Genomic DNA, 56,160 nt, shown 5'->3' with positions numbered 1-56,160 from the left:
CATCGGCTTTCTGGGTGACATAGATCGGGATCTAGCGGGTAATGATGGCGCCGGCTTCGCGCACGAGCTGCACGCGGTCGACGTACTCAACAACGGTTCTTGTGGGAACCCCTTGCGCTGTCGCGCTTGGCGATGGCGGCAGCTTTTTCGTCTGGCGCCTGCTTGCGTTCGGAGCCGTGGCGCTGGCGTAAAATGCGGCGATGAACAATGTTCCCGACAGTCATCTGGTCCACGGTCGCCGCCAGCGTCCGGAGGGTCCTTCGCCGATCGATGTGATCTCGGTGCAATCGCAGCTGGTCTATGGCCATGCCGGCAACAGCGCTGCGGTGCCGCCGCTGCGCGCGCTGGGCCTGCGTGTGGCGGAAGTGCCTACCACGCTGCTGAGCAATGGGCCGTTCTATGCCACCTTGCGTGGCCGCATCCTGCCGGCCGACTGGCTGGCCGACCTGTTGCTGGGTGCCACCGAGCGCGGCCTGCCGCAGCGTGCGCGCATGCTGGTGTCCGGCTATTTCGGCAGCCTGGCCAATGGCGAAGCCTTCGCCGATTGGCTGGAGCAGACCTTGCCGCAGGCGCCGCAGCTGCGCTATTGCCTGGACCCGGTGATCGGCGACACGCACACCGGCCCGTATGTCGAACCCGGACTGGAGCGTGTGTTCGCCGAGCGGCTGCTGCCGCATGCCTGGCTGGTCACGCCCAATGCGTTCGAGCTGGGGCGGCTGACCGGCTTGCCTAGCCTGCAACAGGACGATGCCATCGTCGCCGCGCGTGCACTGCTGGCACGTGGGCCGCAGTGGGTGCTTGCGCACAGCGTGGCCGGTGCCGCCGGCGAGCTGGTGACGTTGGCGGTCAGCGACGTGGCGGTGTATCGCTGGGCCAGCCCGCACCTGCCGGTGGATGTTGCCGGTACCGGCGATGTGCTGATGGCGCTGCTGATCGGAGGCCTGCTGCGCGGGTTGCCGTTCGAGCAGGCGGTGGGCCACGCACTCAGCGGGGTGCATGGCGCGCTGGAAGCCACGCTGGCGGCGGGGGTCGAGGAATTCGATGTGCTGGCTGCCGCTCCGGCCGCCCTGGCGGCGGGGCCACGCTTCGCCTTCGAGCGCCTGGCATGATCGCCCAGCCGGTCGTCGGCATCGTCGGCATTGCCGGCGCCTATGGACGATGGCTGGCGCAGTTCCTGCGCACGCGCATGCAGCTGCAGGTGATCGGCTTCGATCCGGCCGAGGCCGGCGGCATGGACGAGGCGACGCTGGCACAGCAGGCCGATGTGCTGATCTTCTCGGCGCCGATCCGCCACACCGCGGCGCTGATTCAACGCTATGTCGTCCTGGCCGGGCCACGTGCGGCCTCGCAGTTGTGGATGGATGTCACCTCGATCAAGCAGGCGCCGGTGGCGGCGATGCTGGCGTCATCGGCCGAGGTGGTCGGCCTGCATCCGATGACCGCGCCGCCCAAGTCGCCGACCTTGAAGGGCAGGGTGATGGTGGTCTGCGAGGCGCGCCTGCAGCGCTGGTCGGCGTGGGTGCAGACGCTGTGCACGGCCTTGCAGGCGCAGCGCGTTGACGCAACTCCCGAGCACCACGACCGGGTGATGGCACTGGTGCAGGCGATGGTGCACGCCACCCATCTGGCACAGGCCGGCACCTTGCGCGACTACGCGCCGCGGCTGGGCGAGTTGCAGTCGCTGATGCCCTACCGGTCGGCTTCGTTCGAATTGGATACCGCGGTCATCGCGCGCATCCTTTCGCTCAATCCGGCGATCTACGAAGACATCCAGTTCGGCAATCCTTATGTAGGCGAAATGCTCGACCGGCTGTTGACGCACCTGCAGCAGTTGCGCGCGCTGGTGGCGCAGGGCGATGAGGCGGCGCGTACACAGTTCCGCCAACGCTTTCTGGACGACAACGCGCTGGCTCTGCAACACGACGCGGTGGCTGCCGGCAACTACACCTACGAGCGGGTGGGTTACCTGCTGGCCGACCTCACCGAGCCGCTGACGCTGAGCGTGTACCTGCCCGAAGACCAGCCCGGCTCGCTGCGGGCATTGCTGCATATCTTCGAACGGCATGGAGTGAACCTGGCATCGATTCATTCGTCGCGTACACCGGCAGGCGAGCTGCATTTCCGGATCGGGTTCGAGCAGCAGAGCGATCGTGCCGCCTTGGCGCAAGCGGCGGACGCGATCGACCAAAGCGGGATCGGACGCGTGCTGGAGCGCTCGGACCGGGCTGAATGAGTGTGGAGCTGTGATGTGTGGGTTTGGTGTTAGCGGACAGCGTCTCTGAGGCCGATGTGCGCGCGACTGCGTTTGCCCACCTGGGCACGGCGGTTTCATCCACATGGGATGTGGATGAAATCTACACACGCATGTGGATAACAGTGCGCAGCCCTTGCACTACAAGGGCTGGTTACAGTGTGGTCAAAAAATGACCAGGCCGATCAGGCGGCAGCCAGGCGCAACTCGCCGCCGTCGGTGACGAAGCGCTGGCCCTGTCGCTGCAGGTGGCGACCATCGGGCAATTCATAGCGTGGAGTGGACTGGATGTTGGGTCGGGAAGCCTGCTCGTCGCGGAACTCGACGATCACATAGGGTTCGCCATCCGCATCGACCGCGGGAAATTGCCGGAAAGACATAATGACCTCCGAAGACTTCAGGGTTGCAGCGCATCCAGCGATAAACGCGAGGCTGCATGGCCGAGCATGCGCACGTTGATGTTATTGAGGAGTCATTGCGTTGTGTGGGCAGGGAGAATTTTCGCCTGCTCTCGATGCGAAAAACGCTCTCGACAGTGTCGGCAGGCGGCCCAATCCGATGGAACCGCCGTGCTGTCACTCCATCGACCCGGACGGATTGATTGCTTCTGCTTGCTTACGTGTGTGCATGCATGCACACACACGCAACCCCATTCAGCGTCGCAACTGCAGCGCATCCCGATCGGCAGTGGCCGCTGCCAGTTCCGCGCGTGCCGAGGCGATGCGTGCTTCCGCATCGATCAGGCGCACGCGGGCGTCGTTGGCGGTTTCTTCGCGCTGGTTGACCAGGAAGAAGTCACCCGACCCCAGTTCGAAGCGGCGCCGTTCGGCAGCGGCCAGGCGGTCGGCCAGGCCACGTTCCTCATCGGCGATCCTGGCCAGCCGTTCGGCGGCGTTGAGCGAGATGACGATCGATTCGACTTCGACCGAGATCTGGTCGCGCAGGAAGCGGCTGCGCTGATCCAGCGCTTCGATCTCGGCACGCGCTTCGGCCACGCGACCCTTGGCGGCGCGGTTCTCCAGCGGCACGCTGAAGCGGAACCCGATGATGGCATCGGTGGGCGAGCGGTTGGGGCCACCCACGCCGGGCGGGCCCAGGTCCTTGCTGACTTCCACGCTCACATCCAGGCGCGGCTTCAGATCGTTCTGCGCCAGCATCAGCCGCGCGGTGGCCTGGTCGATGCGGGTCAGCACGGCGCGGTAGTCCGGGCGCTCGACCGGCGCGGTGATCTTGCTGGCGCCGGCCAGCCCTTCCAGCGCGGACGTGTCGGCCGGCAGGCGCTCGTCGGAGACGATCATCGGCATGCCCGCGTCATCGCGCAGGTACAGCGACAAGGCATTGGCCGCGTTGGCGAAATCCTGCTCCGAGCGCACCACCAGGGCGCGCCGGCGCACCAGGTTCTGGTCGTTCTCGGTCAACAGGATCGTGGGGCGCGCGCCCAGCGTCACCTGCCGCGAGATCGCGTTGCGGCGGCGCTCGGCCAGTTCCAGCAGATCCCTGTAGGCACGCAGTTTCAATCCGGCAGCGACCCAGCTCTGGTAGGCGTCCACCGCACGCCGTTGCACCCCGATCGCCACCATCTCCGCCTCGTACCGGGCAACATCGATGTCGGCGCTGGCAACGCTGCGCTTGGTGCGGCGTTCGTCGATCACGCGATCGCGCAACAGCGCATACAGCGCGCCGACCTTCACTTCGCCGCCGCGGTCGGTGTAGGACTTGTCTTCGTAGACCGGAAACGCGCCACGCGAGGAGCGGTAGCCGCCGTAGTAATAGCCGCCGTTTTCCTCGAACGGACGCTTGACGCCGGTTTCGATGGTGCTGCCGTCGTAGTAGCCGGCCTCGCGCGAGCGTCCTTCGATATCGAACACGGTATCGAAGGCGCCGTCGGCGGAGATGCCCTTGCCTTCGGCCTGGCGGACCTTGGCCAGCGACTCGATGATCTGCGGCGCAGAGCGCGCCGACGATTGCAGCACCTCGTCCAGGCTCAACGGCGTGGCCTGGGCGAATGCCGCACCGGGGCAGAGTGCGATCAGCAGGGCAGCAAGACGGCGCATCACTTCTTGCCCGTCGCGTCGTCTTCGGACTTGTCGCCGGCTGCCGGCTTGGCCTTGCCCTCGTCCTGCGTGGTCGCAGCCGGACGCCGGCCGAATTCCAGCGGGAAGTTGTTGAGCTGGCGCCATAATTCATAGCCTACCCGCACCGTTTCGCCCTGCACCCAGCCGCGCACCTTGCCGCCCTGGCGGGCGAATTCCTGCGCCGGCCAGGCCGGCTTGCCCGGCATCGGCTCGACCAGGATGCGGAACAGCCCGTCCGGCGCGGCATTGGGGTCGATCGCCCGCACGCGGCCGTCGAACATGCCGTGCGCCACCGACGGCCAGCCGCTGAACTGGATCGCCGGCCAGCCTTCGAACTCCAGCCGCACCGGTCGGCCCAGACGGATCAGGGGCACATCGCGGCCGTCGATGTACAGCTCCACCGCGCGCTCCACGCGCTCGGGTGCGATCACGGCCAGCACGGTGCCTGGCGACACCATCGCGCTGCCGCTGGCGGCGTTGAGCTGCTGCACGCGACCATCGCGCGGGGCGCGCACCAATTGCGCGGACTGGCGATTCAACTGGATGTCGATGCGGGTCAGCTTGGCGCGCGATTCGGCCAGTTTGGCATCGGCTTCGGCCACCTTGATCTGGGTCAGCTCGAAGTCGCGACGGCCGGCCAGGCCTTCGGCAAGCAGTTGCCGGCTACGCTCCACATCGATGCTGGCCACCGCGCGCGATTGCTGGATGGCGGTGATCTCCGCCGCCACCTGCGCACGTTCGCTGGCAAGCCGGGTGAGCAGGTCCGGGTCCAGGTCGCCGACCCGAGCGATCGGGTCGCCCTCGGACACGTGCTGGCCATCGTGCACATACCAGCGCTCGACACGGCCAGGCACGAAGGCGGTGACCTGCTGCTGGCGGTCGCCCGGATCCAGCGAGACCACCTGGCCCTTGCCGCTGGCGGTCTGCACCCAGGGCGCAAACGCCAGGATGGCGCCGGCAATGGCAACGCCGATCAGCAGCATCCAGGCCAACGCCCTGGCGATGCTGGGCGGGCGCATCGCCGCCAGGGTGGGGAAGTGCGCGATCCGGTCAGAGGCGTGCTGCATGGGTCGCCTCCTGGGTGGATGCGATCAGTTCCGCACGCGTGGCGTAGCGCTGCTGACGCTCCGGTTCCAGACGGAACCAGCCGTCCAGGGTGATGTCCTCCGGCCGGCCGGTGCACAGCAGCACCGTGGTTCCTGCGTCCTTCAAGCGCCGCAGGACCCGGGTCAGACGTTCTGCCGGAAGCAGGTCATACAGTTGCGACAACATCAGCACCCGCGGGCGCACCAGCAGCGCATTGGCCAGTTTCAGCGCCATGACATCGCCGATCCACAACGGGAAACCGGATGCGGCGAGGCGGGTGTCCAGGCCTTGCGGCAACGCGGCGATGCGCGCGCGCAGGCCCACCGCATCGATCGCCTGAAGCATCGCATCGGATGTCACGTCGGCGGCGGCCATCGCCAGGTATTCGCGAATGGTGACCTCCACGATGGTCGGCCGGTCGAGCACGGTGACTTCCGAGCGCAGCAGGTACATGTCGAAGGTGGCCATGTCGGCGCCGCCCACCATCACCAGCCCGCGGTCGGGAACGACGTGGCGCTTGAGCACCATAGCGAGCAGGCGGTCGGCACCGCCGTCGGCCAGGGTGACCAGCTGCTCCCCGGCTTGCAGCGCGAAATCGAAACGCGCGCCCTCGATCACCACGCCATCCAGGCGCACCGCACTGTTGCCCGGCGCTTCGCCGGCGGCCACCACCGGACGCTCCTGCGGGATGGCGTACAGCAGCGACAATTCCTCCGCGCTGGCGACCAGGTCGTAGAACACGTCCAGATAGGTGCCCAGCTGCGCAATGCCGTAGAACACCGCGCTCAGGATCAGCTCGGCCGCCACCAGCTGGCCGATCGACAGCTCGCCGCGCAGGATCAGGCTGCCGCCCAGTGCCAGCAACGCCGCGCTGGCCACCGCATAGGTGAGCAGGAACGCCAGCGTCTGGGTGAAGGTGTAGCGGAAATGGCGCCGATGCCGCGCCACATAGGCGGCCGTCACCGCTTCGGAGCGGTCCATCGCAAAGTTGAGGTGGCGGCTGGATTTATAGAACCCGTTGGAGCCGCCAACGCTCTCCAGCCAGTGCGCGGCGTTGTGCTTGGCATGGCTCAGTTCCACCGCCGAGCGGATCGAGCCACGCGACCAGATCATCCAGATCGAGAAGATGGTCAGCAGCAACAGCGCGTTGAAACCCAGGAAGAACGGGTGGTAGAAGCTGGTGACGATCAGGCCCACCGCCGACTGCAGCATGATGGTGAAGGCACCGACCGCCAGGCTGGGCACCGCTTTTTGCACCACCACCAGATCGAAGTAGCGGTTGAACACGTCGCCGCGGTTCTGATCGGCGAAGAACGGGTTCTGCGCATGCACCGCGCGCACGGTGATTTCCGCCACCACCCGCGCGAACAGGCGGCGCTCGAACAACGCCATCACCCACACCCGCATTGCGCTCAAGGCCGCCACCAGCAACAACAGGCCCAGCAACAGGCCGGACAGGGTCCACAACGGCGTGGGCAGCGCGGTGTTGGCGACGCTGTTGATCAGTAGTTGCACCGAGATGGGGGTGGCCAGCGACAGCAGGCTGATCGCAACGCCATACACCAGGGCAAGACGCACATACGGCATGTCCGGCCCGACGATTTCCGCCAGCCAAGCCACCGCTTCCCGCCATCCGATCCGCTGCGCCGCCATTGACTATCCATTGATGAGTTCAGTGAAGCATTGACGAGTTACGGCGACAGGACAAGGCCGGTGCGCTTATCCGTTGTATAGGATTTTCCTATGCGGCTGCGGCGCGCAGCAACTCGGCGATCAAACCGAACGCGGGCGCACGCCCTGCGCCCTGGCGCCAGAGCAGGCCGATGTCGCGGTAGTAGCGGCCGCCCTTGATCGGGCGCACCACCACATCGTCGCCTTCGCGGATTTCCTGGCGCACGTACAGGTCCGGCAGCAGCGCCAGGCCCATGCCCATGCCGGCCATCTGTCGGATCGCATCAAGACTCGTGCCTTCGTAATCGCGCAGCACGTGCGCGCCGACATCCATCGCAATCGCGGCCACTTGTTCGGCCAGGCGATATTCCGGCATCAGCGTGAGCAGGTTGGCGCCGCGCAGATCGGCGGGGGTGATGCAGCGTTTGCTGCGCAGCGGGTGATCGGCGGCCATGGTCACGTGCAACGGCTCGCGGAACAGGCGCTCGCTGTGCAGGCTGCGGCCGGCTACCGGCAACTGCGCCAGAATCAGATCGTGTACGCCGTTGGCCAGGTCGCTGGCGAGCATGGTCGGCAGGCCTTCGCGCACGTGCACGCGCAGCGCCGGGTGCTCGCGGTGCAGGCGCGCCACCAGGCTGGGCATCAGATAGGCGCCCAGGGTTGGCGAGACGCCGAGCCGGATGGTGCCGATCAGGGTATCGGCCGAGGTGGCGCGCACGTCTTCCAGGTCGGCCACGTCCAGCAGGATGCTGCGCGAGCGGTCGCGCAGGTCGCGTCCCAGCGGGGTCAGGATCGCCGGCACACCACGTTCGAACAGCGGCGCGCCGATGATGGTCTCCAGCGCGCGAATCTGTTGCGACAGCGACGGTTGCGAGACGCCCATCTGCTCGGCTGCGCGGGTAAAGCTGCCGGTGTCGGCCAGTGCGACGAAATAGCTGAGCTGGCGGATGGTGGTTCTGGGGCGGGCCATGGCGAGCTTAGTGCGTTGGGTGGAGCGGGGCACGCCGCCCGCGTCGGGCCGCGAAACATGGCAGCCGGCGAGGGCCTCATCCAGCAGTCATTGATCGATGAACTGCAGCCGCGCCAATTCTGCATACAGGCCGCCTTCGGCGACCAGCTGTGCGTGGGTGCCCTGCGCGACGATGCGGCCGGCGTCCATGACCACGATGCGGTCGGCCTTGAGCACGGTGGCCAGGCGGTGCGCGATGACCAGGGTGGTGCGGCCCTGCATGAGCCGGTCCAGCGCTTGTTGCACGGCGCGTTCGCTCTGCGCATCCAGTGCGCTGGTGGCCTCGTCCAACAGCAGGATCGGCGCGTCCTTGAGCAAGGCACGCGCAATCGCCACGCGTTGTTGCTGGCCGCCGGACAGGCGCGTGCCGCGCTCGCCCAGTTCGCTGGCGTAGCCCTGCGGCAGCGCCCGGATGAAGACATCGGCTTCGGCAGCCGCGGCGGCGGCTTCCACCTCCGCGTCGCTGGCCTGCAGCCGGCCGTAGCGGATGTTGTCGGCGGCACTGGCGGCGAACAGGGTGGGTTGCTGCGGCACCAGCGCAATGTGTTCGCGCAAGCGCACCGGGTCGGTGTCGCGCAGGTCCACCTCGTCGATGCGCACGTGGCCACGCACCGGGTCATGGAAGCGCAGGAGCATCGACAGCACCGTGCTCTTGCCGGCGCCGGAGGGGCCGACCAGAGCCACCGTCTCGCCGGGGCGGACATGCAGGTCGAAGCGATCCAGTGCCGGTGCATCGGGGCGCTGCGGGTAATGGAACACCACCTGGTCGAAATGGATCGCACCATGCAGCGGCTGCGGCAACGGCGTGGGCGTGGGCGGTGCCACGATCGCCGGCTGTTCGTCGAGCAGTTCGCCGACGCGGCCCATGCCGCCAGCTGCGCGCTGCAGCTCGTTCCAGACCTCGGCCAATGCGCCGACCGAACCGCCGCCGATCAGGGCATACAGCACGAACTGGCCCAGCGTGCCTGGAGTCATGCGGCCGGACACCACGTCGTGCGCGCCCAGCCACAGCACGCCGACGATGGCGCCGAAGATCAGCATGATCGCCACCGCGGTGACGCCTGCCTGGGTACGCACCCGCAGCCGTGCCGTGTCGATGGCGGACAACAGCGCCTGGCTGAAACGCTGGCTCTCGTACTGCTCGCGCGCATGCGCCTGCACGGTGCGCACCGCGCCCAGGGTTTCGGCGGCCAGCGTATTGGCATCGGCCACGCGGTCCTGGCTGGCGCGCGAGATCTTCTGCAGCCGGCGCGCGCCCAGCACGATCGGCAGCACCGCCAGCGGGATGCCGATCAGAGTGAAGCCGGCCAGGCGCGGGCTGGTAATCAGCAGCATCACCATGCTGCCGATCACCGTCACCGAGCTGCGTAACGCCACCGACATGGTGGTGCCGATCAAACCGCGCAGCAGTTCGCTGTCGGCCGACAGCCGCGACACCAGTTCGCCGCTACGGCTGCGGTCGTGAAAGCCGGCGTCCAGCCCGATCAGGTGCGCATACAGGCGGCCACGCAGGTCGGCGACGACCTTTTCGCCCAGCAGCGAGACGAAGTAGAACCGCGCCGCCGTGGCCACTGCCAGTACCACCGCAACCGCGAACAGCAGGGCGAATGCCTGGTTGATCTGCGCCCCGCCGGAGAAGCCGTGGTCGATCATGCGCTTGACCGCGGCCGGCAGGCTGAGCGTGGCCGCCGAGGAAATCGCCAGCGCAATCAGCCATGCGGCGAACAACCCGCGCTGGCGCTGCACGAACGGCCACAGGGTGCGCAGGCTGCCAAGCTTCCGCAATGGATTGGGCCTGGCGGCGGCTGGCTGATTCATGCGGCTTCCGGTGTTGAGAGGTGGACACGGTTGCGAGTGGCGTCGCACAGACGGGTTTTCAAGCCTGCAAGCCGATCTGCAGGCACTTGCACGCGCAATGCCGCGCCATCGGCATCAAAACGCTCGTCCAGCCTGTCGGCATGGGAGGCGACCAAGGCGGCATGCACCAGCCCCAGGTCGTCGAACCGACAGTGCAGATCGAGCAGCGTCAGTGCGATCAATGGCCGCCGCGTCGCCAGCCGCAGGCACTCGGCGGCAGTGCCGCCATAGGCGCGCACCAATCCACCGGCACCGAGCTTGATGCCGCCGTACCAACGGGTGACCACCACCACCACGCGATCGAGACCCTGGCCATCGATCGCCGCCAGGATCGGCCTGCCCGCCGTCCCGCTGGGCTCGCCATCATCGCTGGAACGGTACTCCTGCCCGAAGCGGTAGGCCCAGCAGTTGTGAGTGGCAGCGCGCACCGACACGCGCTGCACGATCTCCAGCGCCTGCGCGGGAGAGTCCAGTACACCGGCGTGGGCCAGAAAGCGGCTGTGCTTGATGTCCAGGCTGTGGTGCGCGTCAGCGGCAAGGGTATCGAGCATCGCCGTCATTCTATGCGAGGCGGGGGTGGCGGTTGCTGCGGGCCGTCGTGACTGCGGTTACAAGCTCGCAGATCGGCGTGGTGTTGGGTGCAGTTGCTGCGGTGGCCTGCAATGACGCTGCGGCATATGAAGTTGCTGGCCGGCACCGCGTTTTTTGTGGATGCCGCTGCGGTGACGCGCGCAGGGCATCCAACCGCGCACTGTCGTAATGCTGCTGTCTTGCAGCGCAGATCAAAAGCTTGCCGACTGACGTTTACACCAGCGTGGAGCGGCGCTTCTCGTCGATCCACTTCGAGGCCTGGGCCGGCGTGTAATGCTGCATCCATTCCAGCATCTGCTCGATGTCGCTGCCGTACCACAGGTCGGTGCGCTGATCCGGGTGCAGGAAGCGCTCTTCCACCATGCGATCGATCATGCCGATCAGCGGCCCATAGAAATTTTCGATATCCAGAAAGGCGCAGGGCTTGTTGCCGATGCCGAGCTGGCGCCAGGTCAGCATTTCGAAGATCTCCTCCATGGTGCCGAAGCCGCCGGGCAGGGCAACGAAGGCATCTGACAGTTCGAACATGCGCATCTTGCGCTCGTGCATGGAGCCGACGATTTCCAGCGCGGTCAGCCCGCGGTGCGCCACTTCCCAATCGGCCAGCTGCTGTGGAATGACGCCAGTCACTTCGCCGCCGGCAGCCAGTACCGCATTGGCCACCGTGCCCATCAATCCAACATTGCCGCCACCGTAGACCAGACGCAGGCCCTGTGCAGCAATGCGCTGGCCCAGCGCAGTGGCGCGTTCGACATAGGCGGGTTTGTTGCCGGCATTGGAGCCGCAGTAGACGCAGATGCTTTTCATGGGATTCGGGAGTTGGGATTGGGGATTGGTAAAAGCGAGGCAGCGCTGCTGATTGCAGGTGATGCCATCGGCAGGGGGCGCGCTGAATTGTTTGAGTTCTTGCCTGGCTTGAAAAACATAACGCCGGGTTTTCACCCGGCGCCATGTCATTGCCGGAGAGGGCCGGGACGGAGAGCCGCAGTTGCGAATCCCCAATCCCGAATCCACCAATCCCGGTCAGTTGGCCTTATGAATCGCGCGCTTGCTCACCGCCATCGCGGCATCGTGGATCGCCTCGGACAGCGTCGGATGCGCGTGGCAAATACGTGCCAGGTCATCGGCCGAGCCGTTGAATTCCATCGTCAGCACGCCTTCGTGCACCAGCTCGGAGACGCCCACGCCGACCAGGTGCATGCCCAGCACGCGGTCGGTTTCGGCATCGGCGATGACCTTGACGAAGCCGGCCGGCTCGCCCATGGCCACCGCACGGCCGATCGCCGCGAACGGGAAGCTGCCGGCCTTGTAGGCGACGCCCTCGGCCTTCAACTGCTGCTCGGTCTTGCCGACCCAGGCAATCTCCGGCTCGGTGTAGATGACCCACGGAATAGTGTCGAAGTTGACGTGGCCCGGCAGGCCGGCGATCAGTTCGGCCACCGCGATGCCTTCCTCGAAGCCCTTGTGCGCCAGCATCGGGCCGCGCACGCAGTCGCCGATCGCCCACACGCCATCCACGCCGGTGTGGCAATGGCCATCGACCTCGATCTGGCCGCGGTCGGTGACCTTGACGCCGGTGCCGTCGGCCAGCAGGTTCTTGGTGGCGGCCTTGCGGCCCACGGCCACCAGCAGCTTGTCCACGGTCAGGGTCTGCTCGCCGGCAGCGTCGGTGTAGCTGAGCACCACCTGCTTGGCATCGCCGCTGCCGGTGATCTCGGTCTTGCCGACCTTGGCGCCGAGCTTGATGTCCAGGCCCTGCTTCTTGAATTCCTTCAGTGCGGTCTTGGCCACTTCAGCATCGGCCAGCGCCAGGAAGTCCGGCAACGCTTCGAGGATGGTGACCTCGGCGCCCAGGCGCTTCCACACGCTGCCCAGCTCCAGGCCGATCACGCCGGCGCCGATCACCGCCAGACGCTTGGGAACGGCGGTGAAATCCAGGCCGCCGACGTTGTCGACGATGGTGTCGCCGTCGAACTTGGCGAACGGCAGTTCGATCGACTCCGAACCGGCCGCCAGGATCACGTTGGTGCCCTTGAGCTCGATCTCGCCGCCTTCATGCTGGGTCACCTTGACGATGTTGCCCGGCAGCAGCTGGCCGAAGCCGTGGTACGGGGTGATCTTGTTGGCCTTGAACAGCATCGCGATGCCGCCGGTGAACTGCTTCACGATCTTGTCCTTGCGGCCGATCATGGTGGGCACGTCCATCTTGGCGTCGTTGAAGCTGATGCCGTGGTCGCCGAACAGGTGACCCATGTTCCAGAACTGGCGCGAGGAATCCAGCAGCGCCTTGGACGGAATGCAGCCCACGCGCAGGCAGGTACCGCCCAGCGCCGGCTTGCCATCCTTACCGATAGCCGCGTCGATGCAGGCGACCTTCATGCCCAGCTGGGCCGCGCGGATGGCGGCGTGATAACCGGCCGGACCGGCACCGATGACGACGACGTCGAATTGTTCTTGTTCGCTCATTCTTCGCTCACGAGATTGGGAATTGGGGATTGGGGATTCGTAAAAGCAGGATGCCCGGGAAGGGGCGGCTCTCGCCGATCCCCAATCCCGAATCCCCAATCCCGGCTTTCATCACAGGCCGAACAGCATCCGGCCCGGGTTTTCCAGCTGGTTCTTGATGTCGACCAGGAACTGCACCGAGTCCTTGCCGTCGATGATGCGGTGGTCGTAGGACAGCGCCAGATACATCATCGGGGCGATCACGACCTGGCCGTTCTCGGCGATCGGACGTTCCTTGATCGCATGCATGCCCAGGATGGCGCTCTGCGGCGGGTTGATGATCGGGGTGGACAGCAGCGAGCCGAAGGTGCCGCCATTGGTGATGGTGAACGTGCCACCCTGCAGGTCGTCCAGGCCCAGCTTGCCGGCACGCGCCTTGGCGGCGTAGTCGGCGATGCCCTGTTCGACGTCGGCGAACGACTGGCGCTCGACATTCCGCAGCACCGGTGTGACCAGGCCCTTGTCGGTCGACACGGCGATGGAGATGTCGCTGTAGCCGTGATAGATGATGTCGTCGCCGTCGATCGAGGCGTTGACCAGCGGGAAGCGCTGCAGCGCGTTGGCGGCCGCCTTGACGAAGAAGCTCATGAAACCGAGCTTGATGCCGTGCGCCTTCTGGAACTCGTCCTGCAGCTCCTTGCGCGCGGCCGAGACCTTGGCGAGGTTGACCTCGTTGAAGGTGGTCAGCATCGCAGTGGAGTTCTTGGACTCCATCAGGCGCTTGGCGATGGTCTTGCGCACGCGGGTCATCGCCACGCGCTCTTCCGGACGGGCGCCGGAGGCCTTGCCCACGCCGCCGGCCTTGGCGAAGTTGACGATGTCTTCCTTGGTCACCGCGCCACGCCGGCCGGTGCCTTCGACCTGGGCCGGATCCACGCCCTGAGTGATCGCGGAAAAACGCGCACCCGGCGGCAGCGCATCGGCAGCCGACTTGGATGCAGCGGCAGGCGCAGCGGCAGCAGCCGGGGCAGCAGCGGCAGGCGCCGGTGCCTCGGCCTTCTTCTCGTCGGCCGGTGCGGCCGCAGCCACGGCGCCTTCTTCGATGATCGCCAGGATCTGGTTGCTGGTGACGGTGCTGCCGGCTTCGAACTTGATTTCCTTCAGCACGCCGTCGACCGGCGAAGGAACTTCCAACACGACCTTGTCGGTTTCCAGGTCGACCAGATTCTCGTCGCGCTTGACCGCTTCACCGGCCTTCTTGTGCCAGCTGGCGATGGTGGCGTCGGAAACGGATTCGGGCAGTACCGGAACTTTGACTTCGGTGGCCATTCGGGGAGCGTCCTAGGGTTTTCGTTCTTTGGGGAAGAGGAGTTATTCAGCGACCTGGTCGTTGAACGGATTGAGCAGCGCATCGGCGACCAGCTTCTGCTGTTCGGCGATGTGGTCGGCCATATGGCCGGCGGCAGGCGAGGGCGAACGGGCACGGCCGGCGTAATGCAGGCTCTGGCCGCCGGCCAGGCAGAAGTTCAGGTGGTGGCGGATCTGGTACCACGCCCCCTGGTTCTGCGGTTCTTCCTGGCACCACACCACGTCGGTGGCGTTGGCATAGCCCTTGAGCTCGGCCGCCAGTTGTGCACGCGGGAACGGATACAGCTGTTCGATGCGCACGACGGCCACATCGTCCTGACCACGCTTGGTCTGGTCTTCGAGCAGGTCGTAATAGACCTTGCCCGAGCACAGCACCACGCGCTTGACCTTGCCGGCATCGGCCTTGGCGTCGGGAATCAGATGCTGGAACTCGCCTTCGGCCAGTTCTTCCAGGCTCGATACCGCCAGCTTGTGACGCAGCAACGACTTGGGCGTCATCACCACCAGCGGCTTGCGGGTGGTCATGCGCATCTGGCGGCGGATCATGTGGAAGCACTGCGCCGGTGTGGTCGGCACGCAGACCAGCATGTTCTCCAGCGCGCACAGCTGCAGGAAGCGCTCCAGACGTGCGGAGCTATGCTCCGGGCCTTGCCCTTCGTAACCATGCGGCAGGAACAGCGACAGGCCCGCAATGCGGCCCCACTTGGCTTCGCCGGCGGCGATGAACTGGTCGATCACCACCTGCGCGCCGTTGGCGAAGTCGCCGAACTGCGCTTCCCACACGCACAGTGCGTTCGGGTCGGTGGTGGAGTAGCCGTATTCGAAGCCCATCACCGCTTCTTCGCTCAGTAGCGAGTCGATGACGGTGGCGTCTTCGGGGTTCTGCACCAGCTGGCGCAGCGGCAGGTAATAGTTGTCGGTCTTCTGGTCATGCAGGATCGCGTGACGGTGGAAGAACGTGCCGCGACCGGCGTCCTGGCCGACCAGGCGCAACTTGTGGCCTTCGGCCAGCAATGTCGCGTAGGCAAGGTTCTCCGCGAAACCCCAGTCGCCAAGCTGCTCGCCTGCCGCCATCTTGACCCGATCGTCGTAGATCTTCGCCACGCGGGCATGCAGCTCGACGCCTTCCGGAATGGTGGTGATCAGCTTGGCCAGACGGTCCAGCTGCTCGCGCTGGACGCGGGTGTCGACCGGATCGGCGGCGGTGCCGACCAAGTATTTGGACCAGTCGATGGCGAATTCGTCCGGCTTGCGCTTGGCAAGTTCGGTGGTGTATTCGCCCGAATCGAGCTTGTTGCGGTAGCCGTCCACCAGCGCCTTGGCCTCGTCGGCGCTCAGCACGCCGTCGCTTTCCAGCTTGGCGGCATACAGCTCGCGGGTGGTCTTGTGCTTGCGGATGGTCTGGTACATCACCGGCTGGGTCGCTGCCGGTTCGTCGGCTTCGTTGTGGCCCCAACGGCGGTAGCAGACCAGATCGATGACCACGTCCTTCTTGAACTGCTGGCGGAATTCGTAGGCCAGCCTGGAAACGAACATCACCGCGTCCGGGTCGTCGCCGTTCACGTGGAAGACCGGCGCGCCGATCATCTTGGCCACGTCGGTGCAGTACAGCGTGGAGCGGGCATCGTCGCGAGTGCTGGTGGTGAAGCCGATCTGGTTGTTGACCACGATGTGCACGGTGCCGCCGACGGCGAAACCGCGCGCCTGCGACATCTGGAACAGTTCCATCACCACGCCCTGGCCTGCGAAGGCGGCGTCGCCATGGATCAGGATCGGCAGCACGGCCTTGCGCTCGGCATCGCCGAAGCGCTCCTGGCGCGAACGCACGCTGCCGACCACGACCGGGTCGACGATTTCCAGGTGCGAGGGGTTGAACGCCAGTGCCAGATGCACCTGCTTGTCGCCGCCGACTGCGATATCGGCCGAGAAACCCATGTGGTACTTGACGTCGCCGGTGTGCGCGCGGTCGTCGTGGGCATGCTCGAACTTGCCTTCGAACTCGTCGAACAGCTTGCGCGGGTTCTTGCCCAGCGTATTGACCAACACGTTGAGACGGCCGCGGTGGGCCATGCCGATCACGATATCCTTGACCTGATCGTTGCCGGACTGGCGAATGATCTCGTCCATCATCGGGATCAGCGCGTCGCCGCCTTCCAGCGAGAAGCGCTTCTGGCCGACGTACTTGGTATGCAGGTAGCGCTCCAGGCCTTCGGCGGCGGTGAGCCGTTCGAGCGTGCGCTTGCGGCTGGCCGCATCGCCGGCGATCTTGCCGCCGGCATCTTCCAGGCGCTTGTAGATCCACTGGCGCTGGTCGAATTCCTGGATGTGCATGAATTCGGCGCCGATGGTGCTGGCGTAGGTCGCCTTCAGGCGGGTCAGCAGATCCTTCAGCTTCATCCGCGGCTGGCCGCCGACGCCGCCGGTGCTGAACTCGCTGTCCAGATCCGCCTGCGAGAGGCTGTGGAACGGCAGGTCCAGATCGGGCGGATTGACCGGAGGGGTCAGGCCAAGCGGGTCCAGCTGCGCGCCCAGATGACCGCGCGCGCGGTAGGCGGTGATCAGGCGGCCGACGTTGCGCTCGCGTTCGTCGCTGGCACTGGCGCCGGTTCCGGCATTGGCGGCCTGCTTGGAGGCGGAGAGAATGTGGGCGATGGCGGCCGAATGCGGCACATCCCCGGCATCGCGACCCTTGAAGCCGTCGAAATAACTCTTCCACTTCGGATCGACACTGTCCGGGGCGACGAGGTACTGCTCGTACAGATCCTCGATGTAGGCGGCGTTGCCGCCGGCGAGCTGCGATGACTGCGCGAACTGCTTTAGGAGATTATCCACGATGGTAAGTCGGGTCTGCTGTGGGGATGATTGTGCGGAAGCGGCAGAGCGAGATGCCCTGTCGGTCGGTTTCAAATCTCGAAAAATTATACCCCCTTGCGCTAGTGAGGGGGCGTCTGCCAGCTGACCGGACGGGTAGGTGCGACCGCCTGGCGCCTACGTGCGAAGGGCGCTGCGGTCTCAGATGCCGAGTGCGCGCGGTTCGTTCCAAAGCGCGCTGCGCTCCCATATCTGCGCGAATTCGCGCTCCAGCTGGCGGCTGCGCGCCGCGCCCGACAGCCAGGTTTCGCCATCGTCGAAGCGATGGCCTGTTGGACGAAAGTAGTAGGCGTCATCGCCCACCACATAGGCCGACGCATAGCTGGCATCGACCGGGTCACTGACTGCACGGAAGCGGAACACGCTGGGCAGGCGCTGGGCCAGGCGCAGCATCGCGCTGCTGCCGGCAGTGGCGCTGGCGGTGTCCTGCACCAGCACCTGCACCCGCTTGTCGTGGCGGGCGGTGGCGAAGCGGCGCAGCGCATCGAGCACTGCGGGGGTGTCGAACAGCGGCCGATCCAGTGTCCGCGTATAGATCAGCACCTGGCGGCGTGCGGCGCACAGCAGGCCGGTGGTGGCGGCCAGGGCCGTGCGCAGGTCGTCCACCGCCATCGGTCCGTCGAGTCGGCGATGGACCGGCGTGCCGGGTGCATCGCCGACATCGGCACTGCGGTCGGGTGACAGGTCCGCAGGGCCGTCGGGAAGAAAACCCTGGCGTGCGAAGACCGCCTCGGCGCCTGCGGTGACACGGGCCTGCAGGCGAGGCCAGCCGCGCTGGGCGGCGCTGGCGACGGCGGCGGCGAGCAGCTGGTCGGACAGGCCGCGGCGGCGCCAGTCCGGCAGCAGGCCGAGCCGGTCGATGCGCCGGTCCGGGGTCAGCCGGACCGAGGCGACCAGTCGGCCCCCCTCGGTCCGCGCGGCCAGATGCAGGCTGAGCGGGTCCAGCGCGTCCCACTCGGCCTCCGCGCTACTGCCCGGGGCCGCGCCGGCCCAGGCCAGGCGCAGCGCACGCAGGGCGGCGGCGTCGGTGGCCGGGTCCAGCGAAACGATCTGTGGCCGGCCGTGCAGGCTCATGTGCGCGGAGAGATGTCTTCGTCTTCGTCGATGTCCGAGGCATCTTCTTCGCCATCCTCGTCCTCGTCCTCGTCCTCGACTTCGGCGAGGTCCGCTTCGGCAGCATCGACGCGCTCCTCCGGGGTGTCCGCGTCGTCGGCGACCTCCTCCACGTCCGCGTCGTGGTCGATGGCGTCGTCGGCTTCCACGCTATCGGCATCGTCATCTGCGTCGTCGTGATCGGCCGACACGCTCAGCGCAGCTGCCTGTGCGTCGTCGATGTCCTCGATGTCGTCCTCCGCCTCGTCATGGGCGCGCTGGTAATGGCCATGCGCCAGCAGCTCCAGCACCACTTCGCGACCGCGTGCCGACAGCTGCCCGTAGAGCGCGCCATCGATGGCTTCGGCTGCCGCCAGGCGAGCGGCGTCCTTGGCCGACAGCGCAAATTCCAGGCCGCTGCAGAACAGGGTGGCGCCGCGCTTGGCACGCCGCCAGGCCAGCCGCGACCACGGGTGGCGATACAACACCACGCCTTCGTCCAGTGCCTGTTCGACCGCCTCGCGCGGAATCGGCTCGGGTGCCGGCACCACGTCGCCGGAGGCGCGGTAGGTGGTCATGAAGCGGCCGAACCAGTCGCCCAGGCGATCGGGGTCGTTCATGCGCAGCGCGTTGAGCGCGGCGACCACGCGGTTCATTGCGGTGACGTCGATCTCGTACGGGTCAGCCGGCACCTTCAGGTCTTCGTCGTGATAGCGCACGGCCTCGTCGGCATCGGCGATCAGGGTGTCCAGGTAGTCGCCGATCAGCTCGGCCGAGGAGGGCGCGCGGGTGCCGATGGAGAAGGTCAGGCAAGGATCTTCGGCCACGCCGTGGTGCGGCACCAGCGGCGGCAGGTACAGCATGTCGCCCGGGCCCAGCACCCACTCGTGGGTGGGCTTGAACTCGCGCAACAGCTTGAGGTCGACATCGTCGCGGAACGCCTGCGGCGTGGGCTTGCGGCCCTGCGAGGCACGTGCGTCGATCTGCCAGCGGCGGTGGCCCTGCCCCTGCAGCAGGAACACGTCGTAATGGTCGACATGCGCGCCGACCGACCCGCCGGTGGCGGCGAAGCTGATCATGATGTCGTCGATGCGCCAGCGCGGCAGGAAACGGAACTGCTCCAGCAGGCCGCGCACATCGGCGTCCCATTTATCCACGTCCTGCACCAGCAAGGTCCAGTCATGGTCGGGCAGGCCGGGGAAGTCGGTTTCCTGGAACGGGCCGCTGCGCACGTCCCAGCCATCGGTGGCGCGGTCGTGGCTGATCAGCCGCGCCAGCACGCCATCCTCGCAGGCCAGCCCGGCCAGGTCCTCCGGCTGCAGCGGCGAGACGAAGTCCGCGAAGGCATTGCGGATCAGCAGTGGGCGCTTGTGCCAGTAGGTGCGCAGGAAGCGCTCCACCGGCATGCCCAGCGGCTGACCCGGACGGGCCTGGACTTCGATGACGGGAGGGTTTGCCTTGCGTGCAGCCATGGGGGTTCCTTGCAGGAGATCGATGAAGTGCCGGCGCAGGCCGGGCCGGCGCGTAGCGGCACCATTGTCCGATGCCTGCGCCGGATCTGCACCTGCAAGCGAGGGCGCGAACAGGCAAGGCTTCAGGGAGGTGGTGGCCTGCGATCAATGATCCCGATGCAGGCCCGCTGCGGCGAAACGGACACTGCCGTGCGGCACGCCGAGACGGCCTGGCCCTGCAGGTGGAGAAGATCGGCGTGGCCGGAGTGACGTGTTGGCCACCGATGATGCAGCTGGATGCGGATCTGGCGCGGATCCAGGCGGCAGGGTGCCCGATGGCACAGGAGGCCGCCGCGGCATGCGCGACACACTGCGCCACCGCAGTCGCTGTGCTGCTTGTCAACAAGGAAGGGTGTGATGCGCCGTTGGAGACTGGGTGTGCTGGTGCTGGTTGCCAGCTTGGGCATCGCCAAGCCGCGCGAGGTGACGCTGGTGGCAGCGCGTCGTCCCTGACAGGAAGCAATGCCTTGGTCGCGGTGATCCGATGAGTGCGACGCCTTGCAACATGGCGCTGACCGAGGCTGGGATATCGGTCCAAGCCATAGCCGTGGCAACAGCTCTTGCCCAAAGGGTGTCTACTGTCAACGCGCAGCGTCGGTAGCGGCGCTGCGCACCTGGAGCAGCCAGCAGCCTGCTGCATAGACGCCAGGCGGACGTGGTCGGCGCACGGAATCGGCATGGACCACGCGTACGCTCCGGTGCTGAGCGCGCCGTCCATCCGCCCGACGACTGCTCGCTACGTTCTGTCAGCCGATTCCAGCTGGCTTACATCACCTTGTTGCCACTGCCGCTGTCGTCCAGTGTCGGCTTGCTGGATGGGTTGACGGTGTTGTCGTTGCCGGAAAATCGGACTTGCTTTACTTCGCGCGCCAACACCAGGTTCTTGTTGCCCTGGATGTCCACGCTGTCCACATTGGTCAGATTCAGCGCGTTGTCGTGACCGGTCACGCTGAGCTGGCCGAGCTGCCTGTTGAGCACGGTGAAGTTGCTGCCTTCCACGCGGATGCTACTTGCGTTGTCCAGATTCATCGCGCCGCGTGAGGCGGTGATAGTCACTGCGCCGCAGTTGCCATGCAGGATCCACTCGCTGTCGTTGCGGGTCAGGCGCACATCCTTGCCACCGCAGTCCGCGCCGCTGGCCGGGTCGGACTGCGGTGGAGGACATGGCCGATACTGCCTGCGCGGCGGGGCCGTCGGCACCGCATCCGCTCAATGCGGCGATGCTGGACAGCGCAAACAGCGACGCGATACTCCGAACTGCACGCATGGGTGGTCCCTCGCTTGGATGAGGCCGGCACCTTAGCAGCCAAGCCGGGAAGCGTCGTTGACGCCGGCTCGACGCCTGGGTGTTGCCGATCAATCCGGCCGCACTTTTCTATTCTGGACGGCGGCGCGCAGGCGAAAATCCATCGTGCATCAGCTAATGTCCGGTCCTGCCCGGCACGGCCATCGTCTGTGTTTCATCCGCTTGGAGCGACCCGCAAATCGTAGCGAGCAGTCGTAGGCGGCGTACAAAAAACCGAAGCGGACGGGTGGTGCATGTCGGTTTCGGGCGCCGCTCGCGCCCGTCTGGTGGTTGCGCCGTCGTGTTGTTGGCCGCTTTCAGATCGTGCGGGCCAGCCGCTCGGCCAGGCCGGTGTAGCCGCCCGGGGTCAGCGCACGCAGGCGCTGCTTGTCGTCTTCCGGCAGCTGCAGGCTTTCCACGAAGGCCTGCATCGAGGCCGCGGTGATGCCCTGGCCGCGGGTCAGGGCCTTCAATTGTTCGTACGGATTGGGCAGGCCGTGGCGACGCATCACCGTCTGCACGGCCTCGGCCAGCACTTCCCAGGCTGCGTCCAGGTCCGCGTCCAGACGCTCCGGGTTCACGGTCAGCTTGCCCAGGCCCTTGGCCAGCGAATCCAGCGCCACCTGGGTATGGCCGAACGCCGTGCCGAGCGCGCGCAGCACGGTGGAGTCGGTGAGGTCGCGCTGCCAACGGCTGATCGGCAACTTGGCGGAAAAGTGCTCGAACAGGGCGTTGGCGATGCCGAAATTGCCTTCGGCATTTTCGAAGTCGATCGGGTTGACCTTGTGCGGCATGGTCGAGGATCCGACTTCGCCTTCCTTTAACTTCTGCTTGAAGTAGCCCAGCGAGATATAGCCCCAGATATCGCGCGCCAGATCGATCAGGATGGTGTTGGCGCGGCGGGCGGCATCGCCGACCTCGGCCACGTTGTCGTGCGGCTCGATCTGGGTGGTGTAGGGGTTGAACACCAGGCCCAGGCTTTCGACGAACCGCTGCGCGAACGCAGCCCAGTCCAGCTGCGGGTACGACACCAGGTGCGCGTTGTAGTTGCCGACCGCGCCGTTGATCTTGCCGGTCAGCTCGACCGCGGCGATCTGCTTGCGCTGGCGTTCCAGGCGCGCCACCACGTTGGCGATTTCCTTGCCCAGCGTGGTGGGCGAGGCGGTCTGGCCATGGGTGCGCGAGAGCATGGGCTGGGCCGCCTGCGCATGCGCCAGGCGGCGCAGCGAGGCGACGATGCCGTCCAGCGTGGGCAGCAGCACCTCGCGGCGTGCCTGCTCCAGCATCAGGCCGTAGCTGAGATTGTTGATGTCCTCGCTGGTGCAGGCGAAGTGCACGAATTCCAGTGCCGGGCCCAATTCGGCGTCGTCGGTGAGCTGCTCCTTGATGAAGTACTCCACCGCCTTGACGTCATGGTTGGTGGTGCGCTCGATCTCCTTGACGCGGGCGGCATGGGTGACGCTGAAGCCATCGGCCAGCGCACGCAGGCGCCGCGCAGCGCTCTCCGAAAACGGCGCCAGCTCGGCAATCCCCGGTTCGGCGGCCAGGGCCAGCAGCCACTCGATCTCGACCTTCACCCGCGCCTTGATCAGGCCGTATTCGGAGAAGATCGGGCGCAATGCATCCACCTTGGAGGCGTAGCGGCCGTCGAGCGGGGACAGGGCGAGCAGGGCGGAATCCGACATGGGCAGGGCACTGGGAAGCTGGCGGGGCCGGTATTCTACGCCGCCCCGGCCCCGGCCCCGGCTTCGCCCACCGGCCGCACCGTCACCGCCTGGATGCGATGGCCAGCCATGCGCCGCACGGTCAGCGCGTGGCCGTCCAGTTCCAGTGTTTCGCCTTCTTCGGGCAGCCGCTGCAGTTGGTGCACGATCAGCCCGCCGACCGAATTGACATGGTCCGGAGCGCTCAGGTCCTGGCCGAGCAGGCGCTCCAGGCGGAAGATCGAGGTGCTGCCGGCCACCAGCAGCGAGCCGTCCTGGCTGCGTACCGGGGCATCGCGCACCACGTGGCGGTGTTCGTCCTCGATCTCGCCAACCACCACTTCCAGCAGGTCTTCCAGAGTGAAGAAGCCCAGGATGCGGCCCTCCTCCTCCACGCACAGCGCCAGATGGGTGGTGCCGGTGCGGAATTGCTCCAGCGCATGGGGGATCGGGGTTTCCAGGGTCAGCAGCGTGGCCGGGCGCAGCAGTGGGCGCAGGTCGTCCAGATCCTGGCCGCGTGCCATCGCCACCAGCAGGTCCTTGGTATGCAGGATGCCCAGCACCTGCTCGCCGTCGGTGTCGAACCAGGGGTAGCGGCTGTAACGCGACTCGCTGAACTCGGCGAGCACCGCATCCAGGCTCATGCCCTCGCGCAGGCTACGCATGTGCTCGCGCGGGCGCATCAGGTCGCCGGCCACCAGGTCCGGTAACTCCAGTGCGTGGCTCATCAGTGTCAGCCCATGGTCGGGCGCGGGCGCGTTCGGATCCTGGCGCCCCACGATCAGCTTGAGTTCCTCGCGCGAGTAGCGGTGCGACTGATGTTCGACATCGCCCCAACCCAGCCGCCGCAACAGGCCGTTGGCACTGGTGTTGAGCAGCCAGATCGCCGGGAACATGATCCAGTAGAAGACATACAACGGCGCCGCGGTCCACAGCGACATCCGCTCCGGGCGGCGGATCGCCATGGTCTTGGGTGCCAGTTCGCCCAGCACGATGTGCAGGAACGAGATCAGGCTGAAGGCGATCGCCAGCGCGGTGAACTGTGCCGCTTCCGGCGACAGGCCGAGCATGTCCAACAGCGGCTGCAGCAGATGCGCGAAGGCCGGTTCGCCCACCCAGCCCAGGCCGAGCGAGGCCAGGGTGATACCCAGCTGACAGGCCGACAGATACGCATCCAGGTGCGCATGCACGCCGAGCAACAACCGCCCGCGCCACCCATTGTTCTGTGCCAGGCCCACCGCCTGGGTATGCCGCAGTTTGACCAATGCAAACTCGGCGGCAACGAAGAATCCGTTCAACAGCACCAGCAGCAGCGCGACGAAAAGCAGCAAGACGTTACCGAGCACGTCCGCCTCCGCATCGATCGGCTGCAACGCCCGAACGCATCAGCGCGGGCAGGGGCGAAACGGTGGCGGGTACAGCGAAGAACGACACGCTCGGTGCGTTTCTACAGTCAGGGTCGTCGCCCATGGCGGCGTGGTACCTCGGATGGATGAACCGGCAGTCTAGCCCACGCATTGCGACGACACCGTCGCAACGTGCCTGGCGAGTATCGTAGGCGGCCTCGCCAGCGTGGGTGCGCCCGCGGCCAGCCATTGCGTCACCACAGATCACCGATTGCGGAGAGTGCAGATGAGCGAACGTTTCAGGACCGAACACGACAGCATGGGCGACTTGCAGGTGCCCGCCGATGCGCTGTGGGGCGCGCAGACCCAGCGCGCCGTACAGAACTTTCCGGTCTCCGGTCAGCCGATGCCGCGCGGTTTCATTCGCGCGCTGGGGCTGATCAAGGCCGCTGCGGCGAGCGTCAACGCCGACCTGGGGCTGTTGCCGAAGGCGATCGCCAGGACCGTGCAGGACGCGGCCTTGCAGGTGGCAGAAGGCGCGCACGACGCGCACTTTCCGATCGATGTGTACCAGACCGGCTCGGGCACCTCGTCCAACATGAATGCCAACGAGGTCATCGCCACGCTGGCTACGCGGGCCGGCAAGTCCGCGGTGCATCCCAACGATCACGTCAATCTGGGACAGAGTTCCAACGACGTGGTGCCTACCGCGATCCGTGTCTGCGCCCTGCTTGCGGTGCAGGAACACCTGCAGCCGGCGCTGAAGCATCTGCGCAAGACCATCGACAAGCGCGCCAGATCGCTGGACACGGTCGTCAAGACCGGCCGCACCCATCTGATGGATGCGATGCCGCTGACCTTCGGGCAGGAATTCGGCGCCTGGTCTGCGCAACTGAGCTCGGCGCAGGAGCGGATCGACGACGCGCTCAAGCGCCTGCGTCGCCTGCCGCTGGGCGGCACCGCGATCGGCACCGGCATCAATGCCGATCCGCGCTTCGGCATGAAGGCGGCCAAGGCCTTGTCGACGTTGAGCGGAGCCAGGTTCGAAAGCGCGGAGAACAAGTTCGAAGGGCTGGCCGCGCAGGACGATGCAGTGGAGCTGTCCGGCCAGCTCAATGCGCTGGCCGTGGCGCTGATCAAGATCGCAAATGACTTGCGCTGGATGAATGCCGGGCCGTTGGCCGGGCTGGGCGAGATCGAGTTGCCGGCGCTGCAGCCGGGCAGCTCGATCATGCCGGGCAAGGTCAACCCGGTGATTCCCGAGGCCACCGTGATGGCCTGCGCCCAGGTGATTGGCCACCACACCGCGATTACCGTGGCCGGGCAGACCGGTAATTTCCAGTTGAACGTGACCCTGCCGCTGATTGCCTACAACCTGCTGGATTCGATCACGTTGCTGGGCAATGTGTCGCGGCTGCTGGCCGATAGCGCCATTGCCGGCCTGAAGGTGCGCCAGGAGCGCGTGCGCGAGGCGCTGGACCGCAATCCGATCCTGGTCACCGCGTTGAATCCCATCATCGGCTACGAAAAAGCGGCCGCTATTGCCAAGCGCGCCTACAAGGAGCAGCGCCCGGTGCTGGAGGTGGCCAAGCAGGACAGCGGACTGAGCGAAGCCGAATTACGCCGGTTGCTGGACCCGGCCGCACTGACGCGCGGTGGCATCCACGCCGGTGGCGGTGGCGGCGGCTGATCGCCGCCAGCCATGGAGGGTGTACATGCGGTCTTGCCGTCGATGCGGCAAGACCAGTGGCGTGATGGGGCTGGGCATCGCGCCCGCCGCCTGCGATCGAAGCGTTAGCGCAACTGCGCGGCTGCGTGGCTCAGTGTCGCTCGGCCTGCACGTTCCCGAAGCTTTCGCGGTACGGCTGCAGCGGCGGGATTTCTTCCAGCAGCTCGGTACTGAGCCGCTGGATTTCCGGCGTCGCGGTCAGCTTGATCGACTTGTAATCCGGGTCCGGGCCGGCGTCGTTGACCGCCTGCTGGCGCAGCATCTGCAGATGCCCGAACAGCAGTTGCAGCTTGGCGCGGGTCGGCTCCTTCTGCGGTAGCGCGATATCGTCGATCTTGAGCGTGCCGTCCGGGGTGATCTCCGCGTTGGCGGCGGGCGGGCGACGGATCATCACCGACTGCGTGGTGATGGCGACGCGCGGCTTGCCACGTTCGGCACGCCGGGACGACTGATCGCCGCAGGCGGCGAGTGTGCACAGCAACAGCGCCATGCAGAGCATCACGAACTTGTTCATGGGATCGGTGGGTCGAGGGGAGCGCACAGTGTAATCCCGCCGCGGTCTGCGGGTGCCGACGCGTATGGGCGGCAGGGCTGACAAAACGTCGCAGGGGTGCACCCACGAGCGGTTGCAGCGCAACCTCATCGCATGCCGCTGACGCGCTGCATGTTCCCCCGTGCGCCGTGTGCCGGCCGGTGCTTGCGGCCATGTCCGACCAGTCCAAATGCAGCGGCCGCGAGCACTACGGCGACGCACGCCGCCCTCAATCGCGGCAGTCGGCAACGTCCTTCTGGGTGAGATTGGCATAGGGGCCGAACTCGGGCACCGCACTGGCTGCCGCATCCTGCGCGCCGCGCAGCGTGTCCAGCTGGTCGCAGATAAGCATGGCCTTCTGTTTGAAGGTCTCCGCTTCGGCTTCGATCTTGTCGCCGATCTGGTCCGGGTTGCCGCTCAGCACGCCTTTGAGCGCTTCACCGGCGGCATGCGCGCCGAATGCCGCGCCCTGCGTGCCGATATCGATGCCCTTGGCCGCAACGCCCTGGATCTGCGCGTAGTACTGACGCATCGCCTGATGCTGCCCGTCGTTCAAGTTCACCGGTTTGCCGCCGATGCTGAGCGCACCGTCGGCACGGATGGTCGCCGCCGGCAAGCCGCTGCGCCTGAGCGTCACGCTCTTGCCGTTGAAGGTCACGCCGCCGCTGTCGTTCTCGCCCGACACCACCACCTTCGGCTCGGACTGGCCGCAGCCCGCCAGCAACACGCTGGCCATTACCGCAGAAATAAGCAGTTTCATCAGCTATCCCCCGAATAAAGAGTTACTTGTCCGCCGGCACGTGCACGGCGCCGCCCACATCGCTGGCGCTGATCTCGCCGCTGCCCTTGCGCGCAAGGCTCACATCGCCACTGACCTTGCGCACATGAATCGAGCCGGAGCTGATCGCCTCGACCCGGACGCTCCCCTGCACGTCCTCGATCTCCATCTCGCCCGACCCCACGGTGCCAACGGTGACGTTGCCTGCCACGGCGCGCAGTCTGACGTCGCCGGAGCCCACCTTGCCGACCTCGGTTGCGCCGTGGATCTGCTTGGCCTTCAGGTCACCCGAGCCCACCGCCAGCACGCGCAGCGATCCGATGTCCTCCAGCTCGATGTCGCCGGAGCCCACCTTGGCGGTGACGCGCCCCTTGCTGCGGCGGACGGTCATATCGCCAGAGCCGACATCGGCGCTGACGGATGCGGCACCGGTGATCTCGGCATCGCCGGAACCCACATCGAACTGCACCAGCAGGGTGTTGGGTACGCTGCCGCGCAGGTCCAGGTACGCATAGTTCTCGCCGATGGACATGCGGCTCAGGCGGTCTTCGGCCAGGGTCACCACCAGCTTGTCGCCAACCCGCTTCTGGGTCACGGTGAGCGCCTTGAGCAGCTCGGCCTTGGCCGCACAGGCGCGGCCGTGCAGGCGTGCGCCGGTGCCGGTGCCGGGTGCGGCGTCCAGACGCAGGTCGTTGGAGGCGACTTCGAACACCACCGACTTCACTCCCGCCAGTTGCAACTCCAGGCTGCGCGGTTCGGAGTACGTGCATTGCTCTTCGGCAGCCGCGGCGCCGGGCAATGCGAACAGAAGGGCCAGGGTCAGGGGCAGGCGCATGGGATGTCCTTCAGGCTTCGGAGCGCCGGCGGCGCAGGTAGATGGAGGCGACGATCAGGACCACACCGATGGCAGCACCGATCCAGATGTCGGCATTGCCATAGACGCGTGCGCTGTCGGTGTGCTGCAGGGCCCACTGCACCAGGTCGCTGGGGTTCTGCATGGCGCTGCTGTCCAGGTTGCCGCTGACCGCACGCGGCGACCAGGTGCCAGGCAACACGCTGAGCAGGCCGCGGTAGCACACGATGTACCAGATCCAGCCGATCGGCAGCGACACGCCCGGCATCGCCGACAGGATGCTCAGCATCACGCAGGCCAGCAGCGGGAACAGCACCGCCCACAGGAATGGCTTGCTGTTGGCCCAGGCCGAGCAGAACATCAGCCAGCCCACGGTCGGCAACGACCATAACAGGCTCATCGGCACGGTCGTGAGCAGCAACCAGAGCATCGCGAACGGATGCGAGTGGGTGGCCATCGCCCAGGGGCTGGGCGCACCGGCGATCAGGGCACCGCCGATGGCGATCAGCCACAGCGCCAGGCCCACCACCAGGCCGATCGCGATGGCGATCAGCGGCGCCAGCAACAGCGCCCAGGCCGCCTTGGACAGTACCGTCTGCACGTCGGACACCGGCAGTGATTTCCAGAACAGCACGCTGCGGTCGCGGCGGTCGTCGTACAGGCTGCCCAGTGCGTAGAAGAACACCACGAAGGCCAGCACCACCGAGGCGATGCCGATCCCGCCCAGCAGCAGGCCGTCGCCAACCTGGCCCAGGGTGCGGGTGTACTCGGCCATGTCGCCCAGGTTGACGCTGTCGCCAACCATGTTGCGGCGCGCGGTGATCGCACCGATCACGGCCCCCAGCAGCGCGAAGAACACCGCGATACCGCCGGTGATCACCTGCGCCCAGACGAAGCCGCCACGGTGTTCCCAGTATTCGCGTTTGAGCAGCCAGCCGAAGCTGCGGGCGGGCGATGCGTGCGTGGTCACTGCGTTCATGCGTAGGTCCCCTTCATGACGGCAACAAACAGATCGGCCAGGCCGGGATTGCGGGTTTCTCCAAAGCCGGCGAGCTGTGCCTTGGGCACACCATCGAACAGCATCACGGTCTTGCCGAACGGCAGGCTGCGTTCGTCGATCGGCTTGAGCGCACGTACGGCATCCAGGCGCTCGGCACCGACCAGTACTTCGGTGTAGCGCTCGGCAACGTCTTCCATGTCGGCAGTCAACACGATGCGGCCATCGCGGATGAACATCACATCGGTCAGGATGTGCTCGATTTCTTCGACCTGGTGGGTGGTGACGATGATGGTCTTCTGCTCGTCGAAGTAATCCTCCAGCAGGCGCTGGTAGAACTGCTTGCGGTACAGGATGTCCAGCCCCAGGGTGGGTTCGTCCAGCACCAGGATGCGCGCGTCGATGGCCATTACCAGCGCCAGGTGCAACTGCACGATCATGCCCTTGGACAGCTCGCGCACCCGCGATTTGCGATTGAGCTGGGTGTTGGTCAGGAAGCGCTCGCACTTGGCACGATCGAAGCGCGGGTGCACGCCGGCGACGAAGTCGATCGCTTCGCCTACCCGCAACCAGCGCGGCAGTACCGCCACGTCGGCAATGAAGCAGACCTCGTTCATCAGCGCGTTGCGCTCGGTGCGCGGGTCCATGCCCAGCACCTTCAAGTTGCCGTCGAAATCGGTCAACCCCAGCACGGCCTTGAGCGCAGTGGTCTTGCCGGCGCCGTTGGGGCCGATCAACCCGACGATGCGACCGGCGGCGATGGTGAAGCTGGTGTTGTCCAGCGCCAGCCGGTGTTTGTAGGCCTTGCGCAGGCCGTGTGCGTCGACGACATGGTCGGTGGAGACGGCGGTCATGGTGTTTTCCCCTGTGGCAATAGATCGTCGATGGACAGGCCCAGCCGCTGGATCCGTTCCAGCACCGCCGGCCATTCTTCATTCAAGAAACGCTCGCGTTCGCTTCCGCGCAGCTTCTGTGCCGCTTCCGGGGTCATGAACATGCCCAGGCCACGGCGCTTTTCCACCAGGTTCTCGTCGGCCAGTTCCTGGTAGGCGCGCGAGACGGTGATGGGATTGAGTTGATAGTCCGCCGCCACCTGGCGCACCGAGGGCAGGGCGTCCCCGGGCTTGAGGAGTCCATCGAGCATCATGGCAATGACCCGTTCCTTGAGTTGGCGGTAGATGGGAGCGCCGTCGCTCCATTGGATGTCGTTCATGATCAGCTCCGTGGGCGCAGGACCTGCGCGAAGGAGAAATAGGGCATCGACAGCGAAGCGCGCAGGTGCCGGCCGGGCCGGGTGCGCTCTTCGGGGGGAGGTGTCGCGTTTTCCGTAACCGCCTCCGACACGCCATAATCGGCGCCGGACTCCGTCACCTGACTGGAAGCGGCTCCCAGCCAACCAAGAACACACAGGGTGCTGCCGAACAGCAACAGCGGAACCGGTCGCGTGACACATGTGCTGTTCATGCTTTCCCCCTGCGTTGGATGACTGGTGTTGTATTCAACTATAACACCGACACGCGGGCCGTCAACTGCCTGTCATACCCAACTGATGGCACCCCGCGCGCAGCGGGTCGCCCACCCACTTCCGAGGACCTGCCCATGTTGTTCAAACGTCTGTTGGCCGGTGTATTTGCTGGCGTTTTGGCGAGTTCGGCGATGGCAGCCGGTGCGCCGCTGCTGGACCTGGACTACCGCCCGCTGGCCGGCAAGGCGCCGATCAACCTGAACCGTAGTTACGGCGGCAAGGTACTGATGGTGGTCAACACCGCCAGCAAATGCGGCTATACCCCGCAGTACGAGGGCCTGGAAGCGCTCAACCAGCGCTTCGGCAGCCGCGGCTTCGCGGTGCTAGGCTTCCCGTCCAACGATTTCCAGGGGCAGGAACCGGGATCTGAGAAGCAGATCCAGGAATTCTGCACGCTGACCTATGGCGTCAAGTTTCCGATGTTTGAGAAGGTGCATGTGCTGGGCAAGGAGGCGACGCCGCTGTACCAGCGGCTGACCCAGGCCACGGGTGTGGCGCCGGGCTGGAATTTTCATAAGTATCTGATCGGTCGCAATGGACACGTGGTGGCGCAGTTCCCCAGCAAGATCAAACCGGACGATCCAAGCGTGCTGGCGGCAATCGAACGCGAGCTCAATGCACCGTCGCGCTGAGCGCGGCTCTCGCAACGCCGCGTGCGCATGCGACAATGCGTGTTCAGCGCCGTCGGTGGCGCGTCTTTTCACTTTCTGGAACTGCATCGAATGAAGATGGGAAAGCGCGGCGCGGCGACGTCGCTACTGATGGTGGCAATGGCGGCTTCGATGCCGGCGATGTCGCAGCAACCGGCCGCAGCGGCCACCAAGGAGAAGCCAGTTTTGAATGCATCGTCTGAGAAAAGCACGCGCGACAACGTCAGCTACGCCATCGGGATGGACGTGGCGCGCTCGTTCGAGCCGATTGCCCAGGACATCGACCTGAGCGCGATGCAACGCGCCATCGAAAATGCGTTCAAGGGTGGCAAGCCGCTGCTGTCCGACGAGCAGACCCAGGCCACCGACACCGCCCTGCGCACCGCGTTGGCGGCCCGTAACGGCCAGCAGGTGCCGGGCATGGCGCCGGGCTCCGCGCCGGCCGCGCCGTCCAAGGAAAACGTCGGCCTGATGCTGGGCGACCGTGCGGTCGGTCCGTCGCTGGCCGGCATCAAGGACGAGATCGACCTGTCGATCCTGATGGAAGCGGTGCGTACCGTGTTCGCCAAGGGCACCACGCGTCTGACCCAGCAGGAAGCGGCCGCCACCATGCAGGCTTTCGCCTCTGCCAAGCAGGGCGCTGCCGGTGCCAAGAATCGCGAAGAAGGCAATGCCTTCCTGGCCAAGAACAAAACCGAGAAGGGCGTGATCACCACCGCTTCCGGCCTGCAGTACATGGTGTTGCGCCAGGGCAGCGGCGAGCGCCCGATGCGCACCAACAAGGTCCGTGTGAACTACGAAGGCAAGCTGCTCAACGGGCAGGTGTTCGACAGTTCCTACCAGCGCGGCCAGCCGGCCGAGTTCGGCCTGGACCAGGTCATTCCCGGTTGGACCGAGGGCGTCGCCCTGATGCCGGTCGGCTCGAAGTATCGTTTCTGGATTCCATCCAACCTGGCCTATGGCCCGAACGGCACGCAAGGCGGGCCGATCGGACCAGACGCAACGTTGACGTTCGATGTCGAACTGATGGGCATCCTTCCCTGATCTTCCGCAGGAGTCATTCCATCCATGCGCGTTGCGATCTTCGGCACCGGCTACGTGGGTCTTGTCACCGGTACCTGCCTGGCGGAAGTCGGGCATCAGGTCGTTTGCGTGGACATCGACCAGGCCAAGGTTGACGGCCTCAATGGTGGGGTGATTCCGATCTACGAGCCCGGGCTGGAGCCGATGGTGAAGGCCAACCATGCCTCCGGCCGGTTGCGCTTCACCAGCGACGCGGCCGCGGCGATCGCGCATGGCGAAATCGCCTTCATCGCCGTGGGTACGCCGCCAGACGAAGACGGTAGCGCCGACCTGCAATACGTGCTGGCAGTTGCACGCACGCTAGGCCGGCATATCGAAGGCCCGGCGATCGTGGTCAACAAGTCCACGGTGCCGGTCGGCACTGCGGACATCGTCCGCGCGGCGATCCAGGAAGAACTGGCCGCGCGCGGCGTCGCGTACGACGTCGACGTCGTCTCCAACCCCGAATTCCTCAAGGAGGGAGACGCGGTGGCCGATTGCATGCGGCCCGATCGCATCGTGATCGGTGCCACCAAGCCGGCCGCCGTCGCGCGCCTGCGTCGCCTGTACGCACCATTCAACCGTAGTCGCGATCGCATCGTGGAAATGGACGTGCGCTCGGCCGAGCTGACCAAGTACGCGGCCAACGCGATGCTGGCGACCAAGATCAGTTTCATGAACGAGATCGCCAACATCGCCGAGCGCGTCGGTGCCGACGTCGAGCACGTGCGTAACGGCATCGGCTCGGATCCGCGGATCGGCTGGCACTTCATCTACCCCGGCGCCGGTTACGGTGGTTCGTGCTTCCCGAAGGACGTGCAGGCACTGGCCAAGACCGCCGAGCAACATGGCATGCAACCGCGCCTGCTCAACGCGGTGGAGAGTGTCAACGATGCGCAGAAGGGGCATTTGTTCGAGCTGGTGCAGCGCCATTACGGCGGCGTCGGCAGCATCGCCAGCAAGACCTTCGCGGTCTGGGGGTTGGCATTCAAGCCCAACACCGACGACATGCGCGCGGCCTCCAGCCGCCGGTTGATGGCCCAGCTCTGGGACGCCGGCGCCAGCGTCCGCGCCTATGATCCGGAAGCCACCGGCGAGGCTCGGCGCATCTTCGGTGAGCGCGATGATCTGCATCTGTGCGAGGACGCCTTCGCGGCGCTGGAGGGCGCTGATGCATTGGTCGTGGTGACCGAGTGGAAACAGTTCCGCAGCCCGGATTTTTCCGGGATCAAGCAGGCCTTGAAGGACGATGTCGTGTTCGACGGGCGCAACCTGTACGACCCGCAGGAAATCGAAGCTGCCGGTCTGGCTTATTACGCCATTGGACGAGGCCGTTCGCTGTATGCATGAGCAACTTCCGCTGCACGACCGCGCGCTGGAAGCGCGGTTGATCGAATTGGAAACGCGACTGTCCTTCCAGGAACAGGCGCTCAACGAACTGAGCGAGGCGCTTGCCGATGCCCGGCTGACCGGCGCGCGCAATGCCGAACTGATCCGCCACCTGCTCGAGGATCTGGGCAAGGTGCGCTCCACGTTGTTTGCCGATGCAGCGGATGAACCGCCGCCTCCGCACTATTGAGTGCAGATTGCCACCACCATGAGCGATACCTTACGTGACCAACTGCTTGGCCTGGGCTTCAAGTCCGCGCCCAAGCCCGAACGCAAACCCGACGCACGGCCTGCCGCGCGTCCACATGGCAAGGGTGGCAAGCCCACTCCCGGCGGCAACAAGCCGCCCGGTGGCCAGGGCAGGGGGCCGCAGCGGCCGCCTGCCGCCGTAGCCCCCGATGGCGCCAACCCACGCAAGCATGACGGACGGCCTGGTGGGCCGCGTCCGCCGCAGGCCGGCGCCGACAGGCGCGTGCCCAGGCCGACCCGCACGCGCGAAGACATCGACCTGGCCAAGGCCTATGCGATCCGTGCGCAGCGCGAAAAGGACGAGCGCATCGAGGCCGAGCGTCTCAAGCAGGAAGAAGCACGCCTGCGCCGCGAAGCCAAGGCCAGGCTGGAAGAATTGCTCAAGGACAAGGGCCTGAATCACGCCGATGCGGAGATTGCCAGGCATTTCCCGTATGGCGGCAAGATCAAGCGGATTTATGTCACCGCCGATCAGCTCAAGGGGCTCAACGCCGGCGAGCTCGGCGTGCTGCAGCTCAATGGGCGCTACCTGTTGGTCACCGCCGAAGTCCTCGCCGAAGCCGAAGCGGTATTCGCTCCCTCGGTCGCACTGAAGGTGGACCCCAATGCGCCTGCGGGCGACGACCCGTATGCCGACCCCAAGTACCAGGTACCCGACGACCTGGTCTGGTAACGCTTGGGTGCAGTTGGGGTGTTCATGGGCACCTGAGGGTGCCCATTTGTTTGTTGCCAATCTACAACGCGATTTGTGCCCGCCGAGGGCATTGCCTGGTAATTTGCAGTCGCCAGACAGGCTGTCGACGATCTTTGCGCGACGGCAAGCGCCTGAGACCTCGGGTGACCTGTTGATGTCACGGAGCGGCGGCGCCAGGGTAATCAACACGCGTCCGGGCAACAGCGGCATCGCACGACATCGTCCGCTTGCTTAAAGCATGGCTGGTGCAGGCGTTGCAGAGGGACGAATGGCCGTGATCGACAATCCGGTCACGGCCGGGGCTGCACCATGTGGGCCGTTGCCGGTTGGCGCGGTCGGGCCTATGGTCGACTGCGCTGCTGCTCACTTCCTGCCGATGGTGCCGCATATGTTCCAGTCTTCCGATGCCCTGCAACCTCGCGCCGATAGGGCGCGGTCGTCGATGTCCGCTGACGTACCGGACGGTGTGCGTGTGCCGGCTGAGCGCAATGTGGCGCTGGCCGGCGTCCTGCTGGCGCTATGCATGATCAGCGGGCAGGTGGCCGCGCAGGCAGGGGATCCGCCCGCATTCGATCGCCCCGGCATTCCGTTCGCCGCCGATGTGCTACAGCCCGGTGCATTCGCCTGGGAGCAGGGCTTGCCGGATGCGAGCACCGACCGGGCCGATGGCCAGCGCACCACGCTCTACACTGCCGACACCGTGCTGCGTCTGGGCCTGTCGCAGTATGTGGAGCTGCAGCTCGGCAGCGACAGTTATAACTGGCAGCACGGCGGTGGTACACGGGTCCGCGGCGGGGGCGACAGCCATGTCGGCCTGAAGGTGGCCTTGCCCTCGCGCTCGGACAGCTTCCATTGGGCGGCGCTGGGCACCTATAGCGTGCCGACCGGCAGCCCGGCCTTCAGTGACGGCTATGCGCGCGAAGTGGGGGTGACCGCATCCTGGGATCTTGCGCAGCAGCGTGCGCTGGCGCTGTATGTCAACTACGCGCGCGACGACGATGGGCACAGCTGGACTTTTGCGCCCAACTACACGTTCTTTTCCGGCGAACACTTCAGCAGTTATGTGGAAGCGGGCGTGGAGACCGGCAGCGAGCACTCGCGTGTCGCCGGTGCCGGCGGTGCGTGGCAATTGCCGCACGCGATGCAGCTGGATGTGTCGGTGCTGCGCGGACTGACGTCGGAAAGCCCGGACTGGCAGGGCGGGATCGGGTTGTCGATCGCCTTCCAGTAACGGGTCTGCCTGGCTCAACGCAGGGCGACGGTGCCGAGCAGCAAGGCCGTGTGCCCAGCGCTCGGAGAAGTAGTCACGTTGCTCAATGGCGCCGACTGCCGGTAATAGCATCCAATGCTGCACTGCCGCATGCATTGGGTGCGTGGAAAAGGCTTAATTGGATCGATCCAATTCCAGTCCATTGCATGCACGATTTCCACTCAGCGGGGGCGGGCGCTTGACGCATTCCGGGCAGGCACCGGCCACGCCGGAGACGCGCGCGGTGCGTCGTGGTGCCGTGACGCTGCGCGACATTGCCAACGCAATCGGCGTGTCGCGCGCCACGGTATCGCTGGTGTTGCGGGGCAGCCCCCTGGTGCATGCTACTACCCGCGCGCGGGTGGAAGCAGAGCTGGATCGGCAACACTACGTCTATAACCGCGCTGCGGCCAATCTGCGGCAGCGCACTTCGTCCAGCATCGCGCTGGTCATCAACGATCTGTCCAATCCGTTCTTCGCCGAATTCGCCGCCGGCGTCGACCAGGCGCTGGGCGCGGCCGGTTATGTAACCCTGCTGGGCAGCACCGGCGAGTCGACGCAGCGCCAGCACGCGGTGCTGGCCTCGTTGATGGAGCACACACCGGCCGGCATCATCCTCTCGCCCGCGGAAGGCAGCCAGGCGCAGGCGCTGGCGCAGGTATTCGGCCGTCAGCGCAACGTGGTGCTGTTCAACCGCGAAGTGGACGGAGCGGGCTGGGATCTGCTGTCGCTGGACAACGAGCAGGGCGCCTTGCTTGCCTGTACCCATCTGATCGCGCAGGGACACCGCCAAATCGTGTTCTTCGGCGGCCACGCCGATTCCAGCTCCTGCCGGCAGCGTCGTGCCGGCTACATGCGGGCGATGTCCGCGGCCGGGCTGGCCGTGCAGTACGTCGAATCGGCACCCAATCGCCAGGATGCCGCGTTGTGCGGCGCACGCATGCTCGACAGTGGTGCGCACAGCGCCACCGCGGCGGTCTGCTACAACGACAGCGTTGCACTGGGCCTGATGGCGGGCCTGGCGATGCGCGGCATCGTGCCGGGACGCGACTTCGCGGTGACCGGCTTCGACGATATCGCCGAGGCCGCGCTGTTCACTCCTGCGTTGACCACGCTGGCCGCCGACCCGCGCGCGCGGGGCCGGCAGGCTGCGCAACTGGTGCTGCAACGTATCGGCAATCCCGAACTGGCGGTGCAACGGCTCACGGCCGCGGTGGCGCTGCAGGTTCGCGCCAGCAGCGCCTGTGCACCGACACCCGCGGTTTCGTCCGCTCCGTTACACCGTTCTCCCGCCCATTCCCCCACCAAGGCCTCCGGCCGCTGACCAGGCAACTCCTATGGTTTCCCTTTCCACGCAATCCACTGTACCCAGTGGCAACAAGGCGCCCGTCAACAACGGCGTTGCGTTGTCGGTGGTCACCACGATCTTCTTCATGTGGGGCTTTCTCACCTGCCTCAACGACATCCTGATTCCGCATTTAAAGTCGGTGTTCGAGCTCAACTTCGCGCAGGCGATGCTGGTGCAGTTCACCTTCTTCGGTGCGTATTTCCTGATGTCGCTGCCGGCCGGTTGGCTGGTGAACCGGCTGGGCTACAAGCAGGGCATCGTGGCCGGGCTGGCAGTGGCGGCGGTTGGCGCGCTGGGCTTCTGGCCGGCGGCGGAGTTGCGCGTCTACGGCGCCTTCCTGGGCGCGCTGTTCGTACTGGCCACCGGCATCACCATCCTGCAGGTGGCCGCCAATCCCTACGTTGCGTTGCTGGGTCCGGAGCGCAGTGCCTCCAGCCGGCTGACCCTGGCGCAGGCGCTCAATTCCCTAGGCACCGCGATCGCGCCGTTGCTGGGCGGTTGGTTGATCCTGTCCAACACGGTGATGAGCAGCGACGCGCTCAAGGCGCTGCCGGAACCCGAGCAGCTTGCCTACCGCGTGCAGGAAGCGCAGGCAGTGCAGGGCCCGTACATCGGCCTGGGCGTGGTGCTGTTCCTGCTGGCGATCTTCGTGTTCCTGTTTCGCCTGCCGGCACTGACTGACGCCGGCGCGCAGAAGGACGAAAGCAAGCATTCGCTGCTGGATGCGCTGCGCCACCCGCATGTGCGCTTCGGTGTGCTGGCGATCTTCTTTTATGTTGGTGCGGAAGTGGCGATCGGCAGCCTGATGGTCAATTACTTCTCGCTGCCGGAGATTGGCGGGTTCACCGAGCGCGAGGCGACCACGTACGTGTCGGCCTACTGGACGCTGGCAATGATCGGCCGCTTCATCGGCTCGGCGCTGCTGGCCAAGCTGTCGCCGCGCGTGCTGCTGTCGGTGTTCGCAGCGATCAATGCACTGTTCCTGGGGCTGACCATGGTCAGCGGCGGCATGCTGGCGGTGTATGCGCTGGTGGCGATCGGGCTGTTCAATTCCATCATGTTCCCGACCATCTTCACCCTGGGCATCGAGCGCCTGGGCGCGTTGACCGGCCGCGCCTCCAGCCTGCTGATCATGGCCATTGTCGGCGGCGCGATCGTGCCGTACCTGCAGGGCCTGCTGGCCGATCGCATCGGCCTGCACGAGTCGTTCGTGCTGCCGCTGGTGTGCTACCTGTACATCGTGTTCTATGGTATCTGGGGCTCGCGTCTGCGTGGCGCCCTGGCGGAGGCACGCGCATGAGTGCGGTCAGGAATCAGGTGATCTGCTTCGGTGAAGCCTTGATCGACATGCTGGCCTTGCCGCAGGCCGCCAGCGACGATGCGCGTACCTTCGCGCAATACGCCGGCGGTGCGCCGGCCAACGTGGCGGTGGCAGTGGCCAAGCTCGGCGGCGAGGCGCATTTTGTCGGCATGCTGGGCCGCGACATGTTTGGCGACTTCCTGCTGCAGAGCCTGCAGCAGGCCGGCGTGGCCACCGACGGCATCGTGCGCACCGACCAGGCCAAGACCGCGCTGGCGTTCGTCGCACTCGATGCGGCGGGCGAGCGCAGTTTCAGTTTCTACCGGCCGCCGGCGGCGGACCTGCTGTTCCGCGCCGAACATTTCGCCGCCGACGGCTTCGCGCAGGCGGCGGTGCTGCATGTGTGCTCCAACAGCATGACCGAGCCGGAGATCGCGCAGTGCACGCTCGATGGCATGCGCCGCGCACGCGCTGCCGGCGCCATCGTCAGCCTGGACCTCAATCTGCGCCCGATGCTGTGGCCGCAGGACGTGAACCCGGCGCCGGTCCTGTGGGAGGCGCTGGCGCTGGCCGATGTGGTCAAGCTCTCGCGCGAGGAACTCGACTATCTGGCCGGCACCTTGAATGCCGACGCTGGCGCGGTGACGCAGAAGCTATGGCAGGGGCAGGCGCGTTGGCTGCTGGTCACCGACGGCGGTGGCCCGGTGCATTGGCAGACGCGGACCGATACCGGCCAGGTGCCAACCTTCGAGGTGCAGGTGCGCGACAGTACTGCGGCAGGCGATGCCTTCGTCGGCGGCCTGCTGTATCAGCTGGCAGCGCGTGCAATTGCGCTTGAGCAGCTGTGCGGCGACCCCACTACGATGGCCGAGGTGATCCGCTTCGCCGCCGCGGTCGGTGCGTTGGCGGTGACGCGCAAGGGCGCGTTTGCAGCGATGCCCGGCATCGATGACGTCCATACCCTGATCCAGGAACAAGCATGAGCCCGCTGCCCGCTTCCCCCGCACCCGATTTCCGTTCGGCCGACGTCCTGCGCCAGCACATCGCCGACACCATGGCGTTCTACCACCCGCGCGCGATCGATCCAGCCGGTGGCTTCTTCCAGTACTTCAAGGATGACGGCAGCATCTACGATGCCGGCCACCGGCATCTGGTGAGCAGCACGCGCTTCGTCTTCAACTACGCGATGGCCTACCGCGAGTTCGGCAATGCCGAGTACCTGGAGGCAGTGCGCCACGGCCTGGATTACCTGCGCAACGTGCATCGCAACGCCGCCACCGGCGGTTATGCCTGGACCTTGCGCGATGGCGTCGTGGAAGACGACATGAACCACTGCTACGGCATTGCGTTCGTGCTGCTGGCGTATTCGTGCGGGCTGAAGGCCGGCATCGCCGAGGCACGTGCGTGGATGGACGAAACCTGGCAGCTGCTGGACAAGCACTTCTGGGAGCCGGAATTCGGCTTGTACCGCGATGAAGCCGACGCCCAGTTCAACTTCACCACGTATCGCGGCCAGAACGCCAACATGCACATGTGCGAGGCGATGATCGCCGCGTACGAAGCCAGTGGCGAGCAGCGCTACCTCGATCGTGCGCTGCAGCTGGCCGAGCACATGACCCGGCGCCAGGCGGCCAAGGCCGATGGTCTGGTGTGGGAGCATTACGACCCGCAGTGGAACATCGATTGGGACTACAACCGCGACAATCCCAAGCATCTGTTCCGGCCCTGGGGCTTCCAGCCGGGCCACCAGACCGAGTGGGCCAAGCTGCTGATGCTGCTGGATCGCTATGCACCCACGGACTGGTTGTTGCCGACTGCGCAGCATCTGTTCGATGTGGCGGTGGAGCGCTCCTGGGACGCGCGGCGCGGCGGGCTGTATTACGGCTTCGACCCGGACGGCAAGGTCTGCGACGACGACAAGTATTTCTGGGTGCAGGCCGAATCCTTGGCTGCCGCGGCCTTGTTGGCACAACGCAGTGGCGATGAACGCTACTGGCAGTGGTACGACAGGCTGTGGGATTACTCGTGGAAGCACATGATCGACCACCGTTACGGTGCGTGGTATCGCATTCTGGATGCGGACAACCGCAAGTACAGCGACGAGAAGAGCCCGGCCGGCAAGACCGACTACCACACCATGGGCGCGTGCTACGAAGTGTTGAACGTGTTGCGGCCGGCTGCTTGATGCTGGCGTGATCAAGGGCGTCGCCGCGCGATGCGTCGGCGCCGCGTAGGAGCGCACCCGGGCGCGATGAGGTTCCACCGGTAAAGCCTCGTCGCGCCCGGGTGCGCTCCTACGATGTCTGCAGTCTGCGGCTGTGCTTATTCCGGGTCGTAATCCAGATTCGACGCCAGCCCACGTTCGGCCAGTGCCAGGGTGATGCCCTTGCGCTTGGCGTAGTCGGCGACCTGTTCCTTGCTCAGCCGCCCGACCACGAAGTACTGGCTCCTGGGATGGCTGAAGTAGTAGCCGGACACCGCGGCGGTGGGGAGCATGGCGAAACTTTCGGTCAACGACATCTCGGCATGGTGCTCGGCGGCGAGCAGATCGAACAGCGTGCGCTTTTCACTGTGTTCGGGGCAGGCCGGGTAGCCGGGCGCCGGGCGGATACCGCGGTAGCGCTCGGCGATCAGCGCCTCGTTGTCCAGGTTCTCATCGTCCACATAGCCCCAGAACTCGGTGCGCACACGCTGGTGCAGGCGCTCGGCCAGCGCCTCGGCCAGGCGATCGGCCAATGCCTTGAGCAGGATGGAGTTGTAGTCGTCGTGCGTGGCTTCGAAGCGCGCGATATGCGGGTCGATGCCAAGACCGGCGGTGACCGCGAACGCACCGATCCAGTCCTGTTTGCCGCTGTCCTTGGGGGCGATGAAATCGGCCAGGCAGAAGTCCGGGCGGTCGATGGGCTTGTCGACTTGCTGGCGCAAGAAGTGCAATAAACGCCGGGATTCGGGATTGGGAATTGGAGATTGGCTGGGCTGCTGCGACTCCCCAATCCCGGCTGCCGAATCCCGGTGGTCCGTCAGGACTACTTCAATATCGTCGCCAACGCTGTTCGCCGGCCACAAGCCGAACACCGCCTTTGCTGTCAGCCACTGTTCGTCGACGATGCGTTTGAGCATGCGGCGTGCATCGCGATACAGCTCGCTGGCCTGGGGGCCGACGATCTCGTCGCTGAGGATGGCCGGAAACTTGCCGGCCAGTTCCCAGGCCTGGAAGAACGGGGTCCAGTCGATCAGCTCCACCAGCTCGGCCAGCGGGTAGTCGTCGAACACGTGCAGTCCCGGCTGACGCGGCGTCGGTGGGGTGTAGTTGCTCCAGTCGCCGTCGAACTTTTGCGCGCGCGCCTTTTCCAGCGGCACCAGCCGCTTGGCGTCGCCACGGTTGCGATGACGTGCGCGGATCTCCGCGTAGTCGGCATCGTTGGCGGCAACAAACGCCTGGCGCAGGTCCCGCGAAATCAGCGATTGCGCCACGCCTACGGCACGCGAGGCATCCTTTACCCACACCGTGGGTGCGGTGTAGTGCGGGTCGATCTTCAGCGCGGTGTGCGCACGCGAGGTGGTGGCACCACCGATCAGCAACGGAATCTCGAAGCCCTGTCGCTGCATTTCGCGCGCCACGTGCGACATCTCCTCCAGCGACGGCGTGATCAGCCCGGACAGCCCGATCAGATCCGCATTTTCTTCGCGTGCGCGGTCCAGGATCACCTGCGCGCTGACCATCACGCCCAGGTCGACCACATCGAAGTTATTGCAGGCCAGTACCACGCCGACGATGTTCTTGCCGATGTCGTGCACGTCGCCCTTGACCGTGGCCATGATGATCTTGCCGTTGGACTTGCCCACATCGCCGGTGCGCAGTTTTTCCGCTTCGATAAAGGGCAGCAGATAGGCCACGGCTTTTTTCATCACGCGCGCGGACTTGACCACCTGCGGCAGGAACATCTTGCCGGCGCCGAACAGGTCGCCGACCACGTTCATGCCGTCCATCAGCGGGCCTTCGATCACATCCAGCGGGCGGGTGGACTGCTGGCGCGCTTGCTCGGTGTCGGTTTCCACGTAGGCATCGATACCGTGCACCAGTGCATGCGCCAGACGCGCACGCACCGGCTTGTCACGCCAGGCCAGGTCTTCGACTTTCGATGCCCCCTTGGTGCCCTTGTAGCGCTCGGCGATTTCCAGCAACCGTTCGGTGCCGTCGCGGCGCCGGTTGAGGATCACGTCCTCCACGCGCTCGCGCAGCTCCGGGTCCAGCTCGTCGTAGATCGGCATGCCGCCGGCATTGACGATGCCCATGTCCATGCCGGCCTTGATCGCGTGGAACAGGAATACCGAATGGATCGCCTGACGCACGGTCTCGTTGCCGCGGAACGAGAACGACACGTTGGAGACGCCGCCGGAAATATGGCAATGCGGCAGCGTGCGCTTGATCTCGCGCGTGGCCTCGATGAAGTCCACTGCGTAGTTGTCGTGTTCCTCGATGCCGGTGGCCACGGCAAAGATGTTCGGGTCGAAGATGATGTCTTCCGGCGGGAAGCCCACCTGTTCGGTCAGTACGGTGTAGGCGCGCGTGCAGATTTCCACCTTGCGGGCGCAGGTATCGGCCTGGCCCACTTCATCGAAGGCCATCACTACCGCGGCAGCACCGTAGCGCAGCACCTTGCGCGCCTGTTCGATGAAGACTGCCTCGCCTTCCTTGAGCGAGATCGAATTGACCACGCTCTTGCCCTGCAGGCATTTCAGGCCTGCTTCGATCACCGTCCACTTGGACGAATCCACCATCACCGGGATGCGCGCGATGTCCGGCTCGGACATGATCAGGTTGAGAAAGCGCGTCATTGCCTTTTCGGAATCGATCAGGCCTTCATCCATGTTGACGTCGAGGATCTGCGCGCCGTTGGCGACCTGCTGGCGCGCGACGTCGACCGCCTCTTCGTAGCGCTCCTCCTTGATCAGCTTGCGGAACTGCGCGCTGCCAGTGACGTTGGTGCGCTCGCCGACGTTGACGAACAGCAGGTCCGGGGTGATGACCAGCGGTTCCAGGCCGGACAGGCGGGTGTAGCGGGGAGTGCTCATGCGGGGCTCTGCTGGACGGTGACGGCGTGGTCGGTCTTGTCGAGTCGGTACTCACCGCAGGACGAGCGCGCGCGATGGAATGCGGCCCTCATCCGGCGCTGCGCGCCATCTTTTCCCGCGGGCGGGAGAAGGGCAGGACGCTGCGCACGGAGCATCCTTGTTGCAGCCCAAGCGCGGCGCTGTCCTTCTCCCGCCAGCGGGAGAAGGTGCCCGGAGGGCGGATGAGGGCTCACTTGCCGCATCACGCCGCCAACTCCTGCGCGCCCGGCAATTGCCGCGGCGGCAGATCGGCGACCGCGTCGGCGATGGCGCGGATATGGTCCGGCGAGGTACCGCAGCACCCGCCGACCAGATTGAGCAGGCCGGCCTGAGCGAACTCGCGCAGCGTCTGCGCCATTTCTTCCGGGGTTTCGTCGTATTCGCCAAAGGCATTGGGCAGGCCGGCATTTGGATGCGCGCTGACGTAGCCTTCGGCGATCTGCGCCAGCGTTTCCACATGCGGGCGCAGGTCCTTGGCGCCCAACGCACAATTCAAACCCACCGACAGTGGCCGCCCGTGCGCCACGGAGGCGTAGAACGCTTCGGCGGTTTGCCCCGACAGCGTGCGCCCGGACGCATCGGTGATGGTGCCGGAGATCATCACCGGCAGCCGTCCGCCGCGCGTTTCGAAGACTTCTTCGATGGCGTAGAGCGCGGCCTTGGCATTGAGCGTGTCGAAGATGGTTTCCACCATCAAGGTGTCGGCGCCGCCGTCGATCAGGCCTTCGATCGCTTCGCGATAGGTCTGCCGCAGTGCGTCGAAGCTGGTATTGCGATACCCGGGATCGTTGACGTCGGGGCTGATCGAGGCCGTGCGGCTGGTCGGGCCGAGCACGCCGATCACGAAGCGCGGCTTGTGCGGGGTCAGCGCTTCGACCGCATCGCAGCAATCGCGCGCGACCTGGGCGCCGGCCTTGTTCAACTCGTAGACCAGGTGTTCCAGGTGATAGTCGGCCTGGCTCACCGAGGTTGCGTTGAAGGTGTTGGTCTCCAGCAGGTCGGCACCGGCATCCAGGTAGGCGCGGTGGATGCCGGCGATGATCTCCGGGCGCGTCAGCAGCAGCAGGTCATTGTTGCCCTTCAGGTCATGCCCTTCCGGCGCGTGTGCGTGATCGCACCCCGGCCCATGCACGTGCGCGCTGTCGTAGCCGTCGGCAAAACGGGTGCCGCGGTAATCCGGTTCCTGCAGGTCGTGGCGCTGGATCATGGTGCCCATCGCGCCATCGATGATGAGGATGCGTTCGGCGAGCGCGGCAGTGAGTCTGGCGGCGCGCTCGGGATGCAGCCAGGGCAGTGCAAACGGGATTGGAGGTTGGGAATTGGAGATTGCTGCGGGCGTCATGATGCGATTCTCCGTGAGGCAGTGGCGCTGCTTTCAACGAATCCCGAGTCTCGACTCCCAATTCCCGGCTTCACCGCGATCAACGAAATCACTTCGAAGTGCGGCGGGCGCTTCTCGCGCGTCACCGTCTCCAGGCTGGAGACGTCCAGGCCTGCCTTTTCGGCGAATCGGCGCAATTCCTTGGCGGCAAAACCCAAATTGACGTGGCCATAGGCATGCACGGCCGCGCGGTGTTCATGCTTGGCCAGGCTGCACAGCAGCAGCCGGCCGCCGGGGCGCAGCACGCGCGCCGATTCGGCCACGGCCTGCGCCGGCTTGGCGGCATAAGTGAGTGCATGCATCAGCACCACCAGGTCGAAGCTGGCATCGGGGAACGGCAACGCATGCATGTCGCCTTCGCGCACTTCCACATTGCGCAATTTGCGCAGACGCTCGCTGGCGGCGGCTACCACGCGCGCACTGGTGTCGATGCAGATGTAGCGGGTGGCATGCGGGGCCACCAGCTCGGCCAGCACGCCATCGCCGGAGGCGATGTCGAGGACGTCACCGGTTTCCAACAGGGGCAGCGCCGTGCGCGCCAGCGCTTCCCAGGTGCGCCCGGGCGAGTAGTGGCGCTCCATGTCGCCGGCCACCGAATCGGCCCAGTTCTGGTCGGCGGCGCGGTTGGCGAGCACGGCGGCCACCCGCTCGGCATCCTGGCGCAGCAGCGGATCGTCGCTGCCGGTACTCAGCGCCAGCCACAGTGCACGCTGGGCCGGATCCAGCGACACCTCGTCGAAGCGGTAGTACGCGGACACACCGGCGCGGCGGTCGCGCACCAGCCCGGCTTCCTTGAGCTTGGCCAGGTGGGTGGACACCCGCGGCTGGGCCAGGCGGGTGATGGCCGACAGCTCGGCCACGGTGAGTTCTTCCTGTTCCAGCAGGGCCAGCAGGCGGACACGGGTGGCGTCGGCGAATACTTTCAGGCGGGCCGACCAGTCTTCCAGATCCATGAATATCTCTATATCGCGATATGGAGATATTTTCGGACGGGCAGGGGATGGGGTCAACTACATACGCATGCGAATGGTTGTGGCTACAATGAGCGCATAGCCAACACCCGGGAGGGGTCGAACGTGGATTTCAGCTTTACCGAAGAACAACTGATGATCCGGGACGTGGCCCGCCGGATCGGCCAGGAAAAGATCGCCCCCAGCGCCGAGCAGTTCGATCGCAGCGGCGAATTTCCGCTGGAGAACATCCAGCTGCTGGGTGAGAACGGTCTGATGGGCATCGAGGTGCCGGCCGAGTACGGCGGTGCCGGTATGGACCCGATCAGCTATGCACTGGCGATGATCGAAATCGCCGCCGCCGACGGTGCGCATTCGACCATCATGTCGGTCAACAACTCGCTGTTCTGCACCGGCATCCTGAAGAACGGCACCGAAGCGCAGAAGCAGCGCTACGTGCGTGCGATTGCCGAAGGCACCCACATCGGTGCCTTCGCACTGACCGAGCCGCAGTCCGGCTCCGATGCATCGGTAATGCGGTGCCGCGCGGTCAGGCAGGGCGATGGCAGCTTCGTCATCAACGGCAAGAAGAGCTGGATCACCTCCGGCCCGGTGGCCAAGTACATCGTGCTGTTCGCGGTGACCGAGCCGGACAAGGGCTCGCGCGGCATCACCGCGTTCATGGTCGATACCGAGCGCGCCGGCTTCCATCGCGGCAAGACCGAGCCCAAGCTGGGCATCCGTGCCTCGGCCACCTGCGAGATCGAGTTCGCCGACTATGTGGCGCAGCCGGACGAGGTGCTGGGCGCCGAGGGCGAGGGCTTCAAGACCGCGATGAGCGTGCTGGATGCCGGGCGCATCGGCATCGCCTCGCAGGCGGTGGGCATCGCGCGTGCCGCCTATGAGGCCACGCTGGCCTACGTGAAGGAGCGCAAGGCGTTCGGCGCGGCGATCGGCACCTTCCAGATGACCCAGGCCAAGATCGCCGATATGAAGTGCAAGCTGGACGCAGCACTGCTGCTGACGCTGCGCGCGGCCTGGCTCAAGGGCCAGGGACAGAAATTCGGCACCGAGGCGGCCGTGGCCAAGCTCACCGCGTCCGAAGCGGCGATGTGGATCACCCACCAGGCGGTGCAGATCCACGGCGGCATGGGCTATTCGAAGGAAATGCCGCTGGAGCGTTACTTCCGCGATGCCAAGATCACCGAAATCTACGAGGGCACTTCGGAAATCCAGCGCCTGGTGATCGCGCGCGGCGAGACCGGCCTGCGCTGAACGGCCTGATCCGGCACTACGTCGCGGTCGACACCATCGGCCCGAGCTGCGCAGCAGTCGATCCGGCACCGTGGCGCTGGCGATTGCCTCACCCTGTGTAGGAGCGCGCTTGCGCGCGAAACGGCGTTCTCGATAACGCCCCATCGCGCGCAAGCGCGCTCCTACGCAAACGTGGGCGCTCAGATGTCGCAGAGGCGCCGTGTCAGTGGCCTGGCGCCGGCACACCGTAAGCAACTTCACAGCTTTACATCGCACATGGTTGCATCCAACCTTGTCGCGCGCGGCGCGCGCAGATCACAATCGCAGCTTCTCTGGCCTCTGGTGCGCGCATGCCCCGGTCCTTGCACGCTGTGTTTTCCCGCCCTTCGTTGTCTGCCATCGTTACGGTGCTGGTGTGTTGGGCGCTGTTGCTGGTCTGCGCTGCGGCAAGTGCGCAAACGCCGCCGCCCTCGATCGTGCCCACCGACCGCCTGCAGGAAGCCTGGTGGGCGCAGCGGCATGCGCAGGTGCTGGAGCAGGTGAAGCAGCACGCCGACACGCCGCTGTTGTTGATCGGGGATTCGATCACCCAGAACTACGAAAAAGCCAAGGCGCCGGACGAGGATTTTCAGCCGACCTGGCAGACCTTCTACGGCAGCCGTGGCGCGCTCAACCTGGGCTTCAGCGGCGATGGCACCGAGAATGTGCTGTGGCGGCTGGCCAATGGCGAGGTCGATGGCCTGCAGCCCAAGGTCGCGCTGGTATTGATCGGTACCAACAACACCGGCCATCTCGGCCAGACCGCGGAGCAGGCCCAGCTCGGTATCGATGCGGTGGTGGCGGCGATCGAACAGAGGTTGCCGCGCACCCAGATCTTGCTGGTGGGCGTGCTGCCCAGCGACATCTCCGGCGAGAAGTCGCGCCGCGATGCGCAGATCAACCAGGGCCTGGCGGTGCGCTATGGCGACAATCCACGCGTGACCTATCTGGATGTGGGGTCGATCTTCCAGCGCGACGGCAAGCTGCGCACCGAGCTGTTTTACGACACTCGCTTCCGTCCGCCGGCCGGTGCCCTGCATCCGGACACGCAAGGCCAGCGCATGCTGGCCGAGGCGATCGAGCCGACCCTGGCGCGCCTGCTGGGCGAGCCGCCGGTCAAGCCGGTTGCCGCGCTGGGCCGCGATTTTGCGACCTCGCTGATTCCGGTCGACCGGCTGGAGCAGGACTCCTACGACTGGTATGCGCGTCACCATGCGGCGCTGGCCGCAGCGCGCACGCTCAAGCCCGAGGTGGTGATGATCGGCGATTCGATCACCCATTTCTGGGCCGGTCCGCCGCAGGCCACCCGTGTCAGTGGCCAGGAGTCCTGGCAATGGTTGTACGGCAAGCGGCCGGTGCTGAACCTGGGCTTCGGCTGGGACCGCACCCAGAACGTGCTGTGGCGCATCCGCCAGGGCGAACTCGACGGCCTGGATCCGCAATGGGTGGTGTTGCATATCGGCACCAACAATCTCACCGCCACCGCGCAGTCGCGCGCCAGCACCCCGGCCGAGGCTGCCCAGGGCGTGGAGGCGGTGGTCGCCGAGGTGCGCCGCCGGTTGCCCGACAGCAGGTTGATCCTGATGCAGATCATGCCGCGCGGTTTCCGTGCCGATAGTCCGCTGCGTGCGCCGATCGCCGAGACCAATCGCCTGCTGGTCGCCCGTTTCGCCAAGGACCCGTCGGTGCGTCTGCTGGATATCGGCCCGCAGATGCTGCTACCCGACGGCTCCCTGCCCGAAGCCCTGATGCCCGATAGCACTCATCCCAGCGAAGCCGGCTACCGCATCTGGGCGCAGGCACTGCGCGCTGCCGGCATCACGGCAGCGCCGTGACGCGGTGAGGGCAGGGGCCGGCTCTGTCGCGGGCCGGCGCAATGGTGATGGTGGTGCTGCTGATGCTGGCGAGCGGTGCAGGCGTGGTTGCAAGCTGCGGCGTCGCGCATCGCGTAGATGCTAGAGCGCACGGGCTGGGCGCGGTGCCATGCGTGGCCTGTCTTCCCGCGCAGCGTCCAACCGGCATCACAGGGTGCTGATGATCGCCGGAGGAGCTGGCGATCCATGCGGTTGATGGTCACGACACCGCAAGACTCCCGACCCCAGAAACCAGAAGACCCCCGATCGCTCGGAGGTCTTTTTAAACTGGTGCCCAGAAGAGGACTCGAACCTCCACGAAGTTGCCCCCGCTAGCACCTGAAGCTAGTGCGTCTACCAATTCCGCCACCTGGGCAGGTGAGCCGCAAATTCTGCAGACTCCTGGCGAGCTTGTCAACGGGTTTCGAGCATCCATCGCCGACCGCCGGGGCCCGCCTGCTGCCCACGCCAGGACCGCAGGGGGTACCATTGGAGCAATGACGAAGAAAACCCCCCAAGATTCGGCCCGGCCCAGCCGCCGTAAATCCGCCAGCCCGGGCGATTCCTCCACCGCTGAACAGCAGAAACTGCCGGGGTGGATGCCGGACTTCCTGGTCCGCGCCGCCGCCGGCGCATCGACCAAGTCCGCCAACAAGCGCGCTGCCGCCAAGGCGGCACCGGAGCAGCCTTCCGCTCCACTGCCTGCCGCCCCGCGCGCTCCGCATCCGCGCAAGAGCGGCCCGCCGGCACCGCCGCCCGAGCGCTTTGCAGAGGCCGCTCCGGCTCCTGCCGCCGGCTTCAAGGACCCGCATGCCGACCGCGAGGCGCTGCGTTATGCGGAGCCAATCGCCAGCCGTGAGGCCATCCTGCAGCTGCTGGAGGCCTGCGACGGCCCGCAGACCGCCGAAGAAATTGCCGGGCAGCTCGGCTTGAGCGATCGTATCGATGCGCTGGGCAAGCGGCTGGCCGCGATGGTGCGCGAAGCGCAGCTGGTGCAGAACCGCCGTGGCGGCTACGCCCCGGTGCAGCAGACCAGCCTGATCGCCGGTGTGGTGATCGCCAACCCCGAGGGCTTCGGTTTCCTCAAGCCGGACGAGGGTGGCGACGACCTGTTCCTGCCGCCGTTCGAAATGCGCAAGGTGATGCACGGCGACCGTGCATTGGCCAACGTGACCGGTATCGACCGCCGCGGCCGCCGCGAGGGCGCCATCGCCCGCGTGCTGGAGCGTGGCATGTCGCGCATGCTCGGACGCTTCTTCTACGAGCACGGCGTGGCTTACGTCGACCCGGACGACAAGCGCGTGCAGCGCAATGTGCAGATTGCGCCGGACGGCATCGGCGAGGCCCGCGAAGGCCAGCTGGTGGTGTGCGAACTGATCGCCCCGCCGGACGCACGCCGCCCGGCCATCGGCAGGATCATCGCCGTGCTAGGCGACAAGCTGACGCCGTCGCTGGTGGTGGAAATGGCTATCCATGGCCATGAACTGCCGCACGAATTCCCGCAGGAGGTGCTGGACGAAGCCGCAGCCGTGCCGCTGCTGGTCGAACCGCAGATGATCGGCGGCCGGGTGGACCTTCGGCAGATGCCACTGGTCACCATCGATGGCGAAGACGCCAAGGATTTCGACGACGCGGTGTATTGCGAGCCCAATGCCGACGGTTTCCGCCTGGTGGTGGCGATTGCCGACGTGTCCAACTATGTGCGTCCCGACACGCCGCTGGACGACGAAGCGCAAAAGCGCGCCACTTCGGTGTATTTCCCCGGGTTCGTGGTGCCGATGCTGCCGGAGACCTTGTCCAACGGCATCTGCTCGCTGATGCCCAAGGTCGACCGCATGTGTTTCGTCTGCGACATGCAGGTGGGACGCGATGGCGAAGTGACCGGCTCGCGCTTCTACGAAGCGGTGATGAACTCGCACGCGCGCCTGACCTACAACCAGGTCTGGAAGGCGGTGGGCGAGGACGATGCCGACACCAAGGCCTTCATCGGCCCGCTGCTGCCGCAGGTGCAGCGCCTGCATCAGCTGTATCACCTGCTGTCGAAGGCGCGCACGCACCGCGGCGCGATCGAGTTCGAAACCTCCGAAGTGCGCTTCGTGCTCGACAATACCGGCGAAGTCACCCAGGCCGGCATGCTGGTGCGCAACGATGCGCACAAGCTGATCGAAGAATGCATGATCGCTGCCAACGTTGAGGCCGCGCGCTATCTGTTGAGCGCGCATGTGCCGGCACCGTACCGCGTGCACGAGCGCCCGCCGGAGAGCAAGTACGAAGACCTGCTGGAGTTCCTCAAGGAATTCCAGCTCAGCCTGCCGGCGTGGAGCAAGGTACGCCCGGGCGATTACACAAAGCTGCTGAAAAAGGTGCGTGCGCGCCCGGATGCGGCGTTGCTGGAATCGGTGCTGCTGCGCAGCCAGAGCCTGGCCGTGTATTCGCCCGACAACAATGGCCACTTCGGCCTGGCGCTGGAGGCGTATGCGCACTTCACCTCGCCGATCCGCCGTTATCCGGACCTGCTGGTGCACCGCGCGATCAAGCACGCGCTGACTGGCGCCAGCCCGGAAAAATTCATCTACACGCCGCGGCAGATGGCGGCACTGGCGCTGCAATGCTCCGAGCGTGGCCGGCGTGCCGATGAAGCCGAGCGCGAAGTCGACGAGCGTTATCGCGCTGCCTGGATGGAAAAACATGTCGGTGGCCAGTTCGATGGCGTGATCAGCGGTGTGACAGGCTTCGGCCTGTTCGTGGAATTGAACGAATCCAAGGTCAACGGCCTGGTGCATGTCACCCAGTTGCCGCAGGACTATTACCAGTTCGATCCGATTCGCAAGACCCTGAGCGGCGAGCGCCGTGGCCGCGAGTTCCGTCTGGGCGACCCGGTGCGCGTGCTGGTGCTCAAGGCCAGCATGGAAGAGCGCAAGATCGATTTCCGCCTGGCCGAAGAGCGCGACCCCGGCGAGGCACCGTTGCCACCGCGGGAAAAGCCCGCCAAGCGCAAGAAGAAGTCGCACTGATGTGAGCAGGACGTTGCCGGTGGCCCCGTGCCGCCGGCAATCTGTTGGATCGGCAGGCGTAGTGTGGTGCCGCCAGGACTGCTCCATGTCCGCAGCGGCGATTCCGGCAGACTGGCGTGCGGAGAAGGCAATGGACGCAACGAACGAATACAGCGGCGGTTGCCAGTGTGGCGCCGTGCGTTTCCATGTGCGCGGGGCACTGACCGATGCCTCGATCTGCCACTGCCGGATGTGCCAGAAGGCCTTCGGTGCGTATTACGCGCCCCTGGTGTCCATCCGGGGCACCGAGTTTCGCTGGACCCGTGGCATGCCCAGGCGCTTTGCATCCTCGTCGGTGGTGCAGCGTGGTTTCTGCGCCGACTGCGGCACGCCATTGACCTATGAAGCGCCCGACGGCGTGGCCATCGCTGCCGGGGCATTCGATACCCCGCAACGGCTGCCGCCGCATATCCAGTACGGGCTGGATCGCAAGCTCCCCTTCGTCGATCACGTGGCCCAGCTGCCCACGCGTCCACCGGAAAACGATGCCGCCGCAGAAGCCTTCCTGGCCAGCGTGGTGTCGCGGCAACATCCGGACCACGACACCGACCAATGGCCGGTGTGAGGCCAGGTCCCGGCGCTGGGGTGCGGCTGATTCGGGCATCCGAGCCGTCTGGTCCGGAGCGTCAGGACGCTTGGTACCGTGGGTCGCCGCAGTCGGACACCCTCACGGCCGGTCTGACGGCAAATCCATCGGGCACGATGATTGGTACGGCAGGCAGTCAGGCGTTCAAGCCAGGTGCGTGTCAGCGAGATCCGCACACTTCCCGCGTAGAGTCCCGCTGTCATCGCGGCACCGTTTCGCCGGTGCCATCCGGGTTTTCCATGCCCCGGCCGTGACGTAACCAGCCGCAGGCCCTACCATTCCCCCTCCATTTTCGTAGCACCGGCGCAATGAGCAAGCAGAACCAGTGGATCGTCGGCGTCAACGCCGTCGCCTCGTCCGTCGAGAACGACGCCGACAACGTGCGCGAGGTCCTGATCGAGGCCGGTAGCAAGAATCCGCGCCTGACCGAGATCGAGGAACAGGCGCGCCGCAAGGGCATCGACGTGCGCCGGGTCAATACGCAGGCGCTGGACGGTGTGGGCGGGCAGGTGCGCCACCAGGGCGTGGCCGCACGCTATGCGGCGGCGCGGCTGTGGGCCGAGAACGAGCTGGAAGGCCTGGTCGACGCCGCAGAAGGGCGTGCGCTGGTGCTGGTGCTCGATGGTGTGCAGGACCCGCACAACCTGGGCGCCTGCCTGCGTAGCGCGGCAGCGGCGGGCGTCACCGCGGTGGTGATTCCCAAGGACAAGTCGGCCACGGTGAATGCCACCGTGCGCAAGACCTCGGCCGGTGCGGCCGACCGCATCCCGGTGGTGGCGGTGACCAACCTGGCGCGCTGCCTGCGCGATCTGCAGAAGCAGGGTGTGTGGCTGTATGGCCTGGCTGGCGAAGCGGAGGCCTCGCTGTACAGCGTGGACCTGCGTGGAAATGTCGGACTGGTGCTCGGTGGCGAGGCCGATGGCCTGCGCCGGCTCACCCGCGAGCATTGCGACGGCCTGGTCAAGATTCCGATGCCGGGCGATATCGAAAGCCTCAATGTGTCGGTGGCCACTGGCGTGACCCTGTTCGAGGCCGTGCGCCAGCGCCTGGGCAAGTGACCTTCCAAGGTTCGCACAGCGAGTGAAGCGCTGAGAGCAGCGAACACACCTACTGCGCTCACCGCCAGGCGGGCGCGGCCGGTGCTCGGTGCGGCATGTACCGCTCGTACACTCCGGCTCCTCCGCGCCCTCCGCACCCGCCTGACGAGCGCTCGCTACGTTTTGGTAGCCGCTCTCTTAGGCTGCCGAATGCGCGCCGCCCACGTACGTGCGTGACGATCGAATCTGCGCAGATCGTCCCCTGGAACCGGCTGGTGGGGTCACGCGGGATGCACGCAACGCTGCTGGATCAACGCGTCCGGCGCCCGGTGTCGTCATTGCGCAGCGCGCATGCGGCTTTGTGCCTACCATATCGGCAGCAAACGGCGTGTCGTGTCTGATGAAACTTGGGGTGGGCGCCCGCGGTGGGGGCGAGAATGGGGACGCCGGCCAGGCGTCGGCACGACGGCATAGGCAGTGGCGGCGCTGGCTCGGTGCCGGTGTGGGCGTGTTGCTGATGCTGTGCTCGCTTGCGGCGACCGCAGCGCCGGTCGGCACCGCGCCACTGCGCGATTACGCCATCGACAGCTGGAATTCGCGCAATGGCCTGCCGCACAACTCGCTGCGCGATATCGCCCAGACGCCCGATGGCGCGCTGTGGTTCGCCACCTGGGAAGGGCTGGTGCGCTACAACGGCCTGGAATTTGGCGTCATCGACCGCAGCACCCGGCCCGGACTGCCCGACAACGGCGTGGGCGCACTGTACGTGGATCGCGATGGCGCGCTATGGCTCAGCGATGCGCGCGGCAATCTGGTGCGCCGGAGCGCCGATGGGCAATGGCGGCACTGGCAGCGTAGCGGGCAGTGGCCGCAGGCGCTGATCCACGCGATGACCATGGATGCTGCAGGCCGCATGTGGCTGCTGTTCGAGGGACATGGGCTGGGCTGCCTGTGGCCGGATGGGCGCTTTGACTATTTTCCGCCGCGCGATGGTGTGCCGCTGCAGAGCAGCTTTCCGCGGATGCTGTTCGACGACCACGGCCGGCTGTTGATCGGCACGCTGGACGGGCTGATCTATCGCGAGCCGGACGGACGCATGCACCGCGCGCCGGCGGCATTTGGCTTGCCGCCCGGTCTGGCCTGGCCGTACCGCGCTCCGGACGGCACCCTGTGGGTGGTGGCGGGCGAGGGGTTGTACCGGTTGCACGATGAACGCGCCGAACTGGCGCACCGGGTGCCGGGGCAGGGCCACTTCACCGCGATGCTGCAGGATCGCAATGGCGATCTGTGGCTGGGCAGCGAAAACCAGGGCCTGCTGCGCATCGGCAGCCATGGCGTGGAGTACCTGCCTGCTGGCCGCAGTCTGCCCACCGGGCGCATCGTCAGCCTGCGCGAGGATGCCGAAGGCAGCATCTGGGTGGGCGCCAACGGCGGCCTGTTCCGTCTGCGCGAGACCTTGTTCAGCAGCTACAGCCAGCGCGACGGCTTGAGCGGCGACTACGCCCGCGCGGTGCTGGAAGACCGCGATGGCAGCCTATGGGTCGCCGGCACTGCGGGCCTGGACCGCAGGTTGCCGGATGGCCGGATCGTCCGGGTGCCGGTGGCCACGCCATCGGGGCGCCGGCTGTCGGTGCTTAGCCTGGCGCTGGATCGGCGTGGCGATCTGTGGGTGGGCACCTACGCCGACGGCGTCTTCGTGCTGCGTAACGGACAACTGCTGCAGCACTTCGGTGAGGCGCACGGCATTCCCAGTGGCCATATCCGTGCCATTGCAATCGACGCGCAGGAAGCGGTGTGGCTGGCCACCCAACGCGGCGTGGTGAAGCTGGTGGATGGCAAACGCATGCCGCTGGCGATCGCCGGAATGCCCGATGGCGTGATCACCGCGCTGGCCAGTGTCGATGGCGCGTTGTGGATCGGCTCGGTAGACGGGGCGGCGGTGTTGCGCGATGGCAGGTTGCAGCAACTGGATCTGGAGCGTCTTGGCGGCGCGCGCAGCGTATTCGGTTTCCAGGCGATCGGCGACGCGGTCTGGATCTCCACCGATCGCGGCCTGTACCGCGTGCGTGGCGGCACGCTGGCGCGCGTGGGCCTGGAGCAGGGCATGCCGGTGGACACGGTGTTCCAGCTCATCGACGACCGCCGGGGCAATGCCTGGATCAGCAGTAACCGGGGCGTGCTGCGCACCGAATTCGTCGCGCTCAATGCGGTTGCCGACGGACGCGGCACGCTTGCCATCGAGCGCTATGGCGAGATCGACGGCATGGGCAATGCGCAGGCCAACGGCAGCTCCGGTCCGAGCATGATCGAGCGTGCGGATGGGTCGGTGTGGGTGGTCACGGCCGGTGGCGTGAGCATGGTCGATCCCGGGCGGCT

The 56,160-nt window shown here is 66.1% G+C and carries 45 protein-coding genes, 1 tRNA gene, 2 other RNA genes and 2 pseudogenes (2 of these 50 cut by a window edge); 22 read left to right on the top strand and 28 right to left on the bottom strand.

The window, feature by feature from the left end:
* Positions 1 to 140, bottom strand: a pseudogene (locus XCSCFBP4642_RS25210) (hypothetical protein); its annotated part reaches 227 nt to the left of the window's first position; the annotation flags it as partial.
* Positions 141 to 200: 60 nt separating this feature from the next.
* Here XCSCFBP4642_RS25210 and pdxY point away from each other — a divergent pair.
* A complete protein-coding gene (gene pdxY, locus XCSCFBP4642_RS0117920) occupies positions 201 to 1,109 on the top strand; it encodes a pyridoxal kinase (RefSeq protein WP_029220994.1) in 909 nt (302 codons plus the stop codon).
* Positions 1,106 to 2,233 carry a prephenate dehydrogenase gene (locus XCSCFBP4642_RS0117915; protein WP_029220993.1) on the top strand — a complete coding sequence of 376 codons (1,128 nt, stop codon included), beginning with the start codon at positions 1,106 to 1,108 and terminating at the stop codon, positions 2,231 to 2,233. Before pdxY ends, XCSCFBP4642_RS0117915 begins: the two co-directional genes overlap by 4 nt.
* 203 nt (positions 2,234 to 2,436) lie before the next feature.
* On the opposite strand, the gene XCSCFBP4642_RS0117910 is transcribed toward XCSCFBP4642_RS0117915, so the two are convergent.
* The 13 genes from XCSCFBP4642_RS0117910 to XCSCFBP4642_RS0117850 form a co-directional block, all read right to left on the bottom strand.
* Entirely contained in the window at positions 2,437 to 2,631 is a 195-nt protein-coding gene (locus XCSCFBP4642_RS0117910) for a hypothetical protein (RefSeq protein ID WP_029220992.1), read from the bottom strand.
* 273 nt (positions 2,632 to 2,904) lie between these two features.
* Positions 2,905 to 4,305 carry a TolC family protein gene (locus tag XCSCFBP4642_RS0117905; RefSeq protein WP_266104007.1) on the bottom strand — a complete coding sequence of 467 codons (1,401 nt, stop codon included), beginning with the start codon at positions 4,303 to 4,305 and terminating at the stop codon, positions 2,905 to 2,907.
* The gene (locus XCSCFBP4642_RS0117900) at positions 4,305 to 5,393 is read right to left on the bottom strand and encodes an HlyD family secretion protein (protein WP_029220990.1); all 1,089 of its coding nucleotides are present in this window, start codon (positions 5,391 to 5,393) and stop codon (positions 4,305 to 4,307) included. Before XCSCFBP4642_RS0117900 ends, XCSCFBP4642_RS0117905 begins: the two co-directional genes overlap by 1 nt.
* A complete protein-coding gene (locus XCSCFBP4642_RS0117895) occupies positions 5,377 to 7,065 on the bottom strand; it encodes an ATP-binding cassette domain-containing protein (protein ID WP_029220989.1) in 1,689 nt (562 codons plus the stop codon). Before XCSCFBP4642_RS0117895 ends, XCSCFBP4642_RS0117900 begins: the two co-directional genes overlap by 17 nt.
* A gap of 88 nt (positions 7,066 to 7,153) precedes the next feature.
* Positions 7,154 to 8,053, bottom strand: a complete 900-nt coding sequence (locus XCSCFBP4642_RS0117890; protein WP_029220988.1) for a hydrogen peroxide-inducible genes activator — start codon at positions 8,051 to 8,053, stop codon at positions 7,154 to 7,156.
* Between the two features lie 87 nt (positions 8,054 to 8,140).
* Positions 8,141 to 9,910 (bottom strand): ABC transporter transmembrane domain-containing protein, encoded by a 1,770-nt coding sequence (locus tag XCSCFBP4642_RS0117885; protein WP_029220987.1) that lies wholly within the window; start codon positions 9,908 to 9,910, stop codon positions 8,141 to 8,143.
* On the bottom strand, positions 9,907 to 10,509 hold the full coding sequence (locus XCSCFBP4642_RS0117880; protein ID WP_029220986.1) for an IMPACT family protein: 603 nt from the start codon (positions 10,507 to 10,509) through the stop codon (positions 9,907 to 9,909). Before XCSCFBP4642_RS0117880 ends, XCSCFBP4642_RS0117885 begins: the two co-directional genes overlap by 4 nt.
* A 244-nt stretch (positions 10,510 to 10,753) precedes the next feature.
* Positions 10,754 to 11,347 carry an LOG family protein gene (locus tag XCSCFBP4642_RS0117875; RefSeq protein ID WP_029220985.1) on the bottom strand — a complete coding sequence of 198 codons (594 nt, stop codon included), beginning with the start codon at positions 11,345 to 11,347 and terminating at the stop codon, positions 10,754 to 10,756.
* Positions 11,348 to 11,563: 216 nt separating this feature from the next.
* Positions 11,564 to 13,006 carry a dihydrolipoyl dehydrogenase gene (gene lpdA / locus XCSCFBP4642_RS0117870; protein ID WP_029220984.1) on the bottom strand — a complete coding sequence of 481 codons (1,443 nt, stop codon included), beginning with the start codon at positions 13,004 to 13,006 and terminating at the stop codon, positions 11,564 to 11,566.
* Between the two features lie 111 nt (positions 13,007 to 13,117).
* On the bottom strand, positions 13,118 to 14,314 hold the full coding sequence (gene sucB, locus XCSCFBP4642_RS0117865; protein WP_029220983.1) for a dihydrolipoyllysine-residue succinyltransferase: 1,197 nt from the start codon (positions 14,312 to 14,314) through the stop codon (positions 13,118 to 13,120).
* Positions 14,315 to 14,356: 42 nt separating this feature from the next.
* On the bottom strand, positions 14,357 to 17,185 hold the full coding sequence (locus tag XCSCFBP4642_RS0117860) for a 2-oxoglutarate dehydrogenase E1 component (protein WP_033898508.1): 2,829 nt from the start codon (positions 17,183 to 17,185) through the stop codon (positions 14,357 to 14,359).
* Between the two features lie 180 nt (positions 17,186 to 17,365).
* On the bottom strand, positions 17,366 to 18,298 hold the full coding sequence (locus XCSCFBP4642_RS0117855) for a GNAT family N-acetyltransferase (protein ID WP_029220981.1): 933 nt from the start codon (positions 18,296 to 18,298) through the stop codon (positions 17,366 to 17,368).
* Positions 18,295 to 19,788, bottom strand: coding sequence for a ribosomal protein uL16 3-hydroxylase (locus tag XCSCFBP4642_RS0117850; RefSeq protein WP_029220980.1), 1,494 nt, complete (start codon positions 19,786 to 19,788; stop codon positions 18,295 to 18,297). Before XCSCFBP4642_RS0117850 ends, XCSCFBP4642_RS0117855 begins: the two co-directional genes overlap by 4 nt.
* A gap of 716 nt (positions 19,789 to 20,504) precedes the next feature.
* Here XCSCFBP4642_RS0117850 and XCSCFBP4642_RS27530 point away from each other — a divergent pair.
* Positions 20,505 to 20,579, top strand: a non-coding RNA gene (locus XCSCFBP4642_RS27530) — sX9 sRNA.
* A gap of 13 nt (positions 20,580 to 20,592) precedes the next feature.
* Here XCSCFBP4642_RS27530 and XCSCFBP4642_RS30170 read toward each other — a convergent pair.
* The 3 genes and pseudogenes from XCSCFBP4642_RS30170 to XCSCFBP4642_RS0117830 form a co-directional block, all read right to left on the bottom strand.
* A pseudogene (locus tag XCSCFBP4642_RS30170) lies at positions 20,593 to 21,094 on the bottom strand (DUF3060 domain-containing protein).
* Positions 21,095 to 21,429: 335 nt separating this feature from the next.
* Complete coding sequence (purB, locus tag XCSCFBP4642_RS0117835) at positions 21,430 to 22,797, bottom strand: adenylosuccinate lyase (RefSeq protein WP_029220979.1); 1,368 nt, start codon at positions 22,795 to 22,797, stop codon at positions 21,430 to 21,432.
* 35 nt (positions 22,798 to 22,832) lie between these two features.
* Positions 22,833 to 24,161 carry a hemolysin family protein gene (locus XCSCFBP4642_RS0117830; RefSeq protein ID WP_029220978.1) on the bottom strand — a complete coding sequence of 443 codons (1,329 nt, stop codon included), beginning with the start codon at positions 24,159 to 24,161 and terminating at the stop codon, positions 22,833 to 22,835.
* Positions 24,162 to 24,447: 286 nt separating this feature from the next.
* Between XCSCFBP4642_RS0117830 and XCSCFBP4642_RS0117825 the strand changes: the two genes are divergently transcribed.
* Positions 24,448 to 25,851, top strand: coding sequence for a class II fumarate hydratase (locus XCSCFBP4642_RS0117825; RefSeq protein ID WP_029220977.1), 1,404 nt, complete (start codon positions 24,448 to 24,450; stop codon positions 25,849 to 25,851).
* A gap of 130 nt (positions 25,852 to 25,981) precedes the next feature.
* On the opposite strand, the gene XCSCFBP4642_RS0117820 is transcribed toward XCSCFBP4642_RS0117825, so the two are convergent.
* The 7 genes from XCSCFBP4642_RS0117820 to XCSCFBP4642_RS27520 form a co-directional block, all read right to left on the bottom strand.
* Positions 25,982 to 26,404, bottom strand: a complete 423-nt coding sequence (locus tag XCSCFBP4642_RS0117820) for a hypothetical protein (RefSeq protein WP_029220976.1) — start codon at positions 26,402 to 26,404, stop codon at positions 25,982 to 25,984.
* A 247-nt stretch (positions 26,405 to 26,651) separates the two neighbouring features.
* Positions 26,652 to 27,182 (bottom strand): DUF2884 family protein, encoded by a 531-nt coding sequence (locus tag XCSCFBP4642_RS0117815; protein WP_029220975.1) that lies wholly within the window; start codon positions 27,180 to 27,182, stop codon positions 26,652 to 26,654.
* A 22-nt stretch (positions 27,183 to 27,204) separates the two neighbouring features.
* Positions 27,205 to 28,035 carry a DUF4097 family beta strand repeat-containing protein gene (locus XCSCFBP4642_RS0117810; protein WP_029220974.1) on the bottom strand — a complete coding sequence of 277 codons (831 nt, stop codon included), beginning with the start codon at positions 28,033 to 28,035 and terminating at the stop codon, positions 27,205 to 27,207.
* 10 nt (positions 28,036 to 28,045) lie between these two features.
* Complete coding sequence (locus XCSCFBP4642_RS0117805) at positions 28,046 to 29,032, bottom strand: hypothetical protein (protein WP_029220973.1); 987 nt, start codon at positions 29,030 to 29,032, stop codon at positions 28,046 to 28,048.
* Positions 29,029 to 29,904, bottom strand: coding sequence for an ABC transporter ATP-binding protein (locus tag XCSCFBP4642_RS0117800; RefSeq protein WP_029220972.1), 876 nt, complete (start codon positions 29,902 to 29,904; stop codon positions 29,029 to 29,031). The genes XCSCFBP4642_RS0117805 and XCSCFBP4642_RS0117800 overlap by 4 nt, the downstream gene beginning before the upstream one ends.
* A complete protein-coding gene (locus tag XCSCFBP4642_RS0117795) occupies positions 29,901 to 30,263 on the bottom strand; it encodes a GntR family transcriptional regulator (RefSeq protein ID WP_029220971.1) in 363 nt (120 codons plus the stop codon). Before XCSCFBP4642_RS0117795 ends, XCSCFBP4642_RS0117800 begins: the two co-directional genes overlap by 4 nt.
* Positions 30,264 to 30,265: 2 nt before the next feature.
* Entirely contained in the window at positions 30,266 to 30,514 is a 249-nt protein-coding gene (locus XCSCFBP4642_RS27520; protein WP_084624577.1) for a hypothetical protein, read from the bottom strand.
* A 135-nt stretch (positions 30,515 to 30,649) separates the two neighbouring features.
* On the opposite strand from XCSCFBP4642_RS27520, the gene XCSCFBP4642_RS0117790 reads away from it, so the two are divergent.
* The 11 genes from XCSCFBP4642_RS0117790 (at position 30,650) to XCSCFBP4642_RS0117745 (ending at position 40,701) form a co-directional block, all read left to right on the top strand.
* On the top strand, positions 30,650 to 31,207 hold the full coding sequence (locus XCSCFBP4642_RS0117790; RefSeq protein WP_029220970.1) for a glutathione peroxidase: 558 nt from the start codon (positions 30,650 to 30,652) through the stop codon (positions 31,205 to 31,207).
* 35 nt (positions 31,208 to 31,242) lie between these two features.
* The gene (locus tag XCSCFBP4642_RS30165; protein ID WP_228325678.1) at positions 31,243 to 31,428 is read left to right on the top strand and encodes a hypothetical protein; all 186 of its coding nucleotides are present in this window, start codon (positions 31,243 to 31,245) and stop codon (positions 31,426 to 31,428) included.
* Positions 31,346 to 32,269 (top strand): FKBP-type peptidyl-prolyl cis-trans isomerase, encoded by a 924-nt coding sequence (locus tag XCSCFBP4642_RS0117785; RefSeq protein ID WP_228325676.1) that lies wholly within the window; start codon positions 31,346 to 31,348, stop codon positions 32,267 to 32,269. The genes XCSCFBP4642_RS30165 and XCSCFBP4642_RS0117785 overlap by 83 nt, the downstream gene beginning before the upstream one ends.
* Before the next feature lie 24 nt (positions 32,270 to 32,293).
* Positions 32,294 to 33,637 carry a UDP-glucose dehydrogenase family protein gene (locus tag XCSCFBP4642_RS0117780; protein ID WP_029220968.1) on the top strand — a complete coding sequence of 448 codons (1,344 nt, stop codon included), beginning with the start codon at positions 32,294 to 32,296 and terminating at the stop codon, positions 33,635 to 33,637.
* Positions 33,630 to 33,866, top strand: coding sequence for a SlyX family protein (locus tag XCSCFBP4642_RS0117775; protein WP_008576524.1), 237 nt, complete (start codon positions 33,630 to 33,632; stop codon positions 33,864 to 33,866). The genes XCSCFBP4642_RS0117780 and XCSCFBP4642_RS0117775 overlap by 8 nt, the downstream gene beginning before the upstream one ends.
* 18 nt (positions 33,867 to 33,884) lie before the next feature.
* Positions 33,885 to 34,598, top strand: coding sequence for a DUF2058 domain-containing protein (locus XCSCFBP4642_RS0117770; RefSeq protein WP_266104008.1), 714 nt, complete (start codon positions 33,885 to 33,887; stop codon positions 34,596 to 34,598).
* Positions 34,599 to 34,995: 397 nt separating this feature from the next.
* The gene (locus tag XCSCFBP4642_RS0117765; protein ID WP_029220966.1) at positions 34,996 to 35,850 is read left to right on the top strand and encodes a transporter; all 855 of its coding nucleotides are present in this window, start codon (positions 34,996 to 34,998) and stop codon (positions 35,848 to 35,850) included.
* A gap of 217 nt (positions 35,851 to 36,067) precedes the next feature.
* A complete protein-coding gene (locus XCSCFBP4642_RS0117760; RefSeq protein ID WP_033898505.1) occupies positions 36,068 to 37,192 on the top strand; it encodes a LacI family DNA-binding transcriptional regulator in 1,125 nt (374 codons plus the stop codon).
* A 13-nt stretch (positions 37,193 to 37,205) separates the two neighbouring features.
* Entirely contained in the window at positions 37,206 to 38,516 is a 1,311-nt protein-coding gene (gene fucP / locus XCSCFBP4642_RS0117755; protein WP_029220964.1) for an L-fucose:H+ symporter permease, read from the top strand.
* Positions 38,513 to 39,499, top strand: coding sequence for a carbohydrate kinase family protein (locus XCSCFBP4642_RS0117750; RefSeq protein WP_029220963.1), 987 nt, complete (start codon positions 38,513 to 38,515; stop codon positions 39,497 to 39,499). The genes fucP and XCSCFBP4642_RS0117750 overlap by 4 nt, the downstream gene beginning before the upstream one ends.
* The gene (locus XCSCFBP4642_RS0117745) at positions 39,496 to 40,701 is read left to right on the top strand and encodes an AGE family epimerase/isomerase (protein WP_029220962.1); all 1,206 of its coding nucleotides are present in this window, start codon (positions 39,496 to 39,498) and stop codon (positions 40,699 to 40,701) included. Before XCSCFBP4642_RS0117750 ends, XCSCFBP4642_RS0117745 begins: the two co-directional genes overlap by 4 nt.
* A 137-nt stretch (positions 40,702 to 40,838) precedes the next feature.
* On the opposite strand, the gene metH is transcribed toward XCSCFBP4642_RS0117745, so the two are convergent.
* From metH to XCSCFBP4642_RS25200, 3 genes are all read right to left on the bottom strand, one after another.
* Positions 40,839 to 43,592: a methionine synthase gene (gene metH / locus XCSCFBP4642_RS0117740; protein WP_029220961.1), complete on the bottom strand. Its 2,754-nt coding sequence runs from the start codon at positions 43,590 to 43,592 to the stop codon at positions 40,839 to 40,841.
* Between the two features lie 241 nt (positions 43,593 to 43,833).
* Positions 43,834 to 44,973: a homocysteine S-methyltransferase family protein gene (locus XCSCFBP4642_RS0117735; RefSeq protein ID WP_029220960.1), complete on the bottom strand. Its 1,140-nt coding sequence runs from the start codon at positions 44,971 to 44,973 to the stop codon at positions 43,834 to 43,836.
* The gene (locus tag XCSCFBP4642_RS25200) at positions 44,970 to 45,965 is read right to left on the bottom strand and encodes an ArsR/SmtB family transcription factor (protein WP_033899377.1); all 996 of its coding nucleotides are present in this window, start codon (positions 45,963 to 45,965) and stop codon (positions 44,970 to 44,972) included. The genes XCSCFBP4642_RS0117735 and XCSCFBP4642_RS25200 overlap by 4 nt, the downstream gene beginning before the upstream one ends.
* 153 nt (positions 45,966 to 46,118) lie before the next feature.
* Here XCSCFBP4642_RS25200 and XCSCFBP4642_RS0117725 point away from each other — a divergent pair, with 153 nt between their 5' ends.
* Together XCSCFBP4642_RS0117725 and XCSCFBP4642_RS0117720 are read left to right on the top strand one after the other, a co-directional pair.
* The gene (locus XCSCFBP4642_RS0117725; RefSeq protein ID WP_228325677.1) at positions 46,119 to 47,237 is read left to right on the top strand and encodes an acyl-CoA dehydrogenase family protein; all 1,119 of its coding nucleotides are present in this window, start codon (positions 46,119 to 46,121) and stop codon (positions 47,235 to 47,237) included.
* Positions 47,238 to 47,566: 329 nt separating this feature from the next.
* The gene (locus XCSCFBP4642_RS0117720) at positions 47,567 to 49,090 is read left to right on the top strand and encodes a GDSL-type esterase/lipase family protein (protein WP_029220958.1); all 1,524 of its coding nucleotides are present in this window, start codon (positions 47,567 to 47,569) and stop codon (positions 49,088 to 49,090) included.
* 307 nt (positions 49,091 to 49,397) lie between these two features.
* Here the strand turns inward: XCSCFBP4642_RS0117720 and XCSCFBP4642_RS0117715 are convergent.
* Positions 49,398 to 49,484: transfer RNA gene (locus XCSCFBP4642_RS0117715), tRNA-Leu, on the bottom strand.
* Positions 49,485 to 49,605: 121 nt separating this feature from the next.
* On the opposite strand from XCSCFBP4642_RS0117715, the gene rnr reads away from it, so the two are divergent.
* From rnr to XCSCFBP4642_RS0117695, 5 genes are all read left to right on the top strand, one after another.
* Positions 49,606 to 52,122 (top strand): ribonuclease R, encoded by a 2,517-nt coding sequence (rnr, locus tag XCSCFBP4642_RS0117710; RefSeq protein ID WP_029220957.1) that lies wholly within the window; start codon positions 49,606 to 49,608, stop codon positions 52,120 to 52,122.
* A gap of 130 nt (positions 52,123 to 52,252) precedes the next feature.
* Entirely contained in the window at positions 52,253 to 52,726 is a 474-nt protein-coding gene (locus tag XCSCFBP4642_RS0117705) for a GFA family protein (protein WP_029220956.1), read from the top strand.
* A gap of 329 nt (positions 52,727 to 53,055) precedes the next feature.
* Positions 53,056 to 53,805: a 23S rRNA (guanosine(2251)-2'-O)-methyltransferase RlmB gene (rlmB, locus tag XCSCFBP4642_RS0117700; protein ID WP_029220955.1), complete on the top strand. Its 750-nt coding sequence runs from the start codon at positions 53,056 to 53,058 to the stop codon at positions 53,803 to 53,805.
* Between the two features lie 95 nt (positions 53,806 to 53,900).
* A non-coding RNA gene (locus tag XCSCFBP4642_RS27510) (sX9 sRNA) lies at positions 53,901 to 53,976 on the top strand.
* Between the two features lie 208 nt (positions 53,977 to 54,184).
* Positions 54,185 to 56,160, top strand: partial view of a ligand-binding sensor domain-containing diguanylate cyclase gene (locus XCSCFBP4642_RS0117695; protein WP_029220954.1) — the 5' portion only. Its footprint extends 1,057 nt past the window's final position; 1,976 of the gene's 3,033 nt are visible here — the first part of the coding sequence; its start codon is at positions 54,185 to 54,187; its stop codon lies beyond the right edge, outside the window.

The organism is Xanthomonas cassavae CFBP 4642 (assembly GCF_000454545.1).
GTDB lineage: Bacteria > Pseudomonadota > Gammaproteobacteria > Xanthomonadales > Xanthomonadaceae > Xanthomonas > Xanthomonas cassavae.
This window is presented reverse-complemented; position numbering and strand designations above follow the sequence as displayed.

What these genes read in the sequence shown, in the direction of transcription:
- pdxY (WP_029220994.1), top strand. Translation starts at nt 201, where the DNA reads ATGAACAATGTTCCCGACAGTCATCTGGTCCACGGTCGCCGCCAGCGT.
- XCSCFBP4642_RS0117915 (WP_029220993.1), top strand. Translation starts at nt 1,106, where the DNA reads ATGATCGCCCAGCCGGTCGTCGGCATCGTCGGCATTGCCGGCGCCTAT.
- XCSCFBP4642_RS0117910 (WP_029220992.1), bottom strand. Translation starts at nt 2,631, where the DNA reads ATGTCTTTCCGGCAATTTCCCGCGGTCGATGCGGATGGCGAACCCTAT.
- XCSCFBP4642_RS0117905 (WP_266104007.1), bottom strand. Translation starts at nt 4,305, where the DNA reads ATGCGCCGTCTTGCTGCCCTGCTGATCGCACTCTGCCCCGGTGCGGCA.
- XCSCFBP4642_RS0117900 (WP_029220990.1), bottom strand. Translation starts at nt 5,393, where the DNA reads ATGCAGCACGCCTCTGACCGGATCGCGCACTTCCCCACCCTGGCGGCG.
- XCSCFBP4642_RS0117895 (WP_029220989.1), bottom strand. Translation starts at nt 7,065, where the DNA reads ATGGCGGCGCAGCGGATCGGATGGCGGGAAGCGGTGGCTTGGCTGGCG.
- XCSCFBP4642_RS0117890 (WP_029220988.1), bottom strand. Translation starts at nt 8,053, where the DNA reads ATGGCCCGCCCCAGAACCACCATCCGCCAGCTCAGCTATTTCGTCGCA.
- XCSCFBP4642_RS0117885 (WP_029220987.1), bottom strand. Translation starts at nt 9,910, where the DNA reads ATGAATCAGCCAGCCGCCGCCAGGCCCAATCCATTGCGGAAGCTTGGC.
- XCSCFBP4642_RS0117880 (WP_029220986.1), bottom strand. Translation starts at nt 10,509, where the DNA reads ATGACGGCGATGCTCGATACCCTTGCCGCTGACGCGCACCACAGCCTG.
- XCSCFBP4642_RS0117875 (WP_029220985.1), bottom strand. Translation starts at nt 11,347, where the DNA reads ATGAAAAGCATCTGCGTCTACTGCGGCTCCAATGCCGGCAACAAACCC.
- lpdA (WP_029220984.1), bottom strand. Translation starts at nt 13,006, where the DNA reads ATGAGCGAACAAGAACAATTCGACGTCGTCGTCATCGGTGCCGGTCCG.
- sucB (WP_029220983.1), bottom strand. Translation starts at nt 14,314, where the DNA reads ATGGCCACCGAAGTCAAAGTTCCGGTACTGCCCGAATCCGTTTCCGAC.
- XCSCFBP4642_RS0117855 (WP_029220981.1), bottom strand. Translation starts at nt 18,298, where the DNA reads ATGAGCCTGCACGGCCGGCCACAGATCGTTTCGCTGGACCCGGCCACC.
- XCSCFBP4642_RS0117850 (WP_029220980.1), bottom strand. Translation starts at nt 19,788, where the DNA reads ATGGCTGCACGCAAGGCAAACCCTCCCGTCATCGAAGTCCAGGCCCGT.
- purB (WP_029220979.1), bottom strand. Translation starts at nt 22,797, where the DNA reads ATGTCGGATTCCGCCCTGCTCGCCCTGTCCCCGCTCGACGGCCGCTAC.
- XCSCFBP4642_RS0117825 (WP_029220977.1), top strand. Translation starts at nt 24,448, where the DNA reads ATGAGCGAACGTTTCAGGACCGAACACGACAGCATGGGCGACTTGCAG.
- XCSCFBP4642_RS0117820 (WP_029220976.1), bottom strand. Translation starts at nt 26,404, where the DNA reads ATGAACAAGTTCGTGATGCTCTGCATGGCGCTGTTGCTGTGCACACTC.
- XCSCFBP4642_RS0117815 (WP_029220975.1), bottom strand. Translation starts at nt 27,182, where the DNA reads ATGAAACTGCTTATTTCTGCGGTAATGGCCAGCGTGTTGCTGGCGGGC.
- XCSCFBP4642_RS0117810 (WP_029220974.1), bottom strand. Translation starts at nt 28,035, where the DNA reads ATGCGCCTGCCCCTGACCCTGGCCCTTCTGTTCGCATTGCCCGGCGCC.
- XCSCFBP4642_RS0117805 (WP_029220973.1), bottom strand. Translation starts at nt 29,032, where the DNA reads ATGAACGCAGTGACCACGCACGCATCGCCCGCCCGCAGCTTCGGCTGG.
- XCSCFBP4642_RS0117800 (WP_029220972.1), bottom strand. Translation starts at nt 29,904, where the DNA reads ATGACCGCCGTCTCCACCGACCATGTCGTCGACGCACACGGCCTGCGC.
- XCSCFBP4642_RS0117795 (WP_029220971.1), bottom strand. Translation starts at nt 30,263, where the DNA reads ATGAACGACATCCAATGGAGCGACGGCGCTCCCATCTACCGCCAACTC.
- XCSCFBP4642_RS27520 (WP_084624577.1), bottom strand. Translation starts at nt 30,514, where the DNA reads ATGAACAGCACATGTGTCACGCGACCGGTTCCGCTGTTGCTGTTCGGC.
- XCSCFBP4642_RS0117790 (WP_029220970.1), top strand. Translation starts at nt 30,650, where the DNA reads ATGTTGTTCAAACGTCTGTTGGCCGGTGTATTTGCTGGCGTTTTGGCG.
- XCSCFBP4642_RS30165 (WP_228325678.1), top strand. Translation starts at nt 31,243, where the DNA reads ATGCGTGTTCAGCGCCGTCGGTGGCGCGTCTTTTCACTTTCTGGAACT.
- XCSCFBP4642_RS0117785 (WP_228325676.1), top strand. Translation starts at nt 31,346, where the DNA reads ATGGCGGCTTCGATGCCGGCGATGTCGCAGCAACCGGCCGCAGCGGCC.
- XCSCFBP4642_RS0117780 (WP_029220968.1), top strand. Translation starts at nt 32,294, where the DNA reads ATGCGCGTTGCGATCTTCGGCACCGGCTACGTGGGTCTTGTCACCGGT.
- XCSCFBP4642_RS0117775 (WP_008576524.1), top strand. Translation starts at nt 33,630, where the DNA reads ATGCATGAGCAACTTCCGCTGCACGACCGCGCGCTGGAAGCGCGGTTG.
- XCSCFBP4642_RS0117770 (WP_266104008.1), top strand. Translation starts at nt 33,885, where the DNA reads ATGAGCGATACCTTACGTGACCAACTGCTTGGCCTGGGCTTCAAGTCC.
- XCSCFBP4642_RS0117765 (WP_029220966.1), top strand. Translation starts at nt 34,996, where the DNA reads ATGGTGCCGCATATGTTCCAGTCTTCCGATGCCCTGCAACCTCGCGCC.
- fucP (WP_029220964.1), top strand. Translation starts at nt 37,206, where the DNA reads ATGGTTTCCCTTTCCACGCAATCCACTGTACCCAGTGGCAACAAGGCG.
- XCSCFBP4642_RS0117750 (WP_029220963.1), top strand. Translation starts at nt 38,513, where the DNA reads ATGAGTGCGGTCAGGAATCAGGTGATCTGCTTCGGTGAAGCCTTGATC.
- XCSCFBP4642_RS0117745 (WP_029220962.1), top strand. Translation starts at nt 39,496, where the DNA reads ATGAGCCCGCTGCCCGCTTCCCCCGCACCCGATTTCCGTTCGGCCGAC.
- metH (WP_029220961.1), bottom strand. Translation starts at nt 43,592, where the DNA reads ATGAGCACTCCCCGCTACACCCGCCTGTCCGGCCTGGAACCGCTGGTC.
- XCSCFBP4642_RS0117735 (WP_029220960.1), bottom strand. Translation starts at nt 44,973, where the DNA reads ATGACGCCCGCAGCAATCTCCAATTCCCAACCTCCAATCCCGTTTGCA.
- XCSCFBP4642_RS25200 (WP_033899377.1), bottom strand. Translation starts at nt 45,965, where the DNA reads ATGGATCTGGAAGACTGGTCGGCCCGCCTGAAAGTATTCGCCGACGCC.
- XCSCFBP4642_RS0117725 (WP_228325677.1), top strand. Translation starts at nt 46,119, where the DNA reads ATGATCCGGGACGTGGCCCGCCGGATCGGCCAGGAAAAGATCGCCCCC.
- XCSCFBP4642_RS0117720 (WP_029220958.1), top strand. Translation starts at nt 47,567, where the DNA reads ATGCCCCGGTCCTTGCACGCTGTGTTTTCCCGCCCTTCGTTGTCTGCC.
- rnr (WP_029220957.1), top strand. Translation starts at nt 49,606, where the DNA reads ATGACGAAGAAAACCCCCCAAGATTCGGCCCGGCCCAGCCGCCGTAAA.
- XCSCFBP4642_RS0117705 (WP_029220956.1), top strand. Translation starts at nt 52,253, where the DNA reads ATGGACGCAACGAACGAATACAGCGGCGGTTGCCAGTGTGGCGCCGTG.
- rlmB (WP_029220955.1), top strand. Translation starts at nt 53,056, where the DNA reads ATGAGCAAGCAGAACCAGTGGATCGTCGGCGTCAACGCCGTCGCCTCG.